Genomic DNA, 57,671 nt, shown 5'->3' with positions numbered 1-57,671 from the left:
TTGCCCGCGAGCAGGAACAGGCCGGGCGTTTCCTCAACCTCGTCGTCGATTACAAGCACAAAATCGGCTTCAAGGGCACGATCCTGATCGAGCCGAAGCCGCAGGAGCCCACAAAACACCAGTACGACTACGACGTCGCCACGGTGTACGGCTTCCTCAAGCGCTTCGGGCTGGAGAAGGAGGTCAAACTCAACATCGAGCAGGGCCATGCGATCCTGGCCGGCCATTCCTTCGAACACGAGCTGGCGCTGGCCAATGCGCTTGGCGTCTTCGGCTCTATCGACATGAACCGCAACGACTATCAGTCGGGCTGGGACACCGACCAGTTCCCCAACAATGTGCCGGAAATGGCCCTGGCCTATTACCAGGTGCTGCAGGGCGGCGGCTTCAAGACCGGCGGCACCAATTTCGACGCCAAGCTCCGGCGACAGTCGCTCGACCCGGACGACCTCCTGATCGGCCATATCGGCGGCATGGATGCCTGCGCGCGCGGCCTGAAGGCGGCGGCGAAGATGATCGAGGACAAGGCGCTGTCCGGTCCGCTCGCCGAACGCTATGCCGGCTGGAACACCGCCGAAGGCAAGGCCATGCTTTCGGGCAAGCGCACGCTGGAGGAAATCGCCGAGCGAGTGGTGAAGAAGAAGATCGAGCCGCAGCCGCGCTCCGGCCGGCAGGAACTGCTGGAGAACATCGTCAACAGGTATGTCTAAAGAACGGCAGGCTGCCTCGCGCCCGAGCGATCGGGACGCGGGGCAGGCCTGAAAATTGCGTTCGCGAGGGCGGAATCAAGCGACAAAACTTTGCCCCGCGCTGCCCCTCAATCACCTCGTTCTTGCCTTCAAACAGCCGTCACGGATCTCGTATAAACGTGGCTCCTGTGGCGGGTGAAGAAGAAGGAGGCGAACCGATATGCAGCACGAACGCGAAATCGACGCCCTGCTCTCGTCCGGCGAGACCGGATCGATCATCGACCGGCTGATGGCATTGCCGCGGCCGACCGACGACGTGAAAACCGAATGGGATCGCGCCGTCAGCAACCGCTTTGAAATCCGTCTGGCGCAGCAGATGCGCTCGCAGATGGACAGCGCCGGCGAGCGCAAGAGCGCCGCCTGAGCGGCAGACCGCCGCTTAAGCCAGCGGCAAGCCGCCGCCTTAGCCCTACCCTCGGCGAAGCCGTACCGGCGCCTCGCCGAACGCTCTTGAAAATGCCCTGGAAAATGCGGCGGCGGACGAGAAGCCGGTCCGCCCGGCAATATCCGCCATGGCGATGCGCGTGTCGACCACGAGGCGGCGGGCGGCGCTGAGGCGCAGCCTCAGATAATAGGCGCCGGGCGTCTCGCCGATCGACTTGCGAAAAATGCTTTCCAGCGTCCTTGCCGTGACGCCGGCGCGTTTGGCCACGGCGTCGATGGTGAGCGGCTGGTCGACATGCGCTTCCATCAGCCGGATCGCCTGGGCAAGCCTGGGGTCGTAGCCATCGAGCCGGCCGAGCGAGACCAGCGGCTGCGCGTCGGTCGCGGCGCGCGCCTGATCATAGATGAAGACGCTTGCGACATCGAGCGCCGCGGCCATGCCGAGCCTTGTGCGGACGAGGTGCAGCATCAGGTCGAAGGTCGGCGAGGCGCCGCCGGATGTGAACACCGGCCCGTCGATGACATAGCGGTCCGGCCGCACGTCGACGCCTGGGAACGCGGCGGAGAAATCCTCCATATCCTCCCAATGGGTGGTGGCGCTGCGGCCTTCGAGCAGGCCGGCGCGCGCCACCAGCCAGGTGCCGGCCTCGACGCCGCCGCAGGCGCGAGCCGCGCGCGCGGCGCGCCGCAGGCCGGCAAGCAGCGCCGAGGTGGCATAGTTCTGCGTGCCGAAGCCGGCGACGACGACCAGCATGTCGGTCGGCTCGGCGGCATCGAAGCGGCCGCTGACGGCCACCGGGAGGCCGCAAGTGGTGACCGGCGCCTCGCCGGTGACCGAGACCAGCTTGAAATCGAACAGCGTCTCGCCCGAGATGCGGTTTGCGGCGCGCAACGGGTCGACCGCCGAGGCGACGCACATGATCGAGGAGCCCGAGAACACAAGGAACGTCACCTTGAGTGTTTCGCGTTCGGATCGAAAGATGGTCGGCTTTTCGCTTTTGGTCATGAGATCTTCGTAAAACGCAAAACAGTTTCCGGCAAGTCGGTCATTCTGTTGCCATCCCGTGCACAGCCCAACAGGCTTCCGCTTTGGCGGCACGCATGGCCGATCGACCCTGGGAGGATAGACGATGCCGCTTGCGATGAACCGTGAGGTCTTCATTACCTGTGCCGTGACCGGCTCCGGCGGCACGCAGGACCGTAGCCCGCATGTGCCGCGCTCGCCCAAGCAGATCGCCGATTCGGCGATCGACGCCGCCAAGGCGGGCGCCGCGATCGTGCACTGCCATGTGCGCGACCCCGAGACCGGCAAGCCGCGCCGCGATGTCCATCTCTACCGCGAAGTGACCGAGCGCATCCGTGAGGCCAATGTCGACGTGGTGCTGAACCTCACGGCCGGCATGGGTGGCGACATGGTGTTCGGCTCGCCCGAGGCGCCGCTGCCGCTCAACGAGAAAGGCACCGACATGGGCGGCGCCACCAACCGCATGGAGCATGTGCGCCAGTGCCTGCCGGAGATCTGCACGCTGGATTGCGGCACGATGAACTTCGCCGAGGCCGACTATGTGATGACCAACACGCCCGGCATGTTGCGCGCGATGGGCGGCATGATGACGGCGCTGGGCGTCAAGCCCGAGATCGAGGCCTTCGACACCGGACATCTGTGGTTCGCCAAGCAGCTGGTCGAGGAAAAGGTGCTTAACCCGGATGCGCTGGTGCAACTCTGCATGGGCGTGCCGTGGGGCGCGCCGGACGACCTCAACACCTTCATGGCGATGGTCAACAACGTGCCCTCGACCTGGAACTGGTCGGCCTTCTCGATCGGCCGCAACCAGATGGCCTATGCGGCGGCGGCCGTGCTTGCCGGCGGCAATGTCCGCGTCGGGCTGGAAGACAATCTCTGGCTCGACAAGGGCGTCCTGGCCACCAATGCGCAGCTCGTCGAGCGCGCCGCCAGCATCGTCAGCAATCTCGGCGCCCGTATCCTCGGGCCGGAAGAAGTGCGCAAGAAGCTCAACCTGACCAAGCGGGCACCCCTAGCCGCAGCGGCATAATGCGGGCGTTGATCATGGCTAATACCGTCAAATTCACCGCGATGAAGGACGGCGACAAGGAAGACTACGAATTCCTGACCGCCCATGAGATCGACTACGCCGCCAAGACCGGCGACCGGCTGCTCGATGCACTGGTGCAGCTCGACGAAGGGCTTTCCGGCTACAAGATCACCCGGCTCGGCCATTCGCTGCAGGCGGCGACGCGCGCTTGGCGCGATGGCGCCGACACCGACTGGATCGTCTGCGCTCTGCTGCACGACATCGGCGACATCTATGCGCCCTACAACCACGACGAATATGCGGCCGCGATCCTAAAACCCTTCGTGCGCGAGCAATGCACCTGGGTGGTGGAAAAGCACGGCGATTTCCAGCGCCTCTATTACGCGCATCATCTGGGCGGCAACCGGCATGCCCGCGACCGCTTCACCGGGCATGCCTATTTCGGCGACTGCGACCAGTTCTGCGAGCGCTGGGACCAGTCGAGCTTCGACCCCGATTACGAGACGCTGCCGGTCGAGTTCTTCCGGCCCTTCGTGCTCGAAGCGTTCGCCCGCAAGGCCTACGACCCGGCGGTTATCCGCGCCGGTGAGCGCGTCGCCCTTACCGATCCCGATACAGCCAAGACAAGAACCGGAGCCTGACCATGAGCATCATCAACAAGGCGGCCGCCATCGGCGGCGGCGTCATCGGCGCCGGCTGGGTGGCGCGACTGCTCTTGAACGGCATCGACGTGTCGATCTTCGATCCGGATCCGGAAGCGTCACGCAAGGTGGGCGAAGTGATGAAGGGCGCGCGCCGCGCCTATAAGCAGATGCTGCCCGGCGGCCTGCCCAAGGAAGGCAAGCTCACCTTCGCCAAGACCATCGCCGAAGCGGTGGCCGACGCCGATTTCATCCAGGAAAGCGTGCCGGAGCGGCTCGACCTCAAGCACAAGGTGCTGGCCGAGATCGACGCGCATGCGCCGGCCAACGCCATCGTCGGCTCGTCGACCTCCGGCATCAAGCCGACCGACATGCAGGTGGCGATGAAGAAGCACCCGGAGCGGCTGGTGGTCGGCCATCCGTTCAATCCGGTCTATCTTCTGCCGTTGGTCGAGATAGTCGGCGGCGAGCAGACTTTTCCCGAGGCGATCGAGGTCGCCAAGGAGCTCTACGCCTCGATCGGCATGAAGCCGGTGGTGGTGCGCAAGGAGATCGAGGCCTTCGTCGGCGACCGCCTGCTCGAAGCCGCCTGGCGCGAGGCGCTGTGGCTGGTCAAGGACGGCATCTGCAACGTTGAGGAACTCGACGACATCATGCGCTATTCCTTCGGCCTGCGCTGGGCGCAGATGGGCATGTTCCAGGTCTATCGCGTCGCCGGCGGCGAAGCCGGCATGCGCCACTTCATGGCACAGTTCGGGCCCTGCCTGAAATGGCCCTGGACCAAGCTGATGGACGTGCCGGAATTCAACGACGAGCTGGTCGACCTGATCGCCACCCAGTCGGACGAGCAGGCGCATGGCCTGTCGATCCGCGAGCTCGAGAAAATCCGCGATGACAATCTGGTCGCGATCATGGACGCGCTGTCGAAGCAGAACAAGGGCAAGGGCTGGGGCGCCGGCGCGCTGCACAAGGACTATACCAGGCAGCTCGCCAAGCTGGCGGCGAAGAAGGCTTCCGCCAAGGTTACGGCAAAGCCGGCGAAGAAGGCCGCGAAGCCGGCAAAGGCTGCGAAACCGGCCAAGGCGGTGAAGGTGGAGAAGCCGGCCAAGGCGGTGAAGGTGGAGAAGCCGGCCAAGGCGGTGAAGGCGGAGAAGCCGAAGAAGAAGAGCGGCAAGAAGAAGGGCTGAGGCGATGCATTTCGGTCTTTCGGAAGAACAGAAGCTCATCGTCGAGACGACGCGCGCCTTCGTCGAGAACGAGCTTTACCCGCATGAGCGCGAGGTTGAGCGCACCGGCGAGCTGCGCCGCGAGCTGATCGACGAATTGAAGGCAAAGGCAATCGAGGCCGGGCTCTACGCCGCCAATATGCCGGCCGATGTCGGCGGCGCCGGGCTCGATACGGTGAGCTGGCTGCTCTACGAAAAGGAGCTCGGCCGCGCCAATTACGCCCTGCATTGGACCTGCGTGGCGCGCCCCTCCAACATCCTGCTCGCCGGTACGCCGGAGCAGCGCGAGAAATATCTCTTCCCCTGCATCCGCGGCGAGAAGTGGGACTGCCTGGCAATGACCGAGCCGGGCGCAGGCTCCGACCTGCGCGGCATGAAGGCGACCGCCGTGCAGGACGGTTCGGACTGGGTGCTCAACGGCACCAAGCACTTCATCTCGCATGCCGACATTGCCGACTTCGCCATCGTCTTCATGGCCTCGGGCGAGGAGGATTCGCCGCGCGGCAAGCGCAAGAAGATCACCGCCTTCTTCGTCGACAAGGGCACCAAGGGTTTTTCGGTGCGCGACGGCTACCGCAACGTGTCGCATCGCGGCTACACCAACTCGATCCTCGAATTCGACGATTGCCGCCTGCCGGCGAGCCAGGTGCTGGGCGAAGTGCACAAGGGTTTTGATGTCGCGAACTCCTGGCTCGGCGCCACGCGCCTGCAGGTCGGCGCCACCTGTCTCGGCCGTGCCGAGCGCGCTCTGTCGCACGCCATCGAATATGCCGCGCAGCGCCAGCAGTTCGGCCAGCAGATCGGCAAGTTCCAGGGCGTGTCGTTCAAGCTCGCCGATATGGCGACGGAGCTGAAGGCTGCCGATCTGATGGTGTTCGAAGCCGGCTGGAAGTACGATCAGGGCACCGTCACCGACCAGGACATGGCGATGGCCAAGCTGAAGGCCACTGAGATGCTCGCCTTCGTCGCTGACGAAGCCATCCAGATCCATGGCGGCATGGGGCTGATGGACGACCTGCCGCTGGAGCGCATCTGGCGCGACGCGCGCGTCGAGCGCATCTGGGAAGGCACGTCGGAGATCCAGCGACATATTATTTCGCGGGCGCTGCTGCGTCCGTTCGGAGCTTAGAGCATGATGCGCCAAAGCCGGGATCAGGCTCTGGACGGGATCATGCTCGAACGAAAAGATGACCATGCATAAACTCGAACGTCTCCTGCGCCCCAAATCGATCGCCGTGTTCGGCGGGGCGCAGGCCGCCGCCGTCGTGGCGCAATCGATCAAGATGGGCTTTGCCGGCGAAATCTGGCCGGTGCATCCGACCAAGGAGGAGGTCGCCGGCCGCAAGGCCTACCGGTCCGTCGCCGACCTGCCTGGCGCGCCGGACGCCGCCTTTGTCGGCGTCAACCGGCATCTCACCATCGAGGTGATCAAGGCGCTGGCCGAGCGCGGCGCCGGCGGCGCCGTCTGCTTTGCCGCCGGCTTCCTCGAGACCGAGGCCTATGACGAGGACGGCGAGCGGCTGCAGGCGGAGCTCGTCGCCGCCGCCGGCCAGATGCCGATCATCGGGCCGAACTGCTACGGCCTGATCAACTATGCCGATGGCGCGCTGCTGTGGCCCGACCAGCATGGCGGCATCCGGCTGGCCGAAGGCGGCAAGGGCGTCGCCATCATCACGCAATCGTCCAACATCGCCATCAACATGACGATGCAGAAGCGCGGCCTGCCGATCGCCTTCCTGATGACGGCCGGCAACCAGGCGCAGACCGGCCTTTCGGAAATGGCGCTCGGCCTCATCGAAGACGAGCGCGTCACCGCGCTCGGACTGCATATCGAGGCCTTCGATTCGGTCGCCGGCTTCGAGAGGCTGGCGGCGCGGGCGCGCGAGCTGAAGAAGCCGATCATCGCCATGAAGGTCGGCCGCTCCGAACAGGCAAGGCAGGCGACCGTGTCGCACACCGCCTCGCTCGCCGGCTCGGACGCCGCCTCCGGCGCGTTCCTGAAGCGTCTGGGCATCGCGCGCATCGATTCCATTCCAGCCTTCATCGAGGCGCTGAAGCTTTTGCACATCACCGGGCCCTTGCCCGGCTACAGGCTGTCCTCGATGAGCTGCTCGGGCGGCGAGGCCTCCGTGATGGCCGACAGCGCCGAGGGGCGCTGGGTGCATTTCCCGGCCCTGACGGCCGAACACCGCGCGCATGTCAAATCGACGCTCGGCCCGCTGGTGGCCGTTGCCAATCCGCTCGACTACCACACTTTCATCTGGAACAACGAGCCGGCGATGACCGCGACCTTCACCGCGATGGTGTCGGGCGGTTTCGACTTGAACATGCTGGTGCTCGACTTCCCGCGCCCGGACCGCTGCTCGGACGTCGACTGGTGGGCGACGCTGCGCGCCTTCGAAGCGGCGCTGAAGACCAACAAGGCGCGAGGCGCGATCGTCTCCTCGCTGCCGGAAAACCTGCCGGAGGAATACACCGCAGGCCTGATGGCGCGCGGCATGGTGCCGTTGTTCGGCATCTCGGAAGCCATGGACGCCGCCCAGGCGGCCGCTTTCATCGGCTGGGCCTGGCGCGAGCCGCAGGCGCAGCCGGTCGACACAACGGCCGCCGGCGCGTCCGAGGCCAAGCGCGTGACGCCGGACGAGGCCGAAGCCAAGGAAAGGCTGATCAAGGCCGGCCTGCCGGTGCCGAAGGGCGAGCGCGCCTCCAATGCGGTCGAGGCGGTGATCTCCTCCATGACGCTCGGCTTCCCGGTCGCTCTCAAGGCGCTCGGCGTGACGCACAAGTCGGAAGTCGGCGCCGTCAGGCTGAACCTCAAGGATGCCGAGTCCGTCAGCGCCGCCGCGCATGACCTTCTGCCGCTCGGCACCGGGCTCTATGCCGAGCGCATGGTGCGCGACGGCGTCGCCGAGCTGATCGTCGGCTTCACCCGCGACCCGATGTTCGGCGTGGTGATGACGCTCGGCACCGGCGGCGTGCTGGTGGAGCTTTTGCGCGACAGCGTGACGCTGATGCTGCCGGCGACGCGCGACGACATCGAGGCGGCATTGCGTGGATTGAAGCTCTATCCGCTGCTCGAAGGCTATCGCGGTCGGCCGAAGGCCGACGTCAACGCAGCCATCGACGCCATCGCCGGCATTGCCGACTTTGTGCAGAAGAACGAAGGCGAGATCGAGGAACTCGACATCAACCCGCTGATCGTGTGCGCCGAAGGCAAGGGCGCCTGGATCGCGGACGCCCTCTTGGTGCTTGGAGAAAAGAAGAATGGCTGACGTCATCACCACCCGCCGCGAAGGCGCGATCCTCGAAGTCACGCTCGACCGGCCGAAGGCCAACGCCATCGACCTCAAGACGTCGCGGCTGATGGGCGAGACCTTCAAGGCGTTCCGCGACGATCCGGAGCTGCGCGTCGCCATCGTCAAGACGGCCGGCGACAAGTTCTTCAGCGCCGGCTGGGACCTGAAGGCGGCCGCCGCCGGCGATGCGGTCGACGGCGACTATGGCGTCGGCGGCTTCGCCGGGCTGCAGGAACTGCGGGACCTCAACAAGCCGGTGATCGCCTGCGTCAACGGCATGGCGGTGGGCGGCGGTTTCGAGCTGGCGCTGTCCTGCGACCTCATCTACGCCTCGGACCATTCCTCCTTCGCGCTGCCCGAGATCCGCGCCGGCACGCTCGCCGACGCCGCGACGATCAAGCTGCCGAAGCGCATCCCCTACCACATCGCCATGGACCTTTTGTTCACCGGCCGCTGGATGGATGTCGCCGAGGCGCATCGCTGGGGCCTGGTCAACGAGGTGCTGCCCAAGGACAAGCTCGAGGAGCGCGTCTGGGAGATCGCACGGCTTTTGGCGAGCGGCCCGCCGCTGGTCTTCGCCTCGATCAAGGAGACGGCGCGGGTGGCCGAGGCGCTGACCTTCCAGGACGCGATGAACAAGGTGACAAGAAGGCAGCTGCCGACGGTCGATATCCTCTACGGGTCGGAAGACAATATGGAGGGGTTCCGGGCGTTCGCCGAGAAGCGCGATCCAGTGTGGAAGGGACGATAGCGTCGGAGATGACGGCGTCATCCCATATGACCGACTACAAAACCCTGATCGACGCCGAGACCTGGGCCTTCATCGATAAGACCAACTCCTATTATCCGCCCGATACGATCGACTACACGATCGAAGAGCAGCGCGCGATCTACGACCGGATGTGCCGCGAGTTCTTTGCCGGCTATCCGCAAGGCGTGACGGCGGCGACGACTGCCGTTGCCGCACCAACCAACAGCATCTCGATCCGCATCTACCGCAACGCCGTTCCGGACGCAGCCGCGATGGTGCTTTATATCCATGGCGGCGGCTTCATCCTTGGCGGGCTGGACAGCCATGACGACGTCTGCGCCGAGCTTTGCGCCCGCACCGGCTTCGAGGTGGTCTCGCTCGACTACCGGCTGGCGCCGGAGCATCTGCACCCGGCGGCCTTCGACGACGCCATGGACGCCTTCGAATGGGCCGCCAAGACCTATGACTGCCCAGTCCTGCTCTGCGGCGACAGCGCCGGCGGCAATCTTTGCGCCGCGGTCGCCCACGCCACGCGCGGTCATGAAAAGAAGCCGGCTGGCCAGGTGCTGATCTATCCCGGCCTCGGCGGCGACCACTCGAAGGGCTCTTACGTTACGCATGCCGAGGCGCCGATGCTGACCGTGCGCGACCTCGACTTCTACAAGCATGTCCGCACCGGCGGTGTCGACATGACCGGCGACATCACGCTCTACCCGCTCGCCGACGCCGATTTCGCGAACCTGCCGCCGACGGTGCTGATCACCGCGCAATGCGACCCGCTGTCGTCCGACGGCGAAGCCTATCGCGACCGCGTCATCGCGGCCGGCGGACGCGCCTTCTGGTTCGAGGAGCCCGGCCTTGTGCACGGTTATCTCCGAGCCAGGCACATGGTTGGCCGGGCGCGGACCAGCTTCACCCGCATCGTCGAGGCGGTTTCGGCGCTCGGGCGCGGCGACTGGATCTGGTGACACCCCAGGCGCTTTCGCTCCGCTTTCCTCCGATGAACCTTTCCCCGCCGGCCCGCGACTGATGGCCAGGCGCCGCAATGGCGCGGCCCGGAAAGGAAAGCCGCCATGACCAGAAACCCAGGGACTTCGCGGTCTCCGGGAACAACGGGAGTCCGGCGCGATCACCGCCTTCGGGAAGAGGTCGACGCGCTGGGCTTCCGGCTGATTCCGTTGACCCTGCGGGAGAGCCGTCGTATCGTCGCGAAGAGGAAAACAGACAGTTCGATCGGGGAAGAACGTGCCGCAACGCCGCGCCTTGCCCTGGTTGGCGCGGTAGAGGCGGACGTTCCTTCCAGCGGCTTCGGGGGGAGTTCAATGTCTGGCGTTCGCGGCTCGTTCCTGCGTTCCCGTGGCGGTCGTTTGCGCCGCGCAATCGCGACAAGCAGCGGAATTCTCGCTTTGGCGCTGTCCGCCGGCCTGTGGATCGGCGGCGCGGCGCAGGCACAGGAAACCCAGATCATCTATCCCGGCTCGATGGCGGTCACCGGTTTTCCGGGCACCATCATTCCCGATTTCGATCAGGGTCTGCCGCCCGGCGTCGACCCGGTCGACGAGACCTTCATCGACACGTCGCGCGCATCCTTGCGCGTTTTCGACGTTACGCATCTCGGCGGGCCCGCCTCCGGCCAGCTTGTCTTCACGCCGCCCCCCTTCGAGGTGACGGCCGGGCAGATCGGCGAGGTGTTCGGCCTCGCCTATGACGACGGCGTGCGCGACGGCGTGCCGTCGGGCGTACCCAACCTCTATGCGGCCGCGACCTCGCTGCATGGCATCGAGATCGTCACGCCAGACGCCGACAATGACGGCAGGCCGGAACGGCAGCGCCGCGGCGCCGCCGGCGCGGTCTTCATGGACGGCCAGTTCGGCACCGAGAATGGCGGCGGTCCGGGCACGATCTGGAAGATCGATGGCATCACGGGTGCTGTCTCGAAATTCGCCTACATCGACACCGACAGCGGGCCGGGCATCGGCAACCTCGCCTTCGATCCGGCCCATCGCGAGTTCTTCGCTTCGGATCTCGACACGGGGCTCATTCACCGCATCGATATCGAGGGCAACCTGATCGACAGCTTCGACCATGGCGTCGCCGGGCGACCGGCGCATGGGCTCAGCCCCGTCGCCGATGACGGCGTATTGATGGACATCCAAGGCGCGGCCTTCGACACCGAAGACCCCGAAACGTGGGGCTACACACAGGATGCGCGTCGCGTTTGGGCCGTCTCCTATCATGGCGGCCGGCTCTACTATTCCGTCGGCGAGAAGGCCGAAATCTGGTCGGTTGGCATTGCGAGCGACGGAAGCTTCGCCGGCGATCCGCGCTGGGAGCTGACGGTCAAGGCGGACCAGGATTATGCCGTCACCGACATCGCCTTCGACAACAAGGGCTTCATGTATCTCGCCCAGCGCGGCCCTGTCGAAAACCGCTATGATTACAGCCGCTTCGCCTCCTCCGGTAAAGGCGAGCTGATCCGCTACTGGCGCGAGGACCCGGACGATCCGGCGACGGAATCGGCCTGGGTCGAGGTTCCAGAGGAATATGCGGTCGGCTTCCCGCAGGGCAATCGCCAGTCGGCCGGCGGCGTCGACCTGCAATATCGCTATGATGCCGAAGGCAATCTCGACACGTCCGTCTGCACCGACACCGTCGTCAACACCGGCGACAAATTGCGCGACAATCCCGAATTTGCCGAGCGGCTCGCCGCCGGCGGACCGCTTGCCGTGCACGGCGTGCAGCTGACGCCGAGCGCGCTGGTCGAGCCGGCCAACGTGCCTCCCTTCGGCTCATGGTTCGTCGATTTCGACGGCTATTTCGAGGACCCGGACGTGCAAGGCCATGTCGGCGACGTCAGGGTCTGGCGCCCCTGCGAGGGCCGCGCCGGCTATTACGAGGAAATCCCCGGCGGCGGCTATCTGCCTCCGTTCTATCCGCCCGACTTCCCGCCGCCCGGCAATCTGCCGCCCTGCGTCGATGTCGAGGATGTGCACTATTATTGCACGCCGCGCGGGCTGCGGGCCGAACTCACTCTCCATGACCATGCCGGCTTCGGCGGCGATTCGATCAAGGCGCAGTCCAGGACGCCCGGCGTCGGGGTGACGACCCCCATGTCGCATGTTCCCGGCAAGCCCTACACGGTCGACATCACCGGCCATGATCCGGGCGATACCGTCAATGTCGGGCTCTGCTTCTACCGCAAGTCCGACCAGGACAAGGGCGGCTACTACCCTTGCTGCAAGATGACGCTGCCACTCAGAACGCCAGCCGTCGACTGCGAAGCGCCTAGGAGGGAAAGATGAGCGATCTCGCCCATTCCCGCCTCGGCGCGCGCAACACCGTCATGGAGACGATCATGAAACCCCTGTCATATGCCAGGCGCGGCGCGCGCTGGCTGATGGCGGCCGGTATCGCGGTCGCCATGACGCCGGCCCTGCCGGCGCTCGCCCAGAACCAGACTCCGGCCGCGACCAGCCAGGCCGCCAATCCGACGTCACGCGGCATCAACGCAGAACTTGCGCGGATCGTGCCCTTCTTCACCAAGAAGGGCGGCCAGAGAAGCTGCGATACGGTGGAATATGTTCTGAGCTTCGGCATCCATGGCGACCCGCAGGACTTCGACCGGCCAAGCGTGGCGGCCTTGCTCAAGGCGACAAGGCTCGATTTCAGGGATCAACTGCCGCGTGGCCTGCAGATCGTCAGCGTCGATGTTGCCGGCGACGGCACCAGCGCCTCCGGCGGACCGCTGCCGGCTGCTTCGATCAGCACGTCGGCCGGCCCGAACGACACGGCGAGCGTTTCCAACTTCCGCATCAGCGCTGCCAACCTCGATGGCGCGGGTGCTGCGAACGAGCGCATCATCATCTTCCGCATCACCGCCAAGATAGACCATGCGGCCTTCCTCGTGCCGGGGACGGTCGACAACCAGGGAGAGATCAAGGTCTCGCTGCGGGGCGGGCCGGCAACGACCATCCCCTCGCAGGATCCGGATAAGCCCGACGACGGCGATTTCCTCACCGGCGTAAAAACCTCGATCAGGATCGACCTGACCAAATGCAATCCGCCGCCTCCGCCTCCAAGCAAGGAGTGCTTCAAGGTCGACCGCGGCACGGTCGATTGCGTGCCGGGCGGCGGCGCCTTCATCTACCACATGCCGGTCGGACCCGAGATGGGCGGCAAATGGGTGCAGGTGTCGACGACCAACCTCGGCGTCACCATCGTTCCCGACACGCAGAAAGTGCCGGTCGGCGGCGGTGTGCTGAACTGGAAGATCATCGGCGCCTCACCCGGCGGGGCCATCCACTTCATCGTCACCGGCATCGAGACCTATGCCGGGCCGAAGGAGGGTTGGGGGCTTTGCTGCACGCAGGTCATCGACATCGTCATCCCGCGTGATCTGAGATGCCCGCCGAAGGACAAGGAGCCGGACCTCAAGGTCGAGAAACATGCCGACGTGCCGCGTTGCACGATGGCCGGCGGCTGCGCCTTCACCATTACCGTCACCAATGTCGGCGACGCGCCCTATAACGGCAAGATCGTGCTCGACGAAGTGACGTTGCCGCCAGGCTCGGTGCTGACCTCGGGTCCGAATGCGCCCTGGGTCTGCGTGCCCGGCACGACGCCGATGACCTGCACCTATCCGGCAACGACGCTCAACCCCGGCGCCTCGGTCAACCTCAAGCTCGGCTTCAAGCCGGCTGGCGGCTGGCAGGGCGGCGCGCTGCGCAACTGCGCCGCTTATGACTACCAGGCCAGCGGCAAGCCGCTGTTCGGCAGCCAGCAGAACGACCGCGGCTGCGCCTCGATCCCGATCTGCCGCCGTGGCGATCGCGATCCGCAGTGCAATCCGCCGGTCGAGAAGAAGGTCGACCTGATCCTCAAGAAGCGCGCCCGCGCGCCGGTCTGCACGCCGGACGGCCTCTGCACTTTCGTGATCGACATCATCAACAACGGCACCGGCACCTATAACGGGCCGCTGACGGTGATCGACACCTATCCCGGCGGCGCGCCGACCTCGTCGACCTTCGGGCCGAGCCCGCCATGGACATGCGGGCCGAACGGGCCCGGACAGTTCCGCTGCGACGATGCCGGGATCTCGCTGCCTCCGGGCGCCTCGACGCCGATCGTCGTCAAGGCGGTGATGCCGGCAAACTACCGGCCGGACACGGTCGAGAACTGCGCCGAGGTGAAAGGCATTCCCGGCGAGGTCGACCTCGCCAACAACAAGGCCTGCGCGACCGAGCGCATCCGCCGTCCGAATGGCGGCCAGCCCGGCATGCGCATCACCAAGACATGCGGCGGTTCGCTGGCCGGTGCCGCGGCTGTTTCCTGCCGCATCACCGTCAGCAATGCCGGCACCGCGGCGCCCACAGGTCCAGTGCGGGTGAACGACGCCGCCACGCTGGTGTCGGGCGGAGCGCCTGTCCAGATTCAAACCGTCGCCCCTGACGGTGCGGAATGGACCTGCGGCCCGGTGCCTGCCAACGCGCTGTCCTGCCAGATTCCCGGCGCCGTGTTGGCGCCCGGAACCTCCAGGCACTTCGACGTGACGGTGAGCGGCAATGGCGCGTTCGAGAACTGCGCGCGCGGCAGCTTCGGGCCGGCGCCGGGCGACGACATCGTCTACCCGATCGGTCAGGCCTGCGCGAAGGGGGGCGGCGCCTCCACCATCCGCGTCGAGAAGACCGGCGATGCCGAATGCCAGCCGGGAGAACCATGCTCGTTCGAGATCACCATCACGAATGACGGGCCGAACCCCTTCTCCGGTCCGGTCCGCATCGGCGATGCGATCGGCGTGGAGGGTCTCGGCCGGCTGGAAGGCGTTCAGGTCACCTCGATCGATCCGCCCTTCGGCTGCTCGCCGGAGCCGACGATGCTGCCGGCATCCTGCATCGCCAATCTGACGCTGGGCGCCGGCGAAAGCCACAGCCACCACGTCACCGTGATCCTTCCCGAGGACGGGCGTCTTGCCGCTCTGCAGGGCACGGTCAGCGGACAGAACTGCGTCGGCGTGCTTCCTCCGAACACGCCGGTGCAAGGCGGCGGCGACGTGCTGTCGCGCGACTTGACCAACGTCCAGGGCGATCGCGGCAAGGCTTATGCGTGCCATCCCTTCACCATCCGGCACGAGGTGAAGAACCAGTGCTTGTATGGACTGGTGATGAACTCGGCCGGCCGTTGCGTCTGCCCGGAGGGCACCACCTTCCGCAATGGTCAGTGTTCGTCCGGTGGCACCAAGCTCCTGCCGCTGCCGCCACCGCCGCGCTGCGTCCTGCTGCAGGGCCAGATCCGGACCGAGGATGGACGCTGTGTCTGCCCGCGCGGTACCGATCTGGAGAACGGCAAGTGCGTGCGGAGCAACATACCGGAAGAGCCGCAGTGCACGCTGCGTCCCGGCCAGTACCGCGACCAGGACGGCAACTGCGTGTGCCGCCGCGGCGAGCTGGTGAACGGCGTCTGCCAGGACGTCCCGCCGAAATGCGCGATCCGTGGCGCAGTGCCGACTTCCAACGGCAATGGCTGCACCTGCCCGGACGGCACGCATCTCGACCGCGCGGCCAAGGCTTGCGTGCCTGACCGGCAGCCGCCTGCCCAGTGCCGCATCCGCGGCCAGTCCCGCAACGCCGATGGCGATTGCGTCTGCCCGAGCGGCACGGAGGTGCGTGACGGCGCCTGCCGGCCGATCGTGTCGAAGCAGTGCCCGATCCGCGGCCAGCTGCGCGACGCCAACGGCAATTGCGCCTGCCCGGACGGACTGGAGGTGCGGGGCAAAGCCTGCCAGCGGCCGAAGCCGAGCCAGGAGCAGTGCACCATCCGCGGCCAGGTCCACAACAAGCGGGGCGATTGCGTCTGCCCGCGCGGGACCGAAATCCGCAACGGGGCGTGCCGCAAGCCGCAGGTGGAATGCGCGCCGGGTGCGGAGTTCATCGACGGACAGTGCCAGCCAGTCTTCACCCGGCGGCGCTGCCCGGTCGGCACGACCGGACGGTACCCGGATTGCACGCCGATCCGCAGGCGGCCGGGTATCGAGATCAACCCCGGCATCCTGCTCAACCCGAACGTGCTGCAGCAACTGGTGCCGCAACGCCAGCCGCGGCGGATCATTCAGGACCCGAGCGGTGCTAACATCCAGAACTTCAAGCCGTAATCCTACGGCTGGAGACCAGACCCGCCGGGACGATCCGGCGGGTTTTCTTTTCCACATCGAAGAAGGGCTCACGGCAGGCGGGCAAACCCGCCCGTTGAAAACGTGCTTCCCCTTGGCCGGATCATGGTCTAGGCAGTCGCCCTGACAGGCGCGACTGACGCGCACAGCACTGCCAGGAGAGTTTGCGCCATGAGCAAGAAGACCCTGATCGCGCCTTCGGTGCTGGCATCGGATTTTTCGAAGCTGGGCGATGAAGTCGAGGCCGTCGCGGCGGCCGGCGCCGACTGGATTCATCTCGACGTGATGGACGGCCATTTCGTGCCCAACATCACCTTCGGCCCGCCGGTGATCAAGGCGATCCGCAACCGCACCAAGGCCTTTTTCGACTGCCATCTGATGATCGCGCCGGCCGATCCTTACCTGGCGGCTTTCGCCGAGGCCGGCTGCGACGGCATGACGGTGCATGCCGAGGCCGGGCCGCATCTCGACCGCTCGCTGCAGACCATCAGGAGCCTCGGCAAGAAGGCCGGCGTTTCGCTCAACCCGGCGACGCCGGAGACAGCGATCGAATATGTGCTCGACCGGCTCGACCTGATCCTGATCATGACCGTCAATCCGGGTTTCGGCGGGCAGGCCTTCATCCCGGCGATCGTCGACAAGGTGACGCGGGTGAAGGCGCTGATCGGCAACCGGCCGATCCATATCGAGATCGACGGCGGCGTCTCTGCCGAGACGGCGCCGCTGGTGACCGCGGCCGGCGCCAATGTGCTGGTGGCTGGCGCCGCCGTCTTCAAGGGCGGCAGCGTCGAAGCCTATAGGGCAAACATTGAAGCCATTCGCGCGGCCGCCGACAAGGCCGCCAGCTAAATATATACAACCGTCCCGCCTCTCGCGAGAGTTGCAGGGCCGCGACGCTCATTGAACGACTGCTCAGTATATGATGCAATGCAGCAATAGCGGTTTCCTTGTCGAGATTCTACTTCACACATTCAACAAAACAGCCGCCTTGTCTTAAAGTCGAATATCCTCATCTTCCGCTTGAGCCCCCCTTGCCGGGCTGTATGATACATGTACGGGAAATTGCTTGACCGAGGGGCCCTGACAATACTGGGCAAGCAATAGGAGCTTGTTTGACACACGGAACCGCCGATCCGGGCGACGGCAAGGGCGCCAAGAGCACGCTGGCCAGTTGAGTGTACCAACAGCTCCGCGACGATCTCCTGCGCGGCGCGCTGGAGGCCGAAAGCAAGCTGCGTGTCGAGTGGGTCGTTTCGCGCTACGGCGCGGGCGCGTCACCGGTGCGCGAGGCTCTCAACCGCCTTGCCGCCGAAGGCCTGCTTGGGCGGCATGACCAGCGCGGCTTCTTCCTCATGCCGGTCAGCGCCGCGGAACTGGAGGAATTGACGCGGACGCGGTGCTGGCTGGAGGAAAGGGCGCTGCGCGAATCCATTGCTCACCGCACGGCCGAATGGGAAGAACAGCTGGTGCTGGCCCTCCACCGCCTGGCCCGCGCCGAGCGTCGCCTGCCGGAGGACCCCTCGACCAACGACCCGGAATGGGAGAAGCTGCACCGCGCCTTCCACCGGGCGCTGATCTCGGCATGCAGGTCGCACTGGCTGATCGGCTTCTGCGAACAGCTTTCCGACCAGGCCTCGCGTTACCGGCTGATCTCGCAAAACGGGCCGGGTATGGGCCGCGACGATCTCAGCGAGCACCGCATCATCGCCGAGCGCACGCTGGACGGCGACGCCGACGGCGCGGTCGAGGCGCTTCTCAACCACTACCGCCTCACTGCCGCGATGTGCATGGAACGCTTCGCCCAGGGCTATGACCCGAGAGCCGGCGTCCGCAAGGCCCGCCGCAGATAGCGGCTGAAAGCCATCCCGCGGTTTTTGCTCCGGCGGCCAAATCTGCTATTCGCTCCAGCGAGCGCGACGCAAGTGCCATTCGGGCGTCCGCGCCTGAGGAACCCTGCATGACAAACCATCTGTTCGACGCCTTCCGTTCCCGCATGCCGGCTCCCGACCGGCTGCTGATGAAGACGGATGACGGCCGTTCGATCACCTATGGCGACATGCTGGCGAAGTCGGCGCAACTGGCGCATGCGCTGGCGCAGGCGGGCGTCGAGCCGGGCGACCGCGTCGCGGTCCAGGTCGAGAAGAGCCCGGAGGCGGCGCTGCTCTATCTCGCATGTCTGCGCGCCGGTGCGGTCTTCCTGCCGCTCAACACAGCCTACACGCTGCCCGAGCTCGACTATTTCTTCCGCGACGCCGAGCCGAGGCTGATCGTGTGCGATCCGGACCGTCTTGCCGGCGTCGAACCGCTTGCCGCGTCGATCGGCGCCACGGTGCTGACGCTTGGCCGCGACGGTCAGGGAACGTTGGCCAACCAGGCTTCGCGGCAGGCGACGGACTTCAGCGACGTCGTGCGCGGGCCGGACGATCTCGCCGCCATCCTCTACACCTCCGGCACGACCGGCCGCTCCAAGGGCGCCATGCTCAGCCACGAGAATCTTGCGTCCAACGCCCGCGTGCTGGTCGAGCAGTGGCGCTTCGGCGCCGACGATGTGCTGATCCACGCGCTGCCGATCTTCCACACGCACGGCCTGTTCGTCGCCACCAATGTCATCCTGATGGCTGGCGCGACAATGTTGTTCGAACAGAAATTCGACCCGGCGCGCATCCTGTCGCTGATGCCGCGCGCGACGGCCTTGATGGGCGTGCCGACCTTCTATGGGCGGCTGTTGCAGCAGGAGGGGTTGACGCGCGAGGCGACGAAGACGATCCGGGTGTTCATCTCCGGCTCGGCGCCGCTGCTCGCCGAGACGCACAAGGCCTGGCGCGAGCGGACCGGCCACGCCATTCTCGAGCGCTACGGCATGACCGAGACCAACATGAACACATCCAACCCCTATGACGGCGAGCGGCGCGCCGGAACGGTCGGATTTCCCCTGCCCGGCGTCTCATTGCGCATCACCGATCCCGAGACGGCCAGGCCGCTGGCCCAAGGCGAGATCGGCATGATCGAGGTCAAGGGACCGAATGTGTTTGCCGGCTATTGGCGCATGCCCGAGAAGACCAAGGCCGAGTTCCGCGACGACGGCTTCTTCATCACCGGCGACCTCGGCCTGATCGACGCCGACGGCTATGTCCATATCGTCGGGCGCGGCAAGGACCTCATCATATCCGGCGGCTACAATGTCTATCCGAAGGAAATCGAGAGCGAGATCGACGCGCTTTACGGCGTGGCAGAAAGCGCGGTGATCGGCGTCGCGCATCCCGATTTCGGCGAGGGCGTCACCGCTGTCGTAGTGCGCAAGCCGGGATCGACGATCAGCGCCGCCGACATTGCCGCGGCAGTCGCCGGACGGCTGGCGAAATACAAGCACCCGAAGCAGGTTATCTTCGTCGACGAACTCCCGCGCAACACGATGGGCAAGGTGCAGAAGAACGTGCTGCGCGAGGCGTATAAGGATATCTACGCCAAAGCCGGCTAATGTATAACCTGTTGGCAGAACCTCGACTGGCTTGCCGGGGGAGGATCGCGTGCGTTCGTCATCCTAGGGCGAAGCAAGGAGCGAAGCGACGCAGCGTAGACCCTAGGATCCATGCCGTGACGCTAAAGCGCTGCTAACGTTGCAGAATTCTGCACCGTGGCGCTTTACGTCACAGGTCACGGAATGGATCCTCGGGTCAAGCCCGAGGATGACGACGCGAGCGGGGCTCCGGCCAATCGCGAACGTTTGCACGGGTTTCCTCATTGACGGCAGGATCGAGCAGCCTACGCGCCAAAAACCTTCGCGCCACCGATCCAGACATTCTTCACATCCAGATCCTCCGACAGCCCAACGATATCGGCAGCTGTCCCGTTGGCGAACCGCCCGAACCTGTGCGCCTGGCCGATCGCCTCGGCGGGATAGAGCGAGGCCATGCGCAAGGCCTCGTCGAGATCGAGCCCGATGACGCGATGGACGAAGCGAATGGCGGAAATCATGTCGAGGTCGGCGCCGGCCAGCGTGCCGTCGGCGAGCCTGAGACTCCCGTCCTTGCGGTAGATGGTGCGGCCGTTCAGCGTGAATGACGTCATGTCGGTGCCGATCGTCGCCATGGCGTCGGTGACGAGCACGATCTTGCCAGGCCCCTGCTTGCCGCGCAGCGCAAGGATCATCGTCGCCGGATGAACGTGGATGCCATCGGCGATGATGCCGGCGTATAGGCCGCCGGTGTCGATCGCCGCGCCCGCCAGGCCTGGCTCGCGGTTGCCGATCTGGCTCATGGCATTGAACAGATGCGTGACCACGGTGGCGCCAACGGCGGCGTAGGCGCTGGCCGTTGCATAATCGGTATCGCTGTGGCCGAGGCTGACGACGACGCCGGCCTTGGCCAGCGCCGCGACGCGATCCGGCTGGACAGATTCCGGCGCGATGGTGGTGAGCAGCACGGGAAGCTGTTGGCGCGCCGCGATCAGCGCCGCCTGATCGGCGTCCGTCATCGCCCGGATCAGCGCCGGATCATGCGCGCCCTTGCGGGCGATCGACAGATGCGGTCCCTCCAGATGCAGACCGAGGAAGCCCGGCACCTTTTCCCGGGCCGCTTCGGCGCCGGCGACAACGGCGGCGGCGGTGATCGCCGGCGTGTCGGTGATCAGCGTCACCAGCAGGGCCGTGGTGCCGAAAGGCGCATGCGCCCGGCAGATTGTCTCGATCGAGGCGATGTCGGGATGGTCGTTGAGCATGACGCCGCCGCCGCCATTGACCTGGATGTCGACGAAGCCGGGCACCAGCAGGCCGCCACCGGTCTCGACCGCCGGAACGCCGGACGGAATGGCGCCGACGGGCAGGATAGCCTCGACCACGTCGCCCTTGACGACAAGGGCGGCGTTGTCATGCCAGTCGGCGCCGTCGAAGATGCGGGCGCCGGTGAGTGCGAAACGGTCGCTCATACGGTTTCCGTCACCTTGCGCAAATTGCGCGGCGTATCGGGGTCGAGGCCGCGATGGCGCGCAAAGGCCTCGACGAAGCCGTAGAAGGACACGATCAGCGGCAGCGGATCGGTCAGCGGATGGCCGGTGGCGACATGGGGAAGAAGCCTCGCAGCCTTGGCCTTGTCGGAGGTGATGAAAGCGGCCGCACCCTTGGCCGTCAGGCCGTCGGCCGCCTCGGCGACCGAAGGTTCGGATGCGTCTCGCGCGGCAAGCGCCAGCACCGGGAAGCCCGGTCCGACCAGCGCCAGCGGGCCGTGCATGACCTCGGCCGCGCTGTAGGCCTCGGCATGCATGGCGCAGGTTTCCTTGAACTTCAGCGCCGCCTCGCTGGCGATGGCGAAGGAGGGGCCACGGCCGAGGATGAAGAGCGACTGCGGATCCTCCAAGGCGCCGGCGAGCGCCATCCAGTCGCAGGCGATCGCCTTCTCGAAATGGGCCGGCAGGCCGGCGAGCGCCTTAAGCAGCGCCTGGTCGTCGGTGGCGTGCGCCATCAGCGCCAGGCCGGCGACGGCGGAATTGACAAAGGTCTTGGTGGCAGCGACGGAGCGTTCCGGCCCTGCGAGGATATCGATGGCATAGTCGGAAGCCCGCGCGAGCGGCGAGTCGGCGGTGTTGGTGATGGCGACGGTGAGCGCGCCGCCTGCCCGCGCCGTTTCGGCCATGGCGACGATGTCCGGGCTCTTGCCCGACTGCGAGACCGCCAGGCAGGCGGAGCCGCGCAGCCTGAGCTTTGCGCCGTATATGGAGGCGATCGACGGCCCGACCGAGGCGACCGCAAGGCCGGCTGTCAGCTCGACGGCATATTTCATGAACGTCGCGGCATGGTCGGACGAGCCGCGCGCCACGGTGACGACGAATTGCGGGTCGCGCTCGCGCAGGCCGCGCCCTGCCTCGGCCAAAGCCGAAGCCGAGCCGTCGAGAAGGCGGGCGGCGGCTTCCGGGATCTCGTCGATCTCGCGCCGCATATGGGTGGTGTTGGCGCTCATGGCCGGATCTCCTCTCCCGGCCCGGTCAGCCGGAGTTCCGCGACGAAATCATAGGCGTCGCCCCTGTAGACCGAGCGGGTGAACTCGATCACCTTGCCGCTCGCCAGATAGGAAATGCGCTCGATCTGCAAGCCGGCAACCCCCGGCGGCACTTCCAGGAGGCGCGCGTCGGCATCGCCGAGATTGGTGGCGGAGATGCGCTGCACGGCGCGCACCGGGCGATTGCCGGTCATTCCCAGCGCGGCATAGAGCGAGGAGCCGATCGCTTCGGGATCGGGCAGGACGCTGGCCGAGAGCGCCGCGCGCTCGATCGCCAGCGGCGTGTCGTTGGCGATGCGCAGGCGCGCAACGCGCGCCACCAGCTCGGTCGAGGACAGGCCAAGCACCATCATCTCCTCCGGCGAGGGCGCATAAAGACCGCGGTCGAGCCAGACCGAGCGCACCGTCATGCCGCGGCGCGCCATGTCCTCGGTGAAGGAGGTGAGCCGCGACAGGGATTGCTCGACGCGCTCCATGCGCGGCGCCACGAAAGTGCCCGAGCCGTGGCGCTGGACGAGGATGCCGCCCTTGACCAAGTCCTGCACCGCCTTGCGTACCGTGACGCGCGATATATCGGCCATGCTGGCGATGTCGCGCTCGGACGGCAGCGCGTCGCCCGGGCCGATCAGGCCGCGATTGACCGCTTCCTCGATGCTTTTCCGCAGTTGCAGATAAAGCGGCGCGCCGCTCTGCGAGGTTTGTTTCAGCATGGCGAAGATCTGGTCGGCGGCGCTCATCGCGGCGCCTCCGAGCCACCTGCGAACAGGCGCACGGCCATCTGCACGGCGCCGCCTAGCGCATCGTCGAGCGGCGCTTTGAGCAGCGCCTGGTAGCGCGCCGACAGGCGCGGCGCGTAAAGCGGCGCCAGCCCGCCGAGCAGGCAAAGCGGCGCGTCGTCGGCAAGATCGAGCGCGCCGAGCGAAGCCTCGACATCGGCCACCGCCTTGGCGAGGATGAAGTTGGCGACGAGATCGCCCTTTTCGGCATGCTCGAAAACCTTCGGCGCGAAGCCACCGAAATCGCCGGGCTTGGCATTGGTGGTGAATTCGACCACGTCTTCCGGATTGTTGCGGAAAACCGCGAGCATGGCGTCGGTCAGCGGCGAGCCCGGACGGATGCCGTCATAGGCAAGCAGCGTCTGCTCCAGTAGGTCGCGGCCGATGCGGGCGCCGCTGCCCTGGTCGCCAACCTGAAAGCCCCAGCCGCCGATGGCGCGGGACTTGCCCTCTTTACGCGCCATATAGGCGGTGCCGGTGCCCAGGATGGCCATGGCGCCGTCACCGGAGCCGACCGCCCCCTCGAGCGCGATCTCGGCATCGGTTTCGACGCGGCTTTGGCTGAAGGGCAGGACAGCTTCGAGCTGCTGCCGGTAGGTGCCGACATTGGCCCCCGCTAAGCCGAGAATGGCAGGCGTCTGCGGGATCAGATCCGGATCCGCGCCGGCGGCAAGGAAAGCCTGCCTGGCCGCTTCGACGATGTTGGCGCGGGCGCCGGTGAGGTCGGTGCGGATGTTGGCGGCGCCGCTCTTGGCGCGGCCGACGACAAGGCCGTCGACGGTCGCAAGGGCCGCCCTGCAGCTGGTGCCGCCGCCATCGATGCCAAGCACGAATTTCACGCGATTTCTCCTCGGGGCGGATAATACCAATAAAATACCAATAGCCAAGAGTTAATTTCGGTTCAAAAAAGATTAAGCCGTATTTTATTGAAAAACCACGTCAATTTCCTGGCAGGCGCGCTGCGCGCCCTGAAATTCGTTAATGCGTGTGGACAAGTGGTATTTTTTTGGTATTGTTCGTTCAGGTCGGAGGAAAATGGATGGCCGAGACGCGCACGGAAGCGCTCCACCAGAATGCCGAGGGGCTGGATGTCCAGGCCCCGGAAGCCATTCTGGCGTTCTTGGCCAACGCGCAGATCGAGGCCGCCAAGGCCGTGCACGGCGCCATTCCGGCGATCGCCGCCGCGGCCGAACGCATCGCGAAGCAGTTGAAAGGCGGCGGGAAGCTCGCCTATGCGGCGGCCGGCAGCTCCGGCCTGATGGCGGTGGCCGACGCGCTGGAACTGCCCGGAACGTTCGGCATCGCCCGCGACCGCATCGCCATCCTGATCGCCGGCGGCGACGACGCCTTTCGCACGCTGGCCGGCGGACCGGAGGACGACACCGAGGAAGCGTCGGCAGCCGTTGCCGCGGCCGCTATCGGCGCGGGCGACTGCCTGATCGCCATTTCCGCCAGCGGCTCAACCCCCTATGCGGTTCAGGCACTGCAGGACGCGCGCAGCCGGGGCGCGGCGACCATCGCCATTGCCAACAACCGGGGTGCGGCACTGTTCAAGCAGGCCGATGTCGCCATTTTGCTCGAGACGCCGCCGGAGTTGATCGCCGGCTCGACGCGCATGGGCGCGGGCACCGCGCAGAAGATCGCGCTCAACATGCTGTCGACGCTGACGGCGATCCATCTCGGCCATGTCCATGACGGCTACATGGTCAACCTGACGGCTGACAACATCAAGCTGCGCGACCGCGCCGTGCGCATGGTCGCCGCCATCAGCGGCAAGAGCCGCGACGACGCCGCCCGCCTGCTCGAGGAGAGCGGCGGCGTGGTCAAGACCGCTATTCTGCTCGCCGCGGGCGCGGCAAACGCCGATGCGGCCGAGAAGATACTGGAAGGAACCGGCCAGAAGCTTCGGCCGGCGCTTTCCGAGATCGAGGGGAGCAAGGGGCGCTGAGCCCCTGTTCTCATCAAAACCGAACCTGAAAAAGGTCAACAGGGAGACTGAAGATGAAGACCAAACTACTGACGGCCCTTCTGCTCGGCACAAGCATTCTCGGCACGGGCATCCTCGGCACAACCGGGATGGCTCTGGCCGAGGACGTGACGCTCAACATCGAAAGCTGGCGCGGCGACGACCTGACCATCTGGAAGGACAAGCTGATCCCGGCCTTCGAAGCCAAGAACCCCGGCATCAAGGTGGTGTTCGCGCCCTCGGCCCCGACCGAGTATGACGCAGCACTTGGCGCCAAGCTCGCCGCCGGCTCGGCGGGCGACCTCATCACCTGCCGCCCCTTCGACAAGTCGCTCGAGCTGTTCAAGAAGGGCAACCTTGCCGACATCTCCTCGCTGCCCGGCATGGAGAACTTCTCGCCCGTCGCCAAGGCCGCCTGGCAGACCGACGACGGCAAGTCGAGCTTCTGCGTACCGATGGCCTCGGTCATCCACGGCTTCATCTACAACAAGGACGCCTTCGACAAGCTCGGCCTCAAGGTGCCGACCACCAACGAAGAGTTCTACGCCGTGCTCGACAAGATCAAGGCGGACGGCACCTACATACCGATGGCGATGGGCACGAAGGATCTCTGGGAAGCCGCGACCATGGGCTACCAGAATATCGGCCCGAACTACTGGAAGGGCGAGGAAGGCCGCGCGGCGCTGATCAAGGGCGAGCAGAAGCTGACCGATGCCGACTGGGTCGAGCCCTACAAGGAACTGGCCAAGTGGAAGCCCTATCTGGGCGACGGCTTCGAGGCCCAGACCTACCCGGACAGCCAGAACCTGTTCACGCTCGGCCGCGCCGCGATCTACCCGGCCGGCTCGTGGGAGATCGGCCTGTTCAACACGCAGGCGCAGTTCAAGATGGGCGCCTTCCCGCCGCCGGTGCAGAAGGCCGGCGACACCTGCTACATCTCCGACCATACCGATATCGGCATGGGCCTGAACGCGGCATCGAAGCATCCGGAAGAGGCCAAGAAGTTCCTGTCCTGGGTCGCTTCGCCGGACTTCGCCACCATCTATGCCAACGCGCTGCCGGGCTTCTTCAGCCTGAACTCGACGCCGGTGAAGATGGAAGATCCGCTGGCGCAGGAATTCGTCTCCTGGCGCGGCAAGTGCAAGTCGACGATCCGCTCAACCTACCAGATCCTGTCGCGCGGCACGCCGAACCTCGAGAACGAGACCTGGGTTGAATCGGCCAATGTGATCAACGGCACCGACACGCCGGAAGCTGCGGCCAAGAAGCTGCAGGACGGCCTCGACAGCTGGTACAAGCCGGCGAAGTAAAGTCTCAGGCAACGGGCCGGCCGGGAACATGCCCGGCCGGCATTCGAACAGCTTTTAGATAGCGATTGTCGGTGCAGCCTCCCGGTCTTACCCTCACCTTGCGGGTAAGACGGAGCCGATCTGTCGCTGGCCTTGTCCTACCCCCAGAGGGGAAAGCCAGATCGTGCATCGAGGCATCAGCTAGCATCACCCGAACTGGAACCCAGAGACGGCGGGGAACCGAACTCATGGATACCGAAACCATGGCTGCAGAAACGCGAGCGAAAAGACCGATCCGCTGGCATGTCGGCGTCTTCCTGGCGCCGGCGGTGCTGGTCTACACGGCCTTCATGATCCTGCCGCTGTTCGGCACCCTCCAGCTGTCCCTGTTCCGTAACATCGAGCAGACGCAGGTCTTCGTCGGCCTCGGCAATTTCCGCACGCTGTTCGGCGATCCGAACTGGTCGGTGAATTTCTGGAATGCGCTCAGGAACAATGTCTGGTTCTTCATCATCCACATGCTGGTGCAGAACCCGATCGGCATTCTGCTGGCGGCGCTGCTTTCCAGCCCAAAACTGCGCTTCACCGCCTTCTACCGCACCGCGATCTTCGTGCCGACGATCCTGTCCTTCGTCATTGTCGGCTTCGCCTGGAAGCTGATCCTGTCGCCGATCTGGGGCGTGGCGCCGCATCTGATGGATTTCGTCGGCTTGAAGAGCTTCTTCACGCCCTGGCTCGGCAAGGAGCAATATGCGCTCACCGCGCTCAGCCTGGTCTCGGTCTGGCAGTTCGTCGGCATCCCGATGATGCTGATCTACGCGGCGCTGCTGTCGATCCCGGACGAGGTGATCGAGGCGGCTGAATGCGACGGCGTCACCGGCATGGCGCAGTTCTGGAAGATCAAGCTGCCGCTGATCCTGCCCTCGATCGGCATCATCTCGATCCTGACCTTCGTCGGCAATTTCAACGCCTTCGACCTGATCTATACCGCGCAAGGGGCGCTCGCCGGGCCGAACTATTCGACCGACATCCTCGGCACCTTCCTTTACCGCGCCTTCTTCGGCTTCCAGCTGCAGGTCGGCGATCCGAACATGGGGGCGGCGATCGCCACGATCATGTTCCTGATCATCCTCGCCGGCGTCTGCGTTTACCTGTTCCTCGTGCAGACGCGCCTGCGTCGCTACCAGTTCTGAGGCGCGCCATGAGTACAGCCACACGTTCGCTTCCCCGCACCATCGGCGCGCACGCCATCCTTATCACCTACACGGTGATCGCGCTGTTCCCGGTGATCCTGGTAGTGATGAATTCGTTCAAGTCGCGCGCGGGCATCTTCGGCGCGCCGCTGACGCCGCCGACGGCCAAGACCTTCGACCTGATCGGCTACACCACCGTGTTCGGCCAGGGCGATTTCTTCCACTATTTCCAGAACAGCCTGGTCGTCACCGTCGCGTCGCTGTTCTTCGTCTTGCTGTTCGGCGCGATGGCGGCTTTCGCGCTGTCGGAATACCGCTTCCGCGGCAACACGATGATGGGCCTTTATCTGGCGCTCGGCATCATGATCCCGATCCGGCTCGGCACCGTCGCCATCCTGCAGCTGATGGTGGCGAGCGGGCTGGTCAACACGCTGACGGCGCTGATCCTGGTCTACACCGCGCAAGGCCTGCCGCTCGCCATCTTCATCCTGTCGGAATTCATGAAGCAGGTGTCCAACGACCTGAAGAATGCCGGCCGCATAGACGGGCTTTCGGAGTACACGATCTTCTTCCGGCTCGTGCTGCCGCTGGTGCGGCCGGCGATGGCGACGGTCGCCGTCTTTACCATGATCCCGATCTGGAACGACCTGTGGTTCCCGCTGATCCTGGCGCCGTCGGAAGAGACCAAGACCGTGACGCTCGGCGCGCAGCTCTTCCTCGGCCAGTTCGTCACCAACTGGAACGCGATCCTGGCGGCACTGTCGCTGGCGATCCTGCCGGTGCTCATCCTCTATGTCATCTTCTCGCGGCAGCTGATCCGCGGCATCACCTCGGGAGCCGTCAAGTGAGTTCGCAAAAACCCCTTCGCGTCGTCGTCGCCGGCCTTGGCAATATGGGCCGCAGCCATGCGCTTGCCTATCACACCAATCCCGGCTTCGAGATCGCCGCGCTGGTCAACCGTTCCGACGTGCCGCTGCCGGACGGGCTTGGGCGTTACGGCATCAGACGGTCCTTCGAGGACGCGCTACGCGACGAGAAACCCGATGTCGCCGCGATCGCCACCTATTCCGACAGCCATGCCGACTATGCGGTTCGCGCCTTCGAGGCCGGTTGCCACGTCTTCGTCGAGAAGCCGCTGGCAACGACGGTTGCCGACGCGCAACGCGTCGTCGACGCCGCCAAGGCCAATGGCAGGAAGCTGGTGATCGGCTATATATTGCGCCACCACCCGTCCTGGGTGCGGCTGATCGCCGAGGCGCGCAAGCTCGGCGGCCCCTATGTCTTCCGCATGAACCTCAACCAGCAATCCTCCGGCCACACCTGGGAGACCCACAAGCAACTGATGCAGACGACCTCGCCGATCGTCGACTGCGGCGTGCATTATCTCGACGTCATGCTGCAGATCACCGACGCCAGGCCGGTCGAGGTGCGCGGCATGGGCGTGCGGCTAAGCGATGAAGTTGCGCCGTCCATGTACAATTACGGCCACCTGCAGGTGCTGTTCGAGGATGGCTCGGTCGGCTGGTACGAAGCCGGCTGGGGGCCGATGATCTCGGAGACCGCCTTCTTCGTGAAGGACGTGATGTCGCCCAAGGGCTGCGTGTCGATCGTCATGAAGGAGGGTGTAAAGTCCGACGACATCGACACCCACACCAAGACCTCGACCATCCGGCTGCATAGTGCGGCGACGGGACCCGACGGCAGCTTCGCCAAGGAAGACCAGTTGCTGTCGATGGAAGGCGAGCCGGGCCACCAGGAACTCTGCGACCTGGAGCAGGCCTTCCTGCTCAAGGCCATCCGCGAAAATATCGACCTCACCCGCCACATGGACGATGCCGTGAAGTCGCTCGCCGTCTGCCTCGCCGCCGACGAGAGCGTGCGCAGCGGCAACGCCGTCAAACTCTAGAACAGGAACGAAGCCGTGGGCTCGCTGAAGATCGAGAATGTGAAGAAGGCTTTCGGGCCCGTCGAGGTGCTGAAGGGCATCGACCTCGAGGTGACGGACGGCGAGTTCGTCGTCTTCGTCGGCCCGTCCGGCTGCGGAAAGTCGACGCTGCTGCGCGTCATCGCCGGGCTGGAGGACTCGACCTCCGGCCGCGTGCTGATCGACGGCGCCGACGTCTCGGTCACGCCGCCGGCGAAACGCGGCATCGCCATGGTGTTCCAGACCTACGCGCTCTACCCGCATCTGACGGTGAGGAACAACATGGCGCTGGGCCTCAAGCAGGCCGGCACGCCGTCCGCCGAGATCGAGCGGCGCATCAAGATCGCTTCCGCCATGCTGTCGCTGGAGCCCTATCTCGAGCGCCGGCCGGCGGAACTGTCGGGCGGCCAGCGCCAGCGCGTCGCTATCGGCCGCGCCGTGGTGCGCGAGCCGAAGCTCTTTCTGTTCGACGAGCCGCTGTCGAACCTCGACGCTGCCTTGCGCGTCAACACTCGCCTTGAGATCGCGCAGCTGCACCGGCGGCTCAAGGCGACGATGATCTATGTCACGCACGACCAGGTCGAGGCGATGACGCTGGCTGACAAGATCGTCGTCCTCAATGCCGGCCGCATCGAGCAGATCGGCAGCCCGATGGAGCTCTACAATTCGCCGGCCAACGAATTCGTCGCCGGCTTTATCGGCTCGCCGAAGATGAATTTCATCGACGGCGCCAAGCTGGGCGAAACGGCGAAGACCATCGGCGTGCGGCCGGAGCATCTGACAGTCGATGCGAATTCCGGCGCCTGGAAGGGCACGGTGGTGCATGCCGAGCATCTCGGCGCCGACACCAACCTCTATCTCGACTGCGAGAAGGCCGGGCTGATCACGGTGCGCATTTTTGGCGTGTACAATGCGGAGCCGGGCGCAACGCTTTATGCGACGCCGGATGCGGCGAAAACGTACCGGTTTGGCGCGGACGGGAAGGTGTTGAGGTAAGCGCAGGCTTCCCCTTCTCGCCTTGTGGGAGAAGGTGGATCGGCGCGCAGCGCCGAGACGGATGGGGGGTACTCCAGCGGAATGCGACCTCGAAGACTGAAGGATTCCCGGCGCTTATCCTGCTTCGCCGAGATCCTTCCAACACCCCTCATCCGGCCGCTTCGCGGCCACCTTCCCCCCAAGAGGGGAAGGAGGCGTCTGCGCTTACTCGTCCGCCTTAAAAGTCTGCTTCTGCTGACCCATGCCTTCGATGCCGAGTTCGACGACGTCGCCGGCCTTCAGGAACACCGGCGGCTTCATGCCCAGACCGACGCCGGGCGGCGTGCCGGTGGAGATGATGTCGCCGGGATGCAGCGACATGAACTGGCTGAGGTAGGAGACCAGATATTTCACGCCGTAGACCATGGTCTTGGTCGAACCGTTCTGCATGGTCTTGCCGTTGACGGTCAGCCACATCTTGAGATTCTGCGGATCGGCGACCTCGTCCTTGGTCACCAGCCACGGGCCGATCGGTCCGAACGTGTCGCAGGACTTGCCCTTGGTCCACTGGCCCTGGCGCTCGGCCTGGAAGGCGCGCTCGGACACGTCGTGCGAGACGCAATAGCCGGCAACATAATCCAGCGCGTCGTCCTCGCTGACATATTTGGCGGTCTTGCCGATGACCACGCCAAGCTCGACTTCCCAGTCGGTCTTTTCAGAGCCACGCGGGATCAGCACGTCGTCGTCGGGCCCGACGATCGCCGAGCTTGCCTTCATGAAGATGATCGGCTCCGGCGGCACGGTGGCGCCGGTCTCGGCGGCATGGTCGGAATAGTTGAGGCCGATGCAGATGAATTTGCCGGTGCCCGCGACGCAGGCGCCCAGGCGCGGCCTGCCGGAGACCACCGGCAGCGTCTTGGGATCGAGCTTGGAGAGCATCTCCAGCGAGGTCGGATGAAGCGCCGTGCCGACAATATCAGCGACGTGAGCGGAAAGGTCGCGGATATTCCCATCCGCATCAAGCAGGCCGGGCTTTTCACTGCCAGCTTCGCCATAGCGCAACAACTTCATCTCAACTTTCTCCACCTTGCGGCCAGCGGCCGTTTTCACAAATTCCCGTCAAAGCCAGCGGACCCTAGTCGCCGACCACACCGGCGGCAAGCGAGCCCGCTGCGATGCCGACCAAATCGTCGAGATTTTCAGACGTTTCGATCCGACCAACCCGCCGACTTCGGAGCCTTTCGTCAGATCGACCAGCCGCCGTCGATGTTGTAGGCCTGACCCGACGTGTAGGTGGCGCCGGCCAGATAAACGGCGAGATCGGCGATTTCCTCCGGCGTGCCCAGCCGGCCCATCGGCTGGCGGGCGATGAAAGCGGCGCGGGCAGCCTCGTAGTCGCCCTGCGCATGCATGCGGTCCTGCAGCGACGGGCTTTCGACCGTGCCCGGGCAGATGGCGTTGCAGCGAATGCCCTTGGCGACATAATCGGCGGCAACCGCCTTGGTCAGGCCGACCACGGCCGCCTTGGTCAGCCCGTAGACGAAGCGGTTCGGCACGCCCTTCTGCGAGCTTGCCAGCGAGGCCATGTTGATGATCGAGCCGTCGCCGCGCTCCAGCATGCCTGGCAGCACGGCGCGGATGGTGCGGATCATCGAGCGGACGTTGAGGTTGATCGCGAAGTCGAGATCCTCGTCCTTCATCTCCAAAATGGAGCCGCCATGGACGAAACCGGCGCAGTTGAACAGGACGTCGACCCGGCCGATCTCGGCGAAGGCGGAGGCGACGGCCGCGTCGTTCAGCACATCGAGCTTGCGGGTCTGGATGCCGGGCGTCTTACCCAGTTCGGCCAGCAGCGGCTCGTTGATATCGGTGGCGTGAACGCTCGCGCCTGCCTTGGCGAAAGCCAGCGCGCTCGCCCGGCCGATGCCTTGCGCCGCCGCGGTGACGACGACCACCTTGCCCACCAGATCCGCCATGCTTTCCTCCTCGCCTGCCTGGAGCGTCCGCCTCTATCAATGGCCGGCCCAGGCGTCGTGTGCCAGACAGCAGGCATCGTGCGGTCAGATTTCCGCTTCACAGATAAAGATGTTTTTTCTCGTTAAAGAACATGCATACTAGCGTCAAGCCCGAACGCGTTCACCTTCGCGACAGCTGCTTTAATGCATATAGCCTGCCGCAGCGCAAGGACTTGTACGACAACCGGGCAACAGGTTCCACCGTCCTTGACCATTCAGGCACACCGCGCTTCGGGGGTGATCAGTCGCCGTAGGGCACCCAGACGTTCTTGACCTCAACGGCGCGGCGCAGGAAGGCATCGCCGGCGGTCTCGTCCGACGCCCAGTCGAGCGTGCGGCCATTGCCGGTCCAGACGCGCTTGAGGTTGCCGATCGAATCCGCCTCCGCCCTGGCGCAGGTGTCGGCATCGGCGAACAGCCAGAGCCCGTCGACATCGTCATGCTTGGCCAGCACGCCGGCGAGCTCGGCGCTGCGGCCGGTGACGATGTTGATGGCGCCGGCAGGCAAGTCGGAATATTCGATCACCTGATAGAGGTCGGTAGCCAAAAGCGGATGCCGCTCCGACGGAACCGCGACCACCGTGTTGCCCATGGCGAGCGCCGGCGCGACCAGCGAGATGAAGTTGAGCAGCGGCTGGTTGTCCGGCGCGACGATGCCGACGACGCCGACCGGCTCATGCAGCGCAAGCGTCACGACACGGGCCGGCGGCTGATGGACACGGCCCTCGAACTTGTCGGCGAGGCCGGCATAGAGGAACAGCCGCTCGATCGACTGCTCGACCTCCTCGCGCGCAGCCTTGGCCGTAACGCCCGTCAGCTGAACAAGGCGCGCGGCGAACTCGTCGGCGCGGCCGGACAGGTTCTCGGCGAAATAATAGAGAACCTGGCTGCGGTTATAGGCGGTCGCGTCCGGCCAGGCCTTGCAGGCGCGGGCTGCAGCCACGGCGTCGCGGATGTCCTTGCGATTGCCGAGGCCGACTTCGCCGGCAAGCTTGCCCTTGGCGGTGGCGACAGCCAGAGAATAGTTGCCGTCCGGCCGCGCCTGCTTGCCGCCGATGAACAGCTTTGCGGTGCGGTCGATGGCCGTGCCGTCGGCCTGCTCGACCGGCTGCGCCGAGCCGGCCGCGGCTGGCTTGACGACGGGCCCAACAGGCAGCTTTGCCGCGAGATATTCGAACATGCCTTCGCGGCCGCCCTCACGGCCGAAGCCGCTTTCGCGATAGCCGCCGAAGCCGCAGGCGGCGTCGAACATGTTGGTGCCGTTGACCCATACCACGCCGGCTTTCAGCTGCGGCGCGACATGCAGCGCCAGATTAACGTTCTCGCTCCACACCGAAGCCGCAAGGCCGTAGCGCGTGTTGTTGGCAAGCTCGATCGCTTCCTCGGTGTTGCGGAAGGTCATGGTCGCCAGCACCGGGCCGAACACCTCTTCCTGCGCGAGAATGTTAGCCGGCGAAACAGAAGTCGCCAGCGTCGGCAGGTGATAATAGCCGGAGGACGGCAGCGCGGCGTCCGGCTGCCAGCAGACGGCGCCCTGCTTGGCGCCCTCGGCGATCAGACCCTTGACGCGGTCGAGCTGGGTGCGGTCGACCAGCGGGCCGATATCGGTGTTCTTGTCGAGCGGGCTGCCGACGCGCAGCCGGCTCATCCTGACCTTGACCTTGGCGATGAAGGCTTCCGCGACGCCCTCCTGCACAAGGAGGCGCGAGCCGGCGCAGCAGACCTGACCCTGGTTGAACCAGATGCCGTCGACCAGGCCTTCCACGGCGCTATCGAGATCGGCATCCTCGAAGACGATGAAGGCCGACTTGCCGCCGAGCTCCAGCGACAGTTTTTTCCCGGACCCGGCCGTCGCCTTGCGGATGATCTTGCCGACTTCCGAAGAGCCGGTGAAGGCGATCTTCTGCACGCCCGGATGATTGACAATGGCCGCGCCCGCCTCAGGCCCGCCCTGGACGATGTTGACGACGCCTTTCGGCACGCCGGCACGCTCGCAGATCTCGGCGAACAGGATCGCGGTAAGCGGCGTGAATTCGGCGGGCTTCAGCACCACCGTGCAGCCGGCGGCAAGTGCGGGCGCGATCTTCCAGGCCAGCATCAGCAGCGGGAAGTTCCACGGGATGACCTGGCCGACGACGCCGACCGGCTTGTGGTCGGGAAAATCCTTCTCGAGCGTCTGCGCCCAGCCGGCATGATGGATGAAATGGCGGATCGCCAGCGGCACGTCGATGTCGCGGCTCTCGCGGATCGGCTTGCCATTGTCGATCGATTCCAGAACGGCGAACAGGCGCTGGTGACGCTGCATGGCGCGGCCGATGGCGTAGAGGACTTTTGCGCGGGCGTAGCCGGAGGAAGCCGACCATTTCGGCAGCGCCTTGGCGGCGGCGGTAACCGCGGCGTCGATATCGGCGGCACCGGCATCCGAGATCTTGGCCAGCAGCTTGCCGGATGACGGCTCGCTGGTCTCGAAAATCTTGCCGCCGGCCGCCGCTTTCCAGGCGCCTTCGATGAACAGGCTCTTTGAGAAATCGCGCCCGGCGAGCCAGGCATCCGCCTCGTTGCGGGCTTCCGGCGCCGGACCGTATTCCATGGCGTGATAGCGTTCGAGGATGTTCATGGGGCGCTCCTTCGGGAGGAGATTTCAGGACAAGTAGGTGCTCTACGGCGCCCCCCTCTGTCCTGCCGGACATCTCCCCCACTTGTGGGGAGATTGGCCGTCATCGGCGATTTCGCCAATCGCCAGCGTTGCAGGACTGGAGCGGATAAAGGCGCAAGCTGATCTCCCCCCTTGTGGGGGAGATGTCCGGCAGGACAGAGGAGGGCGCGAAGGAACTCGGCGTTCAAGGCCTTCACTCGCCTCACGCCATCGCGTGGCGATGGTTGGCCGAGTAATGGCCGGTCAAATGATGCTCGAGCTGGCGTTCGATGTCGGTGAGCAGGCTCGACGCGCCGAAGCGGAACAGGTCCGGCTCCAGCCACGGCCGGCCGAGCTCCTCCTTCATCAGCACCAGCCAGTCGAGCGCGACCTTGGCGGTGGAAATGCCGCCGGCCGGCTTGAAGCCGATGAGATAGCCGGTCTCCTCGAAATAGGCGCGGATGGCGCGCACCATGGTGAGGCCGACGGGGAGCGTGGCGTTGACGCTCTCCTTGCCGGTCGAGGTCTTGATGAAATCCGCGCCCGCCATCATCGCCACCATGGAGGCAAGCATGACATTGCGCAAAGTGGCGAGATCGCCGGTGCCGAGGATGACTTTCAGATGCGCATCGCCGCAGGCCGCGCGCATGGCGACGATCTCGTTGAACAGCTCGCGCCATTTGGCGCCGTAGACCAGGCCGCGCGGAATGACGACGTCGATCTCGTCGGCGCCGTCCTTTACCGAAGCCTCGATCTCCTGCAGGCGGGTCGACAGCGGCGCAAGGCCGTGCGGGAAGGCGGTGGAGACGGCGGCGACATGGATGCCGGTGCCGCGCAGCGCGTCGACCGCGGTGGCGACAAAGGGATGATAGACGCAGACCGCCGCCGGACGGATGATTTCGCCCGAGATGCCGAGACCCTCGACGATGTCGCGGCGCAGCGGATTGACCGCCTTGGCGCAGAGCCGGCGCACGCGCTCGTCCGTGTCATTGGAATTCAGCGTGGTGAGGTCCATGCAGGCGATGGCCCGCAGCAGCCAGGCGGCCTGGTTGTCGGCCTTGACCGAGCGCCGCTTGGTCAGCGTCGCGACGCGGCGCTCCAGCGCCGAGCGGTTGACGCTGCGCACCGATTCCAGAAAGCCGAGATCGAGCTTCATGCCGGGGTTGCGGGCAATGCCGTGTTCCAGCGGCAGCGGCGTGTTGGCGGCGGCGCGCGCCGGCAGCGGCATCACCTTGGACGCGCCAGCGCCTGCTTCGCGGATCGTGCTCATCTCCTGCCCTTTCATTCAGCTGCTTACGCCGCTTTTCCTGGTGCGTGTCGTTTTCCCAAAACCGCTCAGCACTTTTGGGCGACACGCACAAGGATAGCCCGTGAAGCGATGCTTCACGAGTCTTTCAAAGGCTCATAGCGGAAAAAGGCCGTCGAGGCAGTAGATTTTTGACCGTATGGTCAAATTGAAATGGCGGCGCCTCAGCCGACGAAGGCGCGCTCGACGACGAAGCTGGCGGGGTGGCTCAAGGAACCTTCCTGGAAGCCGAGGCTTTCGGCGAGTTCCTTGACGTCCTTCAGCATATGCATCGAGCCGCAGATCATGATGCGGTCGGTCTCGGGGTTGAGCTTCTCGATGCCGAGATCGGAATAGAATTTTCCGGAGCCGATCAGCGCGGTGATGCGGCCCATGCGCGCCGATTCCTCGCGCGTCGTCGAATTGTAGAGCGTGACGCGGCCGGCGGTCAGCTCGCCGATCAGGGGATCGCTTTCGAGCGCCGCCACCAGTTCCTGGCCGTAAGTGAGCTCGGCAATGTCGCGGCAGGTGTGGGTGAGGATGACCTGGTCGAACTTCTCGTAGGTGTCGGGATCGCGCAGCAGGCTGGCGAAGGGCGCGATGCCGGTGCCGGTCGAGATCATGAACACGCGCTTGGCGGGCGTCAGCGCGTCGAGCACAAGCGTGCCGGTCGCCTTCTGGCGCATGATGACGGTGTCGCCGACCTGGATCTTCTGCAGCTCGGAGGTGAGCGGGCCATCCGGCACCTTGATCGAGAAGAATTCGAGCTCGTCGTCCCAGGCGGGGCTGGCGACCGAGTAGGCGCGGAAGATCGGCTTCTCGGCATTGGGCAAGCCGATCATGACGAACTCGCCGGAGCGGAAGCGCAGCGACTGCGGGCGGGTGATGCGGAACGAGAACAGCCGGTCGGTGTAATGCTTCACCGATACCAAGGTCTCGGCGTAGACATTGGCCGGGATCGGGAACTGCAGCGGCCTTGCGCCGGCGGTGTTCAACGCGGATGTCGTGTTCATTCCAACCCAACTTTCCGGCCCAGACGCGAGGCCCTGGCGCCAAATTGCTCCCTGCGCCTCCGAACGGTCGGTTCCGACGCGCTTACCGCACAGTGCCAACAGTAGGCCCTTGTGTTGGAAAGTTATTAGTATACAAACGATCTTGCGGTCAAGATCGAGGCGTAAAACGCCTTTCCAAACTGGGACATGTCCGTAGTTTTAGCATTTCGGGTTTCGACAATGGATGAGAAATTTTCGGCGTCGGCGGGAAATGTTGTCGCAGGCATCGATGTCGGCGGGACCTTCACCGACCTCCTTTTGATCGACGGCAAGGCAGGCGGCAAGGTGCATATCGCCAAGACGCCGACCACGGTGGAAAACCAAGCCTTCGGTGTGGTCGCCGCACTTGGCGCCACCGGCTTTCCGATCGACGGCATCGACCTGATCGTGCACGGCACGACGACCACCACCAACGCCGTGCTGGAACGCCGGCTGGCGCGGACCGGCATGATCACCACGCGCGGCTTTCGCGACGTGATCGAGCTTGGCCGCCGCACGAGACCGCAGGCCTATGGCATGACCGGCACTTTTGTCCCCGTCATTCCCCGCGACCTTCGGCTCGAAGTATCGGAACGGGTCGAGGCTTCGGGCGCGGTGCGCATTCAACTCGACGAGGCCGAAATGCGCGATGCCGTGAAGAAGCTGCTCGACGCCGGTTGCGAGTCGCTCGTCATCCACTTCCTGCACTCTTACGCCAATCCGTCGCATGAGCGGCGCGCCGCCGAGATCGCGGCGGAGCTCTGGCCAAACGGACACATCACCACCGGACATGCGCTGCTTTCGGAAGCGCGCGAGTTCGAACGCGGCGTGACGGCCGCCGTCAACGCCTCGGTGCAGCCGATCCTGGAGCGCTATGTCGAGCGGCTGCGCAAGGAGCTTGGCGCGAAGGGCTATGCCCGCGACTTCCTGATCATGAACGGCAATGGCGGCATGATCTCGGCCCGTTTCGTCACGCTGGAATCGGCCAAGACCGTGATGTCCGGCCCGGCCTCGGGCGTGATCGCCGCCGCCTATACGGGCAAGCGCGCCGGCTTCGGCAATCTCGTCACCTACGACATGGGCGGCACCTCGACCGACGTGGCATTGATCCGCAATGCCGAGCCGGCTGTCTCCAACGAGATCGAGATCGAATATGCGATGCCGATCCACGTGCCGATGGTGGCGGTGCATACCGTCGGCGCCGGCGGCGGCTCGATCGCGCGTGTCGACGCGGCGGGGCTGATCCAGATCGGCCCGGAAAGCGCCGGCGCCAATCCCGGCCCAATCTGCTACGGGCGCGGCGGCGAGGAGCCGACCATCACCGACGCCAATCTGGTGCTCGGCCGCCTGGCGCCGAAAAAGCTGCTGGCGGTCGACAATCCGGTCACCGTCGAGCGCGTCACCGGCATTTTCGAGGACAAGATCGGCAGGCGCACCGGCCTTTCCGGCGTCGAGGCGGCGGGCGCCGTTCTGAGACTCGGCAACATGAAGATGGCGGGTGCGATCCGCATGGTGTCGGTCTCGCGCGGCCACGACCCGCGCGATTTCGCGCTGTTCGCCTTTGGCGGCGCCGGCCCACTGCATGCGACGGCGCTTGCCCGCGAACTCGGCCTGCCCAGAGTGTTGGTGCCGGCGCGCCCCGGCATCACCAATGCGCTCGGCTGCGTCGTCGCGGATCTGCGGCATGACTTCGTCAATACGATCAACCAGCCGGTGAAGCTGCTCGACGAGGCTGCGCTTCGTGAGATGTTGGAACGGCACCGTAACGAAGGCGAGGCGCTGATCGCCAAGGAAGCGGTGAAGCCAGACGCGATCCGCGTCACGCATTCCGCCGACATGCAGTTCGTCGGCCAGACGCACATCATCAATGTGCCGCTGCCGTCGTCCTCGGTTTCACGAGAAACGCTGCAGCAATTGTTCGAGAAAGCCTATTTCGCGCGCTTCAAGGTTGAGCTGCCGGAAATCCGCGCCAATCTCGTCAACCTCAACACCTCGGTTACCGGCGTGCGGCCGCAGATCGACCTGTCGCGGCTGATCGACCCGGCGGGCCGCGCGGCGACGCTCGTGGAGGCGCGGCGCGAGATCCGCCCGGTCTGGTATCACGGCACCTGGCACGACACGCCGGTCTATGCCCGCGAAAAGCTGCCGCTCGACGCCGTGATCGAAGGGCCTGCGATCCTGGAGCAGATGGACGCCACCACGGTGCTCGAACCCGGCGACCGGGCGCGCTCGGACGCCGACGGCAACATCATCATCGACATCGGCGAGGCTTGAGATGGCAAAGCTCGACACGATCACGCTTTCGGTGCTGCAGGCGGCGCTGCAGCAGGTCTGCGACGAGATGGACCTGACTTTCTCGCGCGCCGCTTTCTCGCCAGTGATCGCCGAAGCCAATGACCGCTCGGACGGCATCTATTCGGCGGTCGACGGCTCGCTGATCGCGCAAGGCAGTCAGGGCCTGCCGGTGTTCGTCGGCGTGATGCAATATTCGACCAGGACGGTGATCGAGATGATCGCCGATGGCCGCTGCCTGGCGCCCGAACCGGGCGACATCTACATCGTCAACGACCCTTATCTCGGCGGCACGCATCTGATGGATGTGCGCTTCGTCATGCCGGTCTATCGCGGCGGCAAGATCTTTTGCTGGCTGTCCAACACTGGACATTGGCCGGACATTGGCGGCTCGGTGCCAGGTGGGTTTTCGGCCTCGGCCACCGCAGTCGAGCAGGAGGGCCTGCGGCTGCCGCCGGTGAAACTGTTCAAGAAGGGCGTGCTTGATCCCGAGATCTACGCGATCATCTGCTCGAACATCCGCGTCGCCGACCAGCGCATCGGCGACATCCGCGCGCAGGCGGCGGCATTGCTGATCGGCCAGGACAGGCTCAATGAAATCCTCGATCGTTACGGTGATGAAACCGTCGTTGAGGCGATCGCCGAACTGCGCCGCCGCGCCGCCGAGCAGATGCGCGCCTCGATCGCCGTCATACCGGACGGTGTCTACCGCTCGCAGGCCTTCGTCGATTCCGACGGAGTGGTGAACGAACCGCTGACCATCAACCTCGCCGTCGAGAAAAAGGGCGATACGCTGACCTTCGACTTTGCCGGCTCCTCAAAACCTTGCGCCGGACCGATGAACAGCGTGCTGGCGACGACGCTGTCGTCGGTCTACCTCGCCATGCGTCACATCTTCCCGGAAGTACCGATCAGTGCCGGCGCCTTCGAGCCGCTCGCCGTCAAGCGGCCGGAGGGCACGTTCCTCGATGCGAAGTATCCGCGCCCGGTTTCGGGATGCGCGGCGGAGGTCTCGCAGCGCATTGCCGAGGCGGTGTTCGCCGCGATGGTGCAGGCGCTGCCGGAGAAAGTAACGGCGGCGCCCGCCGGCTCCAGCGGCAATTTCGCGCTCGGCGGCAACGATCCGGCGCGTGGCCGAGACTATGTGATGTACCAGATCTCGGGCGGCGGCTATGGCGGCAATGCCGGCCATGACGGCTTGAGCAATGGCTGCTCGACCATCGGCATCTCGAAATCGCCGCCGGTCGAGATCATGGAGCAGGCTTTTCCGGTGCTTTACCGGCACTATGCGCTGCGCGAAGGCTCGGGCGGCGCCGGCAAACATCGCGGCGGCTTTGGGCTCGCCTACGAGGTCGAGATCCTGCGCGGCGAGGCACGCGCGTCCTTCGTCATGGATCACGGCCGCTTCGGGCCGCAGGGCGCGCTCGGCGGCAGGGACGGCGCGCCGAACAGCGTGACTGTGTTCCGAGGCGGCGAAGCGCATGTGCCGCCGCATCTTTCCAAGGAACAGGACATCGCGCTCAAGGCCGGCGACCGCGTCCGCGTCGGCACGCCCGGCGGCGGCGGCTACGGCGATCCGCGCGAGCGGGACGCGCGGTTGGTCGCGGAGGATGTTCGGCTGGGGTACTATACGGCCGAACAGGCCAGGGAGATGTTCGGGGTTGTTCCTTCAGCGGATGGATCGGCAATCGACCGGACCGCGGCGCCTGAGAAGCACGGATAGAGGCGCCGGCGGGACAGCGCCCCCCTCTGGCCTGCCGGCCATCTCCCCCGCAAGGGGGGAGATCAGATGTCACCGCCGCTTTCACCAATCACCAGTGTTGCAGAAAGATGCCAGCGCCGAAACCGCCAATCTCCCCCCTCGTGGGGGAGATGTCCGGCAGGACAGGGGGGCGCGAAGGATCGCTCGCGCTGGTCACTGACCGAGAGGACGCTCTACGCCAGCTTCGCCAGCAGCCGCAAAAACGTCGCGGCCTCCTTCGCCGTCAGCGGCGCCAGGGTCTCCTCGGTGATGGCGCGGGCAAGCGGGATCAGCCGCTCGATCGCCTGGCGGCCTTCCGGCGTCAGATTGACCAGCAGCCGCCTTTTGTCGACCTCGTGCTTGGAGACCTCGACCAGCCCCCGCGCTTTCAGCCGGTCGATGACGCCCTTCACGGTGGCCGCGTCCATGGCGATCAGCGTTCCGAGCTGGTTCTGCGAGGTCTCGCCGATGTCGTAAAGCTTGGCCAAAGCCGCGAATTGCGGCGGCGTCAGATCGCCGATATGCGAGGCGAAGATCGAGACATGGCGCTGATGTGCCTTGCGCAGGATGAAGCCGACCTGATCCTGCAGATGGTAGTTGTTCTCGTCGCCGTCCTCGGCCTCGACCAGCCGCAGCAGATTGTCCTCGCCGCTCATCTGAGGCCGTCCCATGCCTTGATGTCCTCAGCCGCAAGGCCGCCCATGCGGTTGTGGACGCGCGGGCCGCAGGTCATGGCGAGGCAGAACAGGATCTCGTCGGGACGCGGGCCGTCGCTGATGCCGACCTCCATGGCGTCGAAATGGCTGCGCACATAGGCGGCGTTGATGTGGCCGAGCGGCACGTCGAGCCTCGAGCCGAACGCGCCGACCTTCTTGGCCGACGGCACGATCGCCTTGGCGTCGCCGAGCCGCTCGCGCATGGCATAGCCGCCGGGCACGTGCCACAGCGCGCCGTGTTCAAGCTCGCCGGCGGAACCGACGATGGCGCCCTTGCCGTAGCCGTCGATCTTCTTCACATCGCCGCCGAGCGCCGCGATCAGCCTGTCGGAGAGCAGGAGCCCGAGCGGCTTCAAATCTTCCATCGCGCCTTGCAGGTCCTCGACATAGCGGCCGGCAAAGGGGTTCTTGACCACGGCAAGGGCGGCTGCACGCAGGCGCGGTTGCTTGGCCACGGGCCCGCCGTCGTGGAAAATCTCTTCGGTCAAGACCGCGACCTTGCGGATCGGAAAGTCAGGCATGGGCAGTTTCCTTCGCTTGACGCTTGTTGGGCGCGGTGAGCGCCACTGAACCGCTGATGCGGGCCTCGCCCGCCAGAAACAGCGCCGAGGCCGCGACCAGGCCGCGCCGGCGAAAATCTTCGGCGACGGCGAGGCCATTGTCCAGCGCCCGGGCAATGTCGCCCGGCGAAAGCGCGCCGACGCTCTGCGTCACCAGTTGCTCTCCGAGATCGCTGTCGGGCGCCAGGTCGCGCGCCGGAACGCGCGCGATGGCATGGTGACCAGGCAGGTCGACGGCGTTGGCAATCAGCGTTGCCGCCGCATCGGCCTCGGCGCCGGTCGGCGCGAGAACGGTGACGGCATCGGCGATGCCGAACGAAAACGACCGGCCGCGCCAGCCGCTGGTGGCAACACCGCGCACGCCATCCTCGGCGCGGATGCCGACGCGATCGGCCATGCCGTTCCCGGTGCCGGCGATCGCCACCGTCATCGACTGTTCCCTGCCGAGATAGAGGGCGCAGTCGCCGCCATTGTTGACGTAAGCGCGGTCGAGCCGGCGGCCAGCGAGCATCGCGGCAAGAATTTCGTCGGCTACCGAACCGGCAACGGCGGCCATCGGCGTGATGAAGCATTCCGCCAATGGCATGACGGCTGCTTCCATGCGGCGCGCCGTCGGCCCGGCGAAATCGCGCGGCGCCAGGAAGAAGGCCGGCAGGCGCAATTCCGGAAGCTCTTCGACCAGCTCCATCAGGATCGTCTGGAAGCGTGCGACCGCCTGCTCGTAGGCGGCGCGACGCTCGTCGTCAGAGCCAAAGGCTTCAACGATGAGGTCGATCGGCCCATGGTTGAGATGGAGCCGCCGTCCGTCGGCAAGCCAATGCGCCTGCGGGCCGTTCATCAGCCGGCACCATTCGCCGCTGCGCGCCGCAGCTGCGCCAGCGGCGGCCAGGGGTTGTTGATCGGCGCGCCGGTGCCGCGGCGCGGGTTGAGATACTCGCCGCCCTTGGCGAGGATATCCTCGACGCTGCGGATCTCATTCTCGTAGCCGCCGAGCCGCACATAATCGTCGCGGCGCATGGTGAACTCGATCGGCGCGACCAGAGCCGGCGTCGGCACGTAGCCGAAGGCGCCTTCCGGCACGCGGGTGACGTCCACCATCAGCGTGATGCCGCCGCCCGGCCAGACATAGACCGGCGCGCCGCCCACCGTCACGTAGGTTCTCAGGCCCTGCACCGAGCGGGTGAGATTGACCGGGTTTTCGGTTACGCCGGCGCGCAGCGAGCCGCCGGCGCCGCCGATGAACAGAACTGTGCAGAGCGCCGGCTCGCAATTGTCCTCGATCAGGCCGACGGACTTTTGCAGCCGCTCAGGAAATGGCTTCTGGACCGGCTTCAACGCGTCGTCCAGCTCGTAATAGGCGAACTGCTCGCCGGTGGTCGACACCATCAGCAGCGACAGGCCGGGACGTGCGCCCTTCTTGGCGTTCCAATCGCCGAGGATCGACAGCGGGTCGGAGATCGTAGTGCCACCCCAGCCGAGGCCGGGCTCCGAGACCTTGAAATAGCGGCCGGGCGTCGAACGTCGGCCGATGATCTTTATGCCGGTGTCTTCCCAGCCCAGCACCTTGCCGGCCTGATGCTCGGAGACGACGCCGGTGATGTGGTCGTCGACCACCACCACCTCGTCGACCAGGCCGCGCCATTGCGTGGCGAACATGCCGATGGTGGCCGAGCCGCAGCCGACCCGCATGCGGTGCTCGACCTTGCCGTCGATGACCGGCGGCTTGCCGGCCTCGACGATGACCGTCGCGCCGCCATCGATGGTAAGCTCGACCGGCTTGCGGTTGCACAGGTTGAGCAGCGCGTCGCAAGTGGCGCGGCCTTCCTGCTTGGAGCCGCCGGTCAAATGATGGACGCCGCCGAGCGACAGCATCTGCGAGCCGTATTCGCCTGTGGTGACATGGCCGATCGCCTCGCCTTGCGAGCGCACGATCGCCGTCTCGTCGCCGATATGGCGGTCGGTGTCGATCTTCACCTTGACGCCGCAGTAGGAGAATATCCCTTCGGTGACGACGGTGACGAGGTCGACGCCCTCGACCTCCTGGCTGACGATGAAGGGCGCCGGCTTATAATCGGGATAGGTGGTGCCGGCGCCGATCGCGGTGACGAAGCGCCTTCCGGTGTTGACCAGCTCGCCGTTCCAGGCCTCGCCCTCGGCAATGAAAGGCACGACCGCGCCGCCGGTCTCGGCGGCATGGTCGAGGATGGTCAGCGGATCCATGCGCACGATGCGGCCGCCGACATTGCCGTAGCGGTCGCAGGCGCCGGTGCGGCCGTCGGCGATGTAGCACATGACCGGACAGGCATCGCAGCGGATCTTCTCCGCCACCCGCTTCTCGCCGGGGTCATGGGTTTCGAAACGTTCGGCAAGCTCGCTCATCGGCGCGCCTCCTTCTCGCGGATCGCCGCCAGGATGCGGCTCGGCGTCGCCGGCACCTTGGTGACCAGGACGCCTGTGGCGTGGCGGATGGCATTGAGGATCGCCGGCGCGGTGGGGATCAGCACATGCTCGCCAAGGCCCTTGGCGCCGAAGGGTCCTTCCGTATCCGGAACCTCGACCAATATGTGCTCGACCGGCGGCACGTCGCCGATGGTCGGGATGAGGTAATCGTGCAAATTCTCAGTGCGGCCGGGGATATATTCTTCCATCAGCGCCATGCCGATGCCCTGCGCGATGCCGCCCTCGATCTGGCCCTCGACCAGCACCGGGTTGATCGCCCTGCCCACGTCGTGCGCGGCGGTGATCTTGATCAGCTTCACGGTGCCGAGCTTGAGATCGACCTCGAGCTCGGCGATCTGCGCGCCATAGCCATAGACGGCGTAGGGCTTGCCCTGGCCCTTGGCGTCGAGCGGCAGTGTGGGTGGGTCGTAGGTTTCTTCCGCGACGAACACCATGCCGTCGGCATCGACCTTCAACTCGGACAGATCGATGCGCCGCGCGGCATCGCCTTCGCGGATGGAAAGGTTCGCGCCGTCGAGCGCAATCGTCGCCTGTTCCGAGACGTTGGCGAAGCGCAGGATTTTTTCGCGCAAGGCGCGGCCTGCCTTCTCCGCCGCCTTGCCCGTTACAAAAGTCTGGCGCGAGGCGGATGTTTTGCCGGCGTCGGGCGTGATGGCGGTGTCGGCGCTCTTCAGCTTGAACTTGTCCAGCGGCAGCCCGAGCGCGTCGGCGCAGATCTGGGTGATGACGGTGTTGGAGCCCTGGCCGATATCGACCGCGCCCTGATGCAGCACGACGTCGCCCGAGACCGAGATGCCGACCTTGATGGTCGAGGGATTGGGCAGCGAGGTGTTGCCGCAGCCATACCAGCAGGAGGCGACGCCGACGCCGCGCTTGCTAGCCGTGCTGGCGGTGTTGAACGCTTCCGCGTCGGCCAGCGCGCGCGTCCAGTGCGGCTGAAGCTGCTCCAGGCATTCGCCGATGCCAACACCCGATTCCAGGCGCTGGCCGGTGACGGTCGCGCAGCCGTCGCGCAGGCAGTTCTTCAGGCGGAAATCCAGACGGTCCATACCGAGCTTGCCGGCGAGCTCGTCATAGAGCGTTTCCTGCATGATGGTGGCCTGCGGCACGCCGAAACCCCGGAAGGCGCCGGCGATCGGGCCGTTGGTATGAATGGCGTAGCCTGTGGCGCGGTAGTTTGGCGTCAGATAAGGGCCGGAGGCGTGCACCGGCACGCGGTTGGCGACCGTCGGCCCCCAGCTTGCGTAAGCCCCGGTGTTGAAATCGCCCTCGAAGACCATGCCGGTGATATGGCCCTCGGCATCAGCGCCGATGGTCGCCTTCATCTCGGCCGGATGACGCTTAGTGGTCGACATCATCGATTCATTGCGGGTGTAGGCAAGCGCCGCCGGCCGCCCGGTCTTCATCGCGACGAGGCCGATGAGAGGCTGCAGCGAGACGTCGAGCTTCGAGCCGAAACCGCCGCCGGTGGCGGTCGGCACGATGCGAACCTTGTCGACGGCAAGGCCAAGAACCTTGGCCGTGTCGTCGCGATCCATATAGGGCGCCTGGGTGCAGGCGACGACGACCAGCGTGTCGCCCTCCATATAAGCGTAGCCGGCTTCCGGCTCGATATAGGCATGCTCGACAAAGGAGGTTTCGATGACGCCGGAGACGGTGACCGCGGCGGCGGCGAGCGCTCGTTCCGGATCGCCGCGCTCGACATAGCCGGAGGTCAAAAGGTTCGCCGGACGGTGGCTATGAATCAGCGCGGCCCCATCGGCCTTGGCCTCGCGCGGCTGCAGCAGATGCGGCAGTTCGGTCCAGGCGATCGGAAAATCCGTCAGGTCGAGGTCGAGGATGGCCTCGCGCTCGCCCGCCACAAGCGCCACCGCCTCGCCGCGCAGACGGACAACGCCTTCGGCCAAAGCCGGCTGGTCGGCAAAGGGGCCGATGACGCCGAAGCAGTTCTTGCCGGGAATATCCGCAGCAGTGAAGATTCCGGCGATGCCGGGATGCGCTTTGATCCAGGCATCGAGATCGCCGAAGCTGAAGCCGGCATGATAGTGCGGCGAGCGGACCACCAGCACAGACAGCGCATCGGTCGGGAAGGAATCGCCGCCGAACTTCTCGTCGCCGGTGACCTTCGGCACGCCGTCGAGCCGGATCGGCGAGGCACCGACCGCGTGGCCCATCTCCGGCAGGCGAAGGTCGATGCCGTTCATATGCCGCGAGGCCTGCATCACCGCCGCGACGATTTTTCGATAGCCGGTGCAGCGGCAGAGCACGCCGCCCAGCGCATCCTGCGTCTCGGCTTCGCTGGGTGTCGGGTTGCGTTCCAAAAGCGCGGTGGCCGCGACCAGCAGGCCGGGCGTGCAGATACCGCATTGCGCGGCGCCATGTTCGAGGAAGGAGGCCTGCAGCGCCGAAAGCCTGCCATTGGCAAGGCCTTCGACGGTGGTCACGGAAGCGCCGGTGACGGACGCCGCCGGCACAAGGCAGGCGCAGACCGGATTGCCGTCGACCAGCACCGTGCAGGCGCCGCAATCGCCGGCATCGCAGCCGACCTTGGTGCCGGTCAGCCGCAACTCGTCGCGCAACACCTGAGACAGGCGCCGGACCGGCGGCACGGAGACGCTGACGGAGGCACCGTTGACCTCAAAGGCAATGTCGGTGCGTTCCATGCCTGACTGTGCCATGCCGGGTTGGACCATGCTCATGCGGCCACCTTGCTTTCGCCGAGGCCGATTGCGGCACACACCGCGCGCGCAACGATCTCGCGCGCCGCGTCCTGCCGGTACTCGGCGCTGCCGCGCACATCGGAGATCGGCGACAGTTCATCCATGGGCGCCGACATCACCGCGTCGGCAAGCGCCTCGTTGATCGGACGCCCGCGCAGGGCCGCCTCGACGCCGGCGACGCGGCGGGCGACCGCGGAGCAGGAGCCGACCGCGATCACCGCTTCGGCGACGACGCCATTCTCGACCACGAGCCGCGCCGCGGCCATGGCAATCGAGATGACGAGGTAGCGCCGCGCGCCGAGCTTGACGAAGGCCGAGCTGCCGACCGCGGAACGCTTCGGCACGCGAATGGCGGTGACCATCTCGCCCGGCTGCAGCGCCGTGCGGCGATTGCCAAGGACGAACGCGTCGAGCGGCAGATGGCGGATGGCAGGCGCGGAGCGCAACTCGACATCGGCGTCGAGCGTCAGCAGCGCAGGCACGCCGTCGGCGGCGGGCGAGGCGTTGCAGAGATTGCCGGCGACCGAGGCGACATTCTGGATCTGTACCGAGCCGACCTCGCGTGCTGCGGCCTTCAGCGCGTCGAAGGCAGGCGGCAGCTTGTGACGGACAATATCGGTCCAGGTGGTGCGGGCGCCGATCCGCCAGCATTCGTCTGTCTCTTCGATGCCGCGCAGTTCGGCGAGGCCGTTGATGTCGAGGATGTTGTCCCGGAAAGGTTTTGCGCCCTGGGCGGGGTAGAAATCGGTGCCGCCGGCAAGAATGCGCCAGCGATCCTCGCCAAGCAGAGCGAGCGCCTCGTCGACCGTGGTGGGTTTCGCGTAACGGATCACGCTCTGCCTTCCAGAACCTTCCCAGAAACGAGCCGTCCCCGATTGGCCCGCCCAAAGCGCCTTGCCCTGGGATTTTCCGCCGGTATCCAGACCGGTCAAATTCATTCGTATGCAAATGATATCAGGCCGGTCGGAATTGTCAAAGCCGGAGTTGGCGCGGCAAGGACCTGAACGCGATTGTTATGGTGCCGGAGGTTGACGCCGCCGCCCATCTGGTCAAGGTTCCGTGTCCGGTCGCGTCAGCGGCTTTGGACTGGAGCCTCAAGCCAATACGAGGGGCCAAACGAGAGGGAACCGCATGGCCGACGAAGCGCTCATCGTCATCGACCTGCAGAACGATTTTTGCCCAGGCGGCGCGCTGGCGGTGGCCGGCGGCGACGAGATCGTGCCTTTGGTCAACGACCTGATCCGGCGGACCGATCATGTGATCCTGACGCAGGACTGGCACCCGGCCGGACATTCGAGCTTCGCCTCGAGCCATCCGGGCAAACAGCCCTTCGAGACGATCGAGATGCCTTACGGGCCGCAGACGCTGTGGCCGGACCATTGCATCCAGGGCAGCCTCGGTTCCGATTTCCATTCCGGGCTCGCCTGGACCAAGGCCGAGCTGGTGCTCCGCAAGGGGTTCCGCACAGCGATCGACTCCTATTCGGCGTTCTTCGAGAACGACCATAAGACACCGACCGGCCTTGGCGGCTATCTCAAGGAGCGCGGCATCGACACGATCACACTGGTCGGGCTCGCCACCGATTTCTGCGTTGCCTTTTCCGCACTCGACGCGGTGAAGCAGGGTTTCAAGACGACAGTCCGGCTCGACGCCTGCCGCGGCATCGACCTCAACGGCTCGGTGGAGGCGATGCTGAAGCGCATGCGCGAAGCCGGCGTGACGCTCGAAGACCACTCGGCGGATTGATCGGCCTGTGGGGAAGCTCCCCCTCACCCGGATTGCGGGCTCCCCCTTCTCCCCTTGTGGGAGAAGGTGTCGCCGAAGGCGACGGATGAGGGGTGCTCCAGGGAACGTCGGCGCCTCACTCCGCTGGAACACCCCTCATCCGTCTCGGCGCTACGCGCCGATCCACCTTCTCCCACAAGGGGAGAAGGGGAAGGCGCGCGGCGGCCGGACGAAGGGGTTTTTCTCATTCGCTTCACTTGCCGTATTGCTACTATTCCCAGCACAGGCGTTCGCCGCCGAAATCCATGAACTGCCCGGCGCCGCCATGTCGCTCTGGTGGGGATTGCCCTTTGCCGGCCTGCTGCTGTCGATCGCGACCGGACCGCTGCTCTTTCATCACCTGTGGGAACATCATTACGGCAAGATCGCCGCCGGCTGGGCGGCGCTGGCGGTGGTCCCGCTTGCGATCGCGTTCGGTATCCCCGCTGCAGGCGAGGCCGTGCTGCACACGCTGCTCACCGAATACATGTCCTTCATCATCCTGTTGTTCGCGCTCTACACCATCTCGGGCGGCATCCTGCTTGCCGGCAACATCCACGGCACGCCGCTCACAAATGCCGGGCTGCTGCTCATCGGCGCGCTGCTTGCCTCGGTCATCGGCACGACCGGCGCCTCGATGATCCTGATCCGGCCGATGCTGCGCGCCAACGACAACCGGCCGTTCAACGCCCATGTGGTGATCTTCTTCATCTTCCTAGTCTCCAACATCGGCGGCTCGCTGACGCCGCTCGGCGACCCGCCGCTGTTCGTCGGCTTCCTGCGCGGCGTGGATTTCTTCTGGACAACGGTGCACATCCTGCCGGACACGCTTTTTGTCGGCGGGCTGGTGCTGGCAGTGTTCCTGGCGATTGATCTGGTCCTGCACCGCCGCGAAGCCGGCATGCCGAAGATCAAGGACCCGACGCCTGATACAAAGGTGCGCCTGCGCGGGCTGGCCAACCTGCCGCTGCTCGCCGGCGTGATCGGCGCGATCCTGCTTTCGGCGAGTTGGAAGCCGGGCGTCAGCATCCCAATCCTTGGCGTCAGCCTCGAGTTGCAGAACCTGGTGCGCGACGCCATCATCCTGGTGCTGGCCTTCCTGTCGCTGAAGGTCTCCTACAAGAGCCACCGCGAGGCCAACGGCTTCACCTGGGGCCCGATCGCCGAGGTGGCGAAATTGTTTGCCGGCATCTTCATCTGCATCGTGCCGGTCATCGCCATCCTGCGGGCCGGCCATGACGGCGCGCTGGCGCCGCTGGTGGCGCTTGTCACCTCCGCTGACGGCCAGCCCAACGATCTGGCCTATTTCTGGCTGACCGGGGCGCTGTCTTCCTTCCTCGACAACGCGCCGACCTATCTGGTGTTCTTCGAGCTTGCCGGCGGTGATGCCCAGCACCTGATGACTGAGGCAGCCTCGACGCTGGCCGCGATCTCGGCGGGAGCGGTGTTCATGGGCGCCAACACCTATATCGGCAACGCGCCGAACTTCATGGTCTTCGCCATCGCCAGGCATCGCGGCTTCAAGATGCCGGGTTTCTTCGGCTATATGATGTGGTCCGGCCTTGTGCTGATCCCGACGTTCTTGATTGCCGGGTTTTTGTTTTTCTGAAGCGAAGGACACTGGCGCTGTCCTTCATTGTCCTGGGTTCCTCGCCCCCGCAAAGCGGGGGAGAGGTGGCCGCGAAGCGGCCGGAGCGGGGGCTTTCGTAGGGCGCTCCCCTCTCCGTCTCGGCTTCGCCGAGCCACCTCTCCCCACTTTACGTGGGGCGAGGAACAACCTGATCGTCGCCACGCCCGCCAATTTCGAGGCTGCGGCAGTTTCAGGACCTCAGCCCACTCCAACATATCTTCGCACCGCCGAGGGATCCGCCCGCAGCGCCTCGACGTCGACCGTCTCGCGGTTGCGGCCGTTCTCGATGAAGCAAACCCGATCAGCGACCGAGAGCACGGCGTCGACGCGCTGCTCGACCAGGATGGTGGAGACGCCGAGCTCGCGCAGCTTGGCCACCGTCTCGCGGATCCTGGCGATCATCGACGGCATCAGGCCCTCGGTCGGCTCGTCGAGCAACAGCACCTGCGGCTCGAGGCAGAGCGCGCGGGCCATGGCAAGCATCTGCTGCTCGCCGCCGGAGAGCGTGCCTGAACGCTGCTTCAGCCGCTCGCGCAGCAGCGGGAAGAGATCGAGGACGTTCTCGCGCGTCTGCTTGCCCTTGCCGCGCGCCATGAGACCGATCTCGATGTTTTCCGCCACACTCATCTCGGCGAACAGGCGCCTGCCCTGCGGCACATAGGCGACGCCTGCCTTCGGCACGTCATGCGCGGCGAGCCCGGTCAGTTCCTTGCCATCCAATCTGATCGAGCCGCTTGCTGCCGGGACCAGCCCCATGATGGCCTTCAGCGTCGTCGTCTTGCCGGCGCCGTTGCGGCCGAACAGGCACAGCACCTCGCCCTTGTTCAAGGCCAGGTCGAGGCCGTAGAGCACCTGCACCTCGCCATAGAAGCAGTCGAGGCCGGCAATGGTGAGCAATCCGTCATTGGTTCCAACGGAGTCAGCCATGGGTCGCTCCGAGATAGGCGTCCTGGACTTCGCCGTTTGCGCGGATCTCGCCCGGCGTGCCCTCTGCGAGGATCTTGCCCGAATTGAAGACGGTGATGCGGTCGGCGAGTCCCATGACGACCGGCATGTTGTGCTCGATCAGAAGAACCGTCGCGTCCCTGGCGATCCCGCGGACCAGCGCGATGAAATTGTCGATCTCACTGTCGGCAAGGCCTTGCGTTGGCTCGTCGAGGATGAGCAGGCGCGGCTTCAGCGCCAGGCCCATCGCCACTTCCAGCAGACGCTGATGGCCATAGGAAAGGTGCGCGGCCAGCGTGCCGGCGCGGTCGGCAAGTCCGGTGCGCTCCAGCGCCGCCATGACGCCGGTCCTGACCTGCCCCTTGGTGCGGCCGTCCGTCAGCGTGCGCTGCACCGGCAGCGCGACATTGTCGAAGACCGTGAGGTTGGCGAAGACGCTGGTGATCTGGAACGTGTAGGCGACGCCGAGCCTGACCCGTTGGTAGGCCGGCATGGCGGTGATGTCGACGCCGTCGAAGACAACGGCACCCGACGATGGCCGGATGCGGCCCGAGAGCAGGCTGACGAACGTCGTCTTGCCAGCGCCGTTGGGGCCGATGACAGCGCGGATCTCGCCCGGCATCAGCGCGAAGTCGACGCCGTCGACGGCGCGCAGGCCGCCGAACTGGCGCGAGAGACCCTTGGTGGTGAGCAGCGGCGTCATGGCAGCCACCCCAGCCAGCGCTCGCGGATGCTGCCCATGATGCCCTTCGGGGCAAACAGGACGAGCAGGATGAGCGCCACGCCGACGATCAGCAGATAGGCCGAGGTGAAGCCGCTGGTGATGTCGGTGACATAATACATGAACAGGGTGCCGATGAGCGGACCGAGCGTGGTCGCGGCGCCGCCGAGCAGCACCCAAAGCAGCGGCAGGATGGAATACTGGATCGACGCGAAATTCGATCCGACATAGCCGAACAGCAGCGCATAGGCGGCGCCCGACGCCGAGCAGATGGCGCCGGAGGCGACGACCGCGACCAGCTTGTTGGCGACCGTGTCATAGCCAAGCATCTTCGTGCGTTCTTCGTTCTCCCGGATGGCGACCAGCACACGGCCGAAGCGGGAGCGGACAAGGGCGAGCGTGATGAGCAGCACGACCGAGAACAGCGCCAGCGCGCCCATGTAGCGCACCGTCGGATCGGTCAGGTCGAACGAGACGCCGCCGATCGCGATCACCCGGGATGCCTGCTGGATGACCAGTCCCTGGTCGCCGCCGGTCCAGGCGGCGAAATAGAGGATCATCAGATAGAAGACCTGGGCGAACATCATGGTGACGATCATGAAGGCCACGCCCGAGGTGCGCAGCGCCAGCAAGCCGATGACCAGGGCGAGCAGCGCGCCACAGGCAATACCGGCGACTAAGGCTTCCGGCACGCCCCAGCCGAGATGGTAGACGGTCAGGCCCGCGCCATAGAGGCCGGCCGAGAAGAACATGGCGTGGCCGAGGCTGAGCAGGCCGACATAGCCGAAGAGCAGGTTGTAGCCCATGGCAAAGACCGCCAGCGCCATGATGCGGGCAAACAGGCCCTGATGGTAATCCGGCATGATGAAGTTCAGCGCGAACAAAAGCATGATGACGCCGATATGCAGGGCGTAGGTCTTTGCCGGCGAAGCATCCCTCATCGCGGCGCGGTCCCGAACAGGCCCTGCGGCCGGAACACCAGCACCATGGCGACCACCAGCGTGGCGATGATCTTGGCGAGCGTCGGCGAGAAGAACATCGAGATGATGCCGTCGGAGAGGCCGATCAGGACGGCGGCGACGACGGTTCCGCGGAGCGATCCCAGGCCACCGATGATGACGACGATGAAGGAGAGCAGCAGCGGGTCCTGCCCCATCAGATAATGCGCCTGGCTGATCGGCACGATCAGCACCGCGGCGATCGCGGCCAGCATGGCGCCGATGGCGAAGACGCCGGCATAGACGCGCTCGACCGGAATGCCGAAGGCCTGCGCCGTCTCGCGGTCATATTGGGTGGCGCGCATGATCAGGCCGATCTTGGTGCGGGTCAGCACCAGCCAGGTGATCACGAGCAGGACGGTGGAAGCGGCAACCACCGACAGCTTGTAGCCGGAATAGCCGAACCACGGCAGTAGGATGCGGTAGCTGAAAGGCGGCTCAACCGGGCGCGCTTCCGGCCCGTAGAAGGTGAGCGCCAGCTGCTGGATGATGTAGAGCATGCCGATGGTGGCGACGATGGTGCTTTCGGGATTGTAATTCAGCCGCCGCAGCACCAGCCATTCGGCGAGAAACGCGACCAGCCCGACCAGCAAGGGCGCGATCACAAGTGCTGCCACAAAGCCGATGGCCGGGTGGCCGGAAATCGCCGTCGAGATCGCCCAGGCGAGCACGGCGCCCAGCATGAAGAATTCGCCATGGGCGACATTGACGATGCGCATGACGCCGAACACCAGCGACAGGCCGAGCGCCGTCAGCGCCAGCACGGCGGAGGTGACCAGGCCTTCAAGGACGGCAAGGAGGAGGTGGGGTCCGAAATGCATCAGGGCGCCCTTGCCCTCCCCTTGTGGGGAGGGTGACCGCGTAGCGGTCGGGTGGGGGGTGGGGCAAGGGCCATCGCGGCCCGCTCCCCGTCTCACTGGCTTCGCGAAATGCGAAGCCAGTTCGCCGACCCTCCCCACAAAGGGGGAGGGTAAGGCGCCTACAGCGCCTGCGTCGTATAATCCCCTTCCGGCTCGTAGAGGCCGTCCTCGATCTTGGTCTTGTGCACGACCTTGAGCTTGCCGCCTTCGACCTTGGAGATGTTCTGGATGCCGAAACACTGGTGAATCTTGCCGTTGAAGGTCTTCGGGCCCTGCGGATGTTCCGGTCCCTCGGCGAATTCCTTCAGCGCCTCGGTCGCCTCGACCAGCTTGGCGCGGTCCTCCGGTCCCTTGTAGCCGGCATCTTCCATCGCCTTCTTGACGACGTAGAGCGTTTCCCAGCAGCCGAACATGTGCGATGCGGTGGAGATGTCCTTGGGATCGCCGACCGCGGCGCCATTGTCGTCGATGCCGACGGCGGCGCGATAGGCCTTCTGCGCGGCGGAATCATCGGGCTGCGCGTAGCGCGGCGAGCCTTCCCAGAAATGGCTGCCGTCGAGGAATTCGAGGCCGGGGCTGTTGATGTCGACGGCCTCAAGCGAATCCATGAAGCCGAAAAGCTGCGGCCTCTGCGAACCGTAGAACTCGCCGAGTTCCTTGACGAAGGTGAGCACCGCAGGGCCGACCATGACGTGGTAAATCACCTCGGTCTCGGCCGGGATCTGCGGGAAGTATTTGGTAAAGGAAGATTCCGTCGGCGGGATGGCGATCTGGGCGATGACGTCGGCGCCTTGCGCCTTCAGCGCCGGCGGCAGGTAGTCGCGATGATCGTAGCCGAAGGCGAAGTCGGGGAAGATCTGCGTCACCTTCTTGCCGGCGTTCGCCGCGATCCATGGCGCCATGGACTGGATCTGGCTCTTCACGTCGGTGATGCCGGGCTGGAAGACGTAGCGGTTGAGCTTGGTGGAGGCGACGTGGTGGCCTTCGCTGACCACGAAATAGGGGATCTTGTTCTCACCCGCGGCGGGCGCCGAGCCGATCACGACATGCGAGAACAAAGTGCCGAAGACGATGTCGGTCTTGTGCTGCTTGGCGAATTTGTTGACCACCTCGGCGCCGCGCGCCGGATCGGTGCCGTCATCCTCGATCACCAGCTCGACCTTGCGGCCGCTGATGCCGCCGGCGTCGTTTATCGCCTTGACGGCGGCAGCACTTGTCTTCTCGTACCAGCGGCCATAGGCGGCCCCGATGCCGGTGCGGTGCGACTGGAAGCCTATTCTGATCGGCGCCGAGCTCTGCGCCTGGCTGTAGCGCACGAAGCCGGGCGCTAGCGCAAGGCCCGCGCCGGCGGCGATGCCCTTCAGCGCGGTGCGGCGCGACAGCGTCGTCTTGGAGAGGTCGAAAAATCCGTTCTTGTCAGCCATGTCGGTTCCCCTGTTTTTTTCAGTCTTGACCAGCGATAAGGCGGCTCGATCCTCCTTGCCTGGAGGACGCGAAAATTGCATGTGTACAAACTAAATCACCAAAGCTTTGGCCTGGCAAGCGAGCTTTACCCGACGGCATCATTGGCACGCTTTGTGTCATCCGGCGGTCGGCGTGGCAAGCAACCAAAGGCCGAAGATCGTGTAGGCGATCATCAGCAAGGTGAGTGGCAATTGACTGAGCGCTGCGCGCGACGGCTGTTTGTGGAGCCGCCAGGCAAGGCCATGCGCGACGAGCACTGCCAGCACATGCCCGGCGATGATGACGCCGGCCTGGATGTTCCACAGCCACCAGGCCGACTGAGCGCCAGCAACGACGCCCGCTTCGACCATCCTATTGGCGGTTCCGAACAGATTCCAGCCGAGCGCGAACGGGTCGGAGAGCGCGACCAGTGCAAACTGGCCGTCGACCAGAAGCACGGTGAGGTAATGCGCGATGTGGTAGGCAAGCGCGATCGGCACGATCGACCAGACCAGCAGGCCGGCTGCCTCGCCGAAAGAATGATCTTCGCCGACGAGGCGTTGGCCGAGAAAGACGGCCAGGGCGAACACCGCCGCCAGCAAGACGAAGGTGAGCACCACGCCAAAACTGCCGATGCCGATCAGCGCGGTGCGGCCGGGATATTCCAGCGGATTGATGCCGAACAGGCCAAGCCAGAAGAAGGTTTTCGACAGGCCGTCGAAGGATACTGACGACAGCGCCAGCAGGAGGAAGGCCGTGCCGCTCAGCGGCAGCGGCTCGGCGGCAAGCAGCTTGGCGCCGGGCCAGCAGAGGGAGAGGCGGCCTTCAAGGCGCTCGACAGGCGCGAAGCGGGCAACCATCGAGAAGAAAACCGTCAGGAATTCGCCGCGTTTGCTCCAGGCGTCGTAGCCGAAGACGAGCATGGCGACGAAGCTTGCCAGCCAGTAGAGGCCGGCGGCAAAGGCGAGGCGGGCCGGATCGTCGGGGGCGGGATCGATCAGCTCGAACCAGGCGAAGGCGAAGAACAGCACGAAGGCCGGCCAGTAGCCGAGCCAGTTGGGCAGGCGCGATCGGTTTTCATCGTCCGCAGGAAGGCCGAAGACGCGAGAGGCGACACGCCACGGCCCGTACCATGGGTTGAGCCACGACCAGAGATCGCCGAGCAAGCCCTGCAGCAGCGTGAAGCCTTGCCAGAGCAGCGTCCAGATCACCAAGGGGACGGGGTTGGAGAGCGGGTCGCGGCTGCCGAGAAAGCCGGCGGCGACGAGAAGTATGAAGCCGGCAAAGGAAATCAAGCTGACGAGCGCGCGCGGAGCATCGCCGAAGGTGAACAGGGTCAAGCGCCGGCGCCAGAAGCGGTCGAGGGCGGCGGGCGGCAGCAGCGCCAGGACGAGGAAGCTGATGGCGACGGCCAGCGCGCCGCCGGCGATGTAGTAGCCGGTCGGGAGAAGCAGGACGTGGCCACGGTCGGAGGCG

General features: G+C 65.6%; 46 protein-coding genes (1 of these 46 running past the window's edge). 24 read left to right on the top strand and 22 right to left on the bottom strand.

The window, feature by feature from the left end; translation table 11 throughout:
- Window positions 1-710, top strand: partial view of a xylose isomerase gene (xylA, locus tag E5X34_RS20760; protein ID WP_042637401.1) — the 3' portion only. It extends 616 nt beyond the left edge of the window; the window shows 710 of its 1,326 coding nt (coding positions 617-1,326); the start codon falls outside the window, past its left edge; its stop codon occupies window positions 708-710.
- A gap of 199 nt (window positions 711-909) precedes the next feature.
- On the top strand, window positions 910-1,113 hold the full coding sequence (locus E5X34_RS20755) for a hypothetical protein (RefSeq protein WP_042637374.1): 204 nt from the start codon (window positions 910-912) through the stop codon (window positions 1,111-1,113).
- Window positions 1,114-1,158: 45 nt separating this feature from the next.
- Here the strand turns inward: E5X34_RS20755 and E5X34_RS20750 are convergent, their stop codons facing one another.
- A complete protein-coding gene (locus E5X34_RS20750; RefSeq protein ID WP_292516274.1) occupies window positions 1,159-2,139 on the bottom strand; it encodes a GlxA family transcriptional regulator in 981 nt (326 codons plus the stop codon).
- A gap of 124 nt (window positions 2,140-2,263) precedes the next feature.
- Here E5X34_RS20750 and E5X34_RS20745 point away from each other — a divergent pair, with 124 nt between their 5' ends.
- The 12 genes from E5X34_RS20745 to E5X34_RS20690 all read left to right on the top strand — a co-directional run bounded on the left by E5X34_RS20745 (window position 2,264) and on the right by E5X34_RS20690 (window position 19,744).
- Complete coding sequence (locus E5X34_RS20745; protein ID WP_292568419.1) at window positions 2,264-3,187, top strand: 3-keto-5-aminohexanoate cleavage protein; 924 nt, start codon at window positions 2,264-2,266, stop codon at window positions 3,185-3,187.
- A 14-nt stretch (window positions 3,188-3,201) separates the two neighbouring features.
- A complete protein-coding gene (locus E5X34_RS20740; protein WP_292568417.1) occupies window positions 3,202-3,828 on the top strand; it encodes an HD domain-containing protein in 627 nt (208 codons plus the stop codon).
- 2 nt (window positions 3,829-3,830) lie between these two features.
- Window positions 3,831-5,015 (top strand): carnitine 3-dehydrogenase, encoded by a 1,185-nt coding sequence (locus E5X34_RS20735; RefSeq protein ID WP_292568415.1) that lies wholly within the window; start codon window positions 3,831-3,833, stop codon window positions 5,013-5,015.
- Window positions 5,016-5,019: 4 nt separating this feature from the next.
- A complete protein-coding gene (locus E5X34_RS20730) occupies window positions 5,020-6,183 on the top strand; it encodes an acyl-CoA dehydrogenase (RefSeq protein WP_292568413.1) in 1,164 nt (387 codons plus the stop codon).
- 64 nt (window positions 6,184-6,247) lie between these two features.
- The gene (locus tag E5X34_RS20725) at window positions 6,248-8,326 is read left to right on the top strand and encodes an acetate--CoA ligase family protein (RefSeq protein WP_292568489.1); all 2,079 of its coding nucleotides are present in this window, start codon (window positions 6,248-6,250) and stop codon (window positions 8,324-8,326) included.
- On the top strand, window positions 8,319-9,101 hold the full coding sequence (locus E5X34_RS20720; RefSeq protein WP_292568411.1) for a carnitinyl-CoA dehydratase: 783 nt from the start codon (window positions 8,319-8,321) through the stop codon (window positions 9,099-9,101). The genes E5X34_RS20725 and E5X34_RS20720 overlap by 8 nt, the downstream gene beginning before the upstream one ends.
- Window positions 9,102-9,127: 26 nt before the next feature.
- Entirely contained in the window at window positions 9,128-10,069 is a 942-nt protein-coding gene (locus E5X34_RS20715) for an alpha/beta hydrolase (protein ID WP_292568409.1), read from the top strand.
- Window positions 10,070-10,423: 354 nt separating this feature from the next.
- Window positions 10,424-12,403: a hypothetical protein gene (locus tag E5X34_RS20710; protein WP_292568407.1), complete on the top strand. Its 1,980-nt coding sequence runs from the start codon at window positions 10,424-10,426 to the stop codon at window positions 12,401-12,403.
- Window positions 12,400-16,248 carry a hypothetical protein gene (locus E5X34_RS20705; protein ID WP_292568405.1) on the top strand — a complete coding sequence of 1,283 codons (3,849 nt, stop codon included), beginning with the start codon at window positions 12,400-12,402 and terminating at the stop codon, window positions 16,246-16,248. The genes E5X34_RS20710 and E5X34_RS20705 overlap by 4 nt, the downstream gene beginning before the upstream one ends.
- 189 nt (window positions 16,249-16,437) lie before the next feature.
- Window positions 16,438-17,115 (top strand): ribulose-phosphate 3-epimerase, encoded by a 678-nt coding sequence (rpe, locus tag E5X34_RS20700; RefSeq protein WP_292568403.1) that lies wholly within the window; start codon window positions 16,438-16,440, stop codon window positions 17,113-17,115.
- A gap of 326 nt (window positions 17,116-17,441) precedes the next feature.
- Window positions 17,442-18,116 (top strand): GntR family transcriptional regulator, encoded by a 675-nt coding sequence (locus E5X34_RS20695; RefSeq protein WP_366664897.1) that lies wholly within the window; start codon window positions 17,442-17,444, stop codon window positions 18,114-18,116.
- Between the two features lie 107 nt (window positions 18,117-18,223).
- The gene (locus E5X34_RS20690) at window positions 18,224-19,744 is read left to right on the top strand and encodes a malonyl-CoA synthase (RefSeq protein ID WP_292568401.1); all 1,521 of its coding nucleotides are present in this window, start codon (window positions 18,224-18,226) and stop codon (window positions 19,742-19,744) included.
- Window positions 19,745-20,028: 284 nt separating this feature from the next.
- Here the strand turns inward: E5X34_RS20690 and nagA are convergent, their stop codons facing one another.
- The 4 genes from nagA to E5X34_RS20670 are packed head-to-tail and all read right to left on the bottom strand — an operon-like array spanning window position 20,029 to window position 23,871.
- A complete protein-coding gene (gene nagA / locus E5X34_RS20685) occupies window positions 20,029-21,189 on the bottom strand; it encodes an N-acetylglucosamine-6-phosphate deacetylase (protein ID WP_292568399.1) in 1,161 nt (386 codons plus the stop codon).
- Window positions 21,186-22,217: an SIS domain-containing protein gene (locus E5X34_RS20680; protein ID WP_292568397.1), complete on the bottom strand. Its 1,032-nt coding sequence runs from the start codon at window positions 22,215-22,217 to the stop codon at window positions 21,186-21,188. Before E5X34_RS20680 ends, nagA begins: the two co-directional genes overlap by 4 nt.
- On the bottom strand, window positions 22,214-22,993 hold the full coding sequence (locus E5X34_RS20675) for a GntR family transcriptional regulator (protein ID WP_292568395.1): 780 nt from the start codon (window positions 22,991-22,993) through the stop codon (window positions 22,214-22,216). Before E5X34_RS20675 ends, E5X34_RS20680 begins: the two co-directional genes overlap by 4 nt.
- Window positions 22,990-23,871, bottom strand: a complete 882-nt coding sequence (locus E5X34_RS20670; RefSeq protein WP_292568393.1) for an N-acetylglucosamine kinase — start codon at window positions 23,869-23,871, stop codon at window positions 22,990-22,992. Before E5X34_RS20670 ends, E5X34_RS20675 begins: the two co-directional genes overlap by 4 nt.
- A gap of 200 nt (window positions 23,872-24,071) precedes the next feature.
- On the opposite strand from E5X34_RS20670, the gene E5X34_RS20665 reads away from it, so the two are divergent.
- From E5X34_RS20665 to E5X34_RS20640, 6 genes are all read left to right on the top strand, one after another.
- Window positions 24,072-24,980, top strand: coding sequence for an N-acetylmuramic acid 6-phosphate etherase (locus E5X34_RS20665; RefSeq protein WP_292568391.1), 909 nt, complete (start codon window positions 24,072-24,074; stop codon window positions 24,978-24,980).
- A gap of 53 nt (window positions 24,981-25,033) precedes the next feature.
- Window positions 25,034-26,308 carry an ABC transporter substrate-binding protein gene (locus E5X34_RS20660; RefSeq protein ID WP_126079956.1) on the top strand — a complete coding sequence of 425 codons (1,275 nt, stop codon included), beginning with the start codon at window positions 25,034-25,036 and terminating at the stop codon, window positions 26,306-26,308.
- 242 nt (window positions 26,309-26,550) lie between these two features.
- Window positions 26,551-27,480: a sugar ABC transporter permease gene (locus E5X34_RS20655; protein ID WP_292568389.1), complete on the top strand. Its 930-nt coding sequence runs from the start codon at window positions 26,551-26,553 to the stop codon at window positions 27,478-27,480.
- Window positions 27,481-27,488: 8 nt separating this feature from the next.
- Window positions 27,489-28,328: a carbohydrate ABC transporter permease gene (locus E5X34_RS20650; RefSeq protein WP_292568387.1), complete on the top strand. Its 840-nt coding sequence runs from the start codon at window positions 27,489-27,491 to the stop codon at window positions 28,326-28,328.
- Window positions 28,325-29,386 carry a Gfo/Idh/MocA family oxidoreductase gene (locus E5X34_RS20645; RefSeq protein WP_292568385.1) on the top strand — a complete coding sequence of 354 codons (1,062 nt, stop codon included), beginning with the start codon at window positions 28,325-28,327 and terminating at the stop codon, window positions 29,384-29,386. The genes E5X34_RS20650 and E5X34_RS20645 overlap by 4 nt, the downstream gene beginning before the upstream one ends.
- Window positions 29,387-29,401: 15 nt before the next feature.
- Entirely contained in the window at window positions 29,402-30,400 is a 999-nt protein-coding gene (locus E5X34_RS20640) for an ABC transporter ATP-binding protein (RefSeq protein ID WP_292568383.1), read from the top strand.
- A gap of 204 nt (window positions 30,401-30,604) precedes the next feature.
- Here E5X34_RS20640 and E5X34_RS20635 read toward each other — a convergent pair whose 3' ends face one another.
- The 5 genes from E5X34_RS20635 to E5X34_RS20615 all read right to left on the bottom strand — a co-directional run bounded on the left by E5X34_RS20635 (window position 30,605) and on the right by E5X34_RS20615 (window position 37,327).
- Window positions 30,605-31,450, bottom strand: coding sequence for a fumarylacetoacetate hydrolase family protein (locus E5X34_RS20635; protein WP_292568381.1), 846 nt, complete (start codon window positions 31,448-31,450; stop codon window positions 30,605-30,607).
- Window positions 31,451-31,623: 173 nt separating this feature from the next.
- The gene (locus tag E5X34_RS20630; protein ID WP_292568378.1) at window positions 31,624-32,355 is read right to left on the bottom strand and encodes an SDR family oxidoreductase; all 732 of its coding nucleotides are present in this window, start codon (window positions 32,353-32,355) and stop codon (window positions 31,624-31,626) included.
- A gap of 280 nt (window positions 32,356-32,635) precedes the next feature.
- Window positions 32,636-35,011 (bottom strand): aldehyde dehydrogenase family protein, encoded by a 2,376-nt coding sequence (locus E5X34_RS20625; RefSeq protein WP_292568376.1) that lies wholly within the window; start codon window positions 35,009-35,011, stop codon window positions 32,636-32,638.
- Between the two features lie 241 nt (window positions 35,012-35,252).
- Entirely contained in the window at window positions 35,253-36,299 is a 1,047-nt protein-coding gene (deoC, locus tag E5X34_RS20620; protein WP_292568374.1) for a deoxyribose-phosphate aldolase, read from the bottom strand.
- A gap of 200 nt (window positions 36,300-36,499) precedes the next feature.
- A complete protein-coding gene (locus E5X34_RS20615; protein ID WP_292568372.1) occupies window positions 36,500-37,327 on the bottom strand; it encodes a ferredoxin--NADP reductase in 828 nt (275 codons plus the stop codon).
- Between the two features lie 219 nt (window positions 37,328-37,546).
- Between E5X34_RS20615 and E5X34_RS20610 the strand changes: the two genes are divergently transcribed.
- Together E5X34_RS20610 and E5X34_RS20605 are read left to right on the top strand one after the other, a co-directional pair.
- Entirely contained in the window at window positions 37,547-39,619 is a 2,073-nt protein-coding gene (locus E5X34_RS20610; RefSeq protein WP_292568370.1) for a hydantoinase/oxoprolinase family protein, read from the top strand.
- Between the two features lies 1 nt (window position 39,620).
- Window positions 39,621-41,360, top strand: coding sequence for a hydantoinase B/oxoprolinase family protein (locus E5X34_RS20605; protein ID WP_292568368.1), 1,740 nt, complete (start codon window positions 39,621-39,623; stop codon window positions 41,358-41,360).
- Window positions 41,361-41,572: 212 nt separating this feature from the next.
- Here E5X34_RS20605 and E5X34_RS20600 read toward each other — a convergent pair whose 3' ends face one another.
- The 6 genes from E5X34_RS20600 to E5X34_RS20575 are packed head-to-tail and all read right to left on the bottom strand — an operon-like array spanning window position 41,573 to window position 48,667.
- On the bottom strand, window positions 41,573-42,034 hold the full coding sequence (locus E5X34_RS20600) for a MarR family transcriptional regulator (RefSeq protein WP_292568487.1): 462 nt from the start codon (window positions 42,032-42,034) through the stop codon (window positions 41,573-41,575).
- Window positions 42,031-42,615 carry an amino acid synthesis family protein gene (locus E5X34_RS20595; RefSeq protein ID WP_292568366.1) on the bottom strand — a complete coding sequence of 195 codons (585 nt, stop codon included), beginning with the start codon at window positions 42,613-42,615 and terminating at the stop codon, window positions 42,031-42,033. The genes E5X34_RS20600 and E5X34_RS20595 overlap by 4 nt, the downstream gene beginning before the upstream one ends.
- Complete coding sequence (locus tag E5X34_RS20590; RefSeq protein WP_292568364.1) at window positions 42,608-43,492, bottom strand: UPF0280 family protein; 885 nt, start codon at window positions 43,490-43,492, stop codon at window positions 42,608-42,610. Before E5X34_RS20590 ends, E5X34_RS20595 begins: the two co-directional genes overlap by 8 nt.
- Window positions 43,492-45,033: a 6-hydroxynicotinate reductase gene (locus tag E5X34_RS20585; RefSeq protein WP_292568362.1), complete on the bottom strand. Its 1,542-nt coding sequence runs from the start codon at window positions 45,031-45,033 to the stop codon at window positions 43,492-43,494. The genes E5X34_RS20590 and E5X34_RS20585 overlap by 1 nt, the downstream gene beginning before the upstream one ends.
- The gene (locus E5X34_RS20580) at window positions 45,030-47,813 is read right to left on the bottom strand and encodes a molybdopterin-dependent oxidoreductase (protein ID WP_292568360.1); all 2,784 of its coding nucleotides are present in this window, start codon (window positions 47,811-47,813) and stop codon (window positions 45,030-45,032) included. Before E5X34_RS20580 ends, E5X34_RS20585 begins: the two co-directional genes overlap by 4 nt.
- Window positions 47,810-48,667, bottom strand: a complete 858-nt coding sequence (locus E5X34_RS20575; protein ID WP_292568359.1) for a xanthine dehydrogenase family protein subunit M — start codon at window positions 48,665-48,667, stop codon at window positions 47,810-47,812. The genes E5X34_RS20580 and E5X34_RS20575 overlap by 4 nt, the downstream gene beginning before the upstream one ends.
- A gap of 298 nt (window positions 48,668-48,965) precedes the next feature.
- Between E5X34_RS20575 and pncA the strand changes: the two genes are divergently transcribed.
- Both pncA and E5X34_RS20565 read left to right on the top strand, forming a co-directional pair.
- On the top strand, window positions 48,966-49,580 hold the full coding sequence (gene pncA / locus E5X34_RS20570; RefSeq protein ID WP_126079973.1) for a bifunctional nicotinamidase/pyrazinamidase: 615 nt from the start codon (window positions 48,966-48,968) through the stop codon (window positions 49,578-49,580).
- Window positions 49,581-49,824: 244 nt separating this feature from the next.
- Complete coding sequence (locus E5X34_RS20565; protein WP_292568356.1) at window positions 49,825-51,207, top strand: sodium:proton antiporter; 1,383 nt, start codon at window positions 49,825-49,827, stop codon at window positions 51,205-51,207.
- A gap of 219 nt (window positions 51,208-51,426) precedes the next feature.
- On the opposite strand, the gene E5X34_RS20560 is transcribed toward E5X34_RS20565, so the two are convergent.
- The 6 genes from E5X34_RS20560 to E5X34_RS20535 form a co-directional block, all read right to left on the bottom strand.
- Window positions 51,427-52,155: an ABC transporter ATP-binding protein gene (locus tag E5X34_RS20560; RefSeq protein WP_292568354.1), complete on the bottom strand. Its 729-nt coding sequence runs from the start codon at window positions 52,153-52,155 to the stop codon at window positions 51,427-51,429.
- The gene (locus tag E5X34_RS20555; RefSeq protein WP_292568352.1) at window positions 52,148-52,876 is read right to left on the bottom strand and encodes an ABC transporter ATP-binding protein; all 729 of its coding nucleotides are present in this window, start codon (window positions 52,874-52,876) and stop codon (window positions 52,148-52,150) included. The genes E5X34_RS20560 and E5X34_RS20555 overlap by 8 nt, the downstream gene beginning before the upstream one ends.
- On the bottom strand, window positions 52,873-53,835 hold the full coding sequence (locus E5X34_RS20550) for a branched-chain amino acid ABC transporter permease (protein WP_292568350.1): 963 nt from the start codon (window positions 53,833-53,835) through the stop codon (window positions 52,873-52,875). The genes E5X34_RS20555 and E5X34_RS20550 overlap by 4 nt, the downstream gene beginning before the upstream one ends.
- On the bottom strand, window positions 53,832-54,713 hold the full coding sequence (locus E5X34_RS20545) for a branched-chain amino acid ABC transporter permease (protein WP_292568348.1): 882 nt from the start codon (window positions 54,711-54,713) through the stop codon (window positions 53,832-53,834). The genes E5X34_RS20550 and E5X34_RS20545 overlap by 4 nt, the downstream gene beginning before the upstream one ends.
- A 158-nt stretch (window positions 54,714-54,871) precedes the next feature.
- On the bottom strand, window positions 54,872-56,176 hold the full coding sequence (locus tag E5X34_RS20540) for an ABC transporter substrate-binding protein (RefSeq protein WP_292313925.1): 1,305 nt from the start codon (window positions 56,174-56,176) through the stop codon (window positions 54,872-54,874).
- A 156-nt stretch (window positions 56,177-56,332) separates the two neighbouring features.
- Window positions 56,333-57,671 (bottom strand): hypothetical protein (locus E5X34_RS20535; protein WP_292568345.1); only part of this gene is annotated, 1,339 nt, incomplete at its 5' end.

The sequence above is a fragment of the Mesorhizobium sp. genome (assembly GCF_004963255.1).
Classification (GTDB): domain Bacteria; phylum Pseudomonadota; class Alphaproteobacteria; order Rhizobiales; family Rhizobiaceae; genus Mesorhizobium.
This window is presented reverse-complemented; position numbering and strand designations above follow the sequence as displayed.

Excerpts from the sequence above, each read along its gene's own strand:
- E5X34_RS20550 (WP_292568350.1), bottom strand. The coding sequence starts at position 53,835 with ATGAGGGATGCTTCGCCGGCAAAGACCTACGCCCTGCATATCGGCGTC.
- E5X34_RS20675 (WP_292568395.1), bottom strand. The coding sequence starts at position 22,993 with ATGAGCGCCGCCGACCAGATCTTCGCCATGCTGAAACAAACCTCGCAG.
- pncA (WP_126079973.1), top strand. The coding sequence starts at position 48,966 with ATGGCCGACGAAGCGCTCATCGTCATCGACCTGCAGAACGATTTTTGC.
- E5X34_RS20730 (WP_292568413.1), top strand. The coding sequence starts at position 5,020 with ATGCATTTCGGTCTTTCGGAAGAACAGAAGCTCATCGTCGAGACGACG.
- E5X34_RS20750 (WP_292516274.1), bottom strand. The coding sequence starts at position 2,139 with ATGACCAAAAGCGAAAAGCCGACCATCTTTCGATCCGAACGCGAAACA.
- E5X34_RS20560 (WP_292568354.1), bottom strand. The coding sequence starts at position 52,155 with ATGGCTGACTCCGTTGGAACCAATGACGGATTGCTCACCATTGCCGGC.
- rpe (WP_292568403.1), top strand. The coding sequence starts at position 16,438 with ATGAGCAAGAAGACCCTGATCGCGCCTTCGGTGCTGGCATCGGATTTT.
- E5X34_RS20745 (WP_292568419.1), top strand. The coding sequence starts at position 2,264 with ATGCCGCTTGCGATGAACCGTGAGGTCTTCATTACCTGTGCCGTGACC.
- E5X34_RS20545 (WP_292568348.1), bottom strand. The coding sequence starts at position 54,713 with ATGCATTTCGGACCCCACCTCCTCCTTGCCGTCCTTGAAGGCCTGGTC.
- E5X34_RS20690 (WP_292568401.1), top strand. The coding sequence starts at position 18,224 with ATGACAAACCATCTGTTCGACGCCTTCCGTTCCCGCATGCCGGCTCCC.
- E5X34_RS20600 (WP_292568487.1), bottom strand. The coding sequence starts at position 42,034 with ATGAGCGGCGAGGACAATCTGCTGCGGCTGGTCGAGGCCGAGGACGGC.
- E5X34_RS20660 (WP_126079956.1), top strand. The coding sequence starts at position 25,034 with ATGAAGACCAAACTACTGACGGCCCTTCTGCTCGGCACAAGCATTCTC.
- E5X34_RS20715 (WP_292568409.1), top strand. The coding sequence starts at position 9,128 with ATGACCGACTACAAAACCCTGATCGACGCCGAGACCTGGGCCTTCATC.
- E5X34_RS20615 (WP_292568372.1), bottom strand. The coding sequence starts at position 37,327 with ATGAACACGACATCCGCGTTGAACACCGCCGGCGCAAGGCCGCTGCAG.
- E5X34_RS20755 (WP_042637374.1), top strand. The coding sequence starts at position 910 with ATGCAGCACGAACGCGAAATCGACGCCCTGCTCTCGTCCGGCGAGACC.
- E5X34_RS20680 (WP_292568397.1), bottom strand. The coding sequence starts at position 22,217 with ATGAGCGCCAACACCACCCATATGCGGCGCGAGATCGACGAGATCCCG.
- E5X34_RS20725 (WP_292568489.1), top strand. The coding sequence starts at position 6,248 with ATGCATAAACTCGAACGTCTCCTGCGCCCCAAATCGATCGCCGTGTTC.
- E5X34_RS20590 (WP_292568364.1), bottom strand. The coding sequence starts at position 43,492 with ATGAACGGCCCGCAGGCGCATTGGCTTGCCGACGGACGGCGGCTCCAT.
- E5X34_RS20710 (WP_292568407.1), top strand. The coding sequence starts at position 10,424 with ATGTCTGGCGTTCGCGGCTCGTTCCTGCGTTCCCGTGGCGGTCGTTTG.
- E5X34_RS20585 (WP_292568362.1), bottom strand. The coding sequence starts at position 45,033 with ATGAGCGAGCTTGCCGAACGTTTCGAAACCCATGACCCCGGCGAGAAG.
- E5X34_RS20665 (WP_292568391.1), top strand. The coding sequence starts at position 24,072 with ATGGCCGAGACGCGCACGGAAGCGCTCCACCAGAATGCCGAGGGGCTG.
- E5X34_RS20635 (WP_292568381.1), bottom strand. The coding sequence starts at position 31,450 with ATGAAGTTGTTGCGCTATGGCGAAGCTGGCAGTGAAAAGCCCGGCCTG.
- E5X34_RS20735 (WP_292568415.1), top strand. The coding sequence starts at position 3,831 with ATGAGCATCATCAACAAGGCGGCCGCCATCGGCGGCGGCGTCATCGGC.
- E5X34_RS20655 (WP_292568389.1), top strand. The coding sequence starts at position 26,551 with ATGGCTGCAGAAACGCGAGCGAAAAGACCGATCCGCTGGCATGTCGGC.
- nagA (WP_292568399.1), bottom strand. The coding sequence starts at position 21,189 with ATGAGCGACCGTTTCGCACTCACCGGCGCCCGCATCTTCGACGGCGCC.
- E5X34_RS20605 (WP_292568368.1), top strand. The coding sequence starts at position 39,621 with ATGGCAAAGCTCGACACGATCACGCTTTCGGTGCTGCAGGCGGCGCTG.
- E5X34_RS20610 (WP_292568370.1), top strand. The coding sequence starts at position 37,547 with ATGGATGAGAAATTTTCGGCGTCGGCGGGAAATGTTGTCGCAGGCATC.
- E5X34_RS20720 (WP_292568411.1), top strand. The coding sequence starts at position 8,319 with ATGGCTGACGTCATCACCACCCGCCGCGAAGGCGCGATCCTCGAAGTC.
- E5X34_RS20580 (WP_292568360.1), bottom strand. The coding sequence starts at position 47,813 with ATGAGCATGGTCCAACCCGGCATGGCACAGTCAGGCATGGAACGCACC.
- deoC (WP_292568374.1), bottom strand. The coding sequence starts at position 36,299 with ATGAGCACGATCCGCGAAGCAGGCGCTGGCGCGTCCAAGGTGATGCCG.
- E5X34_RS20540 (WP_292313925.1), bottom strand. The coding sequence starts at position 56,176 with ATGGCTGACAAGAACGGATTTTTCGACCTCTCCAAGACGACGCTGTCG.
- E5X34_RS20625 (WP_292568376.1), bottom strand. The coding sequence starts at position 35,011 with ATGAACATCCTCGAACGCTATCACGCCATGGAATACGGTCCGGCGCCG.
- E5X34_RS20740 (WP_292568417.1), top strand. The coding sequence starts at position 3,202 with ATGGCTAATACCGTCAAATTCACCGCGATGAAGGACGGCGACAAGGAA.
- E5X34_RS20555 (WP_292568352.1), bottom strand. The coding sequence starts at position 52,876 with ATGACGCCGCTGCTCACCACCAAGGGTCTCTCGCGCCAGTTCGGCGGC.
- E5X34_RS20705 (WP_292568405.1), top strand. The coding sequence starts at position 12,400 with ATGAGCGATCTCGCCCATTCCCGCCTCGGCGCGCGCAACACCGTCATG.
- E5X34_RS20595 (WP_292568366.1), bottom strand. The coding sequence starts at position 42,615 with ATGCCTGACTTTCCGATCCGCAAGGTCGCGGTCTTGACCGAAGAGATT.
- E5X34_RS20630 (WP_292568378.1), bottom strand. The coding sequence starts at position 32,355 with ATGGCGGATCTGGTGGGCAAGGTGGTCGTCGTCACCGCGGCGGCGCAA.
- E5X34_RS20650 (WP_292568387.1), top strand. The coding sequence starts at position 27,489 with ATGAGTACAGCCACACGTTCGCTTCCCCGCACCATCGGCGCGCACGCC.